This window comes from Paenibacillus luteus, assembly GCF_006542765.1.
Classification (GTDB): Bacteria; Bacillota; Bacilli; order Paenibacillales; family Paenibacillaceae; genus Pristimantibacillus; species Pristimantibacillus luteus.
The window spans coordinates 113,453-171,123 of sequence record NZ_SKCD01000004.1 but is presented as its reverse complement, the minus strand read 5'-3'; the positions used below and the strand labels follow the sequence as shown (position 1 = coordinate 171,123).

Below are 57,671 nucleotides of genomic sequence, written 5' to 3'. Positions count from 1 at the left end.
ATTTGCGGGGCATTCAGGTCATGAACGGTAAGATTACGATCGGTTTGCACTCCGATGCGAATGCCGGAAACAGTGTGAAGCTAGATGTGGTCGAGCTAGTGAAGGACGACCAAGCCTACCGATTCCTCAAGGGCGGAGACGTATCGGAGCTGTCCTATGTGGAATCGCAGGGCGGCAAGTTTTTTGACGAGAACGGACAGGAAAAGGATTTATTTCAAATTCTAAAAGAAAATGGACATGACATTGTTCGGCTGCGTGTCTACAACGAACCCGGCAAAGGGCATGGCGACGGCAGTTATTATCGTCCGGCGGGTATTATGGATAAGGCCGATATCTTGAAGCTTGCAAAACGCGCGAAAGCGGCAGGCTTGCAGATTCAGTTGTCCTTCCACTACAGCGATTATTGGACGAACGGAGCCACACATAACATTCCGAACGCCTGGCAAACGGAAATTAGCGGCTTGGCAAATGATGCAGCGAAGGTCGATAAACTTGAGCAGCTCTTGCGCGCCTACACCGCTGAAGTGATGGAGGCAATGGTGGCGCAAGGAACAGCACCGGAATTTGTATCGTTAGGAAACGAAATGCAATCTGGCATTTTGTTCCCTTATGGCAGGGCGTCGAGTACAAGCTGGGGGAATCTGGCACGATTCCTTCAAGCAGGCGCGGAGGCGGTCAAGACAGCTTCTCCTCAGTCCAAGGTCATTCTGCATCTGGATGATGCGGGCAACTATAGCAAATATGAAAGCTTTTTTGATCAGATCGAAGCGAGAAACGTCGATTATGATATTATTGGCCCGTCTTATTATCCTTTCTGGACAGATTTGACGATTGAGCAAATCGTGGCGTTTTGTAATTATTTTAGCGAGAAATACGACAAGGATATTATGATTATGGAAACCGGCTATAACTGGAATCCGGCACTGCCTAACGGAACGATCGGCCAACTGAACGACAATGGCCCGTATCCAGCAGACACGAGCTCACCGCAAGGCCAAAAGGAATTTATGATCAACTTGTTCAACGGCTTAAAGAGCGTAAACAACGGCAGAGTGATTGGCGATCTGTACTGGGATCCGATTATGATTGCCGTGCCGGGCGTAGGCTGGGCGATTAAAGAGAGTGATGATCAACCGGATTTGAATGTGGTCTCGAACACGACCTTATTTGATTTTGGTGGCAAGGCACTTCCAGCACATGATGCTTATCGTCAAAATACAGAAGGTTCAACCTTGGGCCATCTATCAGGCGTCGTTCAAGGAACTTCGGGCAACCGAATCGCTAATGCAACGATTCAAACAACGGTAAATGGCAAGACGCATACAACGACGTCCGATGCTGCCGGCAATTATTTCATTCCTGATTTGCCTATAAGCACAGCCTATGAGTTAGAAGCGTCGAAAAACGGTTATCTAGCAGGCCAAACGACTGTTCATTTGGTGAATGCAGGAGAATTTACGGCCAATCAGACGATTACGTTGACTGGAGGTTCAGTTGCGGGCGTTGTGAAGGATCAGGAGCAGCATACGATTGCTGGAGTGAAGGTCAGCGCGATCATTAACGGTATAACCTATGCAGCGGTAACCGATCCATCCGGCCACTATACGCTGGCGGATTTGCCAGCATCAACGAGTGTAACGGTAATGGCTTCCAAGGAAGGATATGCCGAGGGGTACGCCTCTGGAATTGAGGTAGAGATAGGCGCAGCCAAATCTGGCGTCGAGCTGTTGATTACTCTGAATTCGGGCAGAATAACGGGTACGGTTATTGGAACGGATCAAGCTCCGATTGCCGCTGCGAAGGTTAGCGTAGCTGCAGGCGGGAAAGTTTATGAAGCGGTGTCCGGACAGGCTGGGAATTTTACAATTTCGAACGTGCCGGCAGGAGCAGGGTACATGGTAACGGCAGAAAAAATAGGCTATCTATCGGCGAAATCAGTCTCTTTTACGGTTGCAGTCGGACATACGACGAGTGAGATTCTTGTAGAGCTGGTTTCTAATTTTGGCACGATTGTCGGAATCGTAACAGACAGCTCCTATGCTCCTGTAGAAGGAGCAACAGTTGTTGCGGTCAAAGGCGAACAGACCTATACCGCTCAAACCGATGCCTCTGGAAAATATAGTCTCGTGAACGTGCTGGGCGGCAGCGGCTATGTGGTTACGGCAAGCAAAAACGGTTATTTGAATGGCTTAGCAACAGGAGTAACGGTAACGGCACTCACACCAAATGCCCCTGTTCATTTGAAATTGGCAACGGTTATTCCTTTAACCAATGCGGGTTTTGAGACGCAGGGAGCGAGTAAGTTCACGATTCCAGGTTGGACGATTACCGGCACCGAAAATGCGACCTTTGTTCAAACCCATACTAACGCCAAGGATGGTCGTTATGTGTTCTCCCATTGGCTGGCAGGCGCTTATACTTCTGATGCCTATCAGACCTTAAGCGGGCTGGCTAACGGTTATTATAAGGTGACTGCATGGTTTTATAACGGCGGAGACCAGAAGGAATATTACATGTACGCCAAGGATTCAAGCGGCGAGCTGGCGAGGTTTGATATTCCGAAGAGCAGCTCGATGACTGCTCAAAGCATGGATGTGTTAGTCAAAAACGGCGAGCTGACCATAGGTTTTTATACGGATGCGAACGCAGGAAACTGGGCGCTGATCGACGCAGTCTCCGTAGGTTATTTGGGAGCAGGAACAGGAAACATTTCCGGAGTGGTGCAAAATGAATCCGGAGCGAAGCTGGCAGATGCTGAGGTCAAGATAACGATAAATGGCATTGAATACATCACAGCTACGAATGTAGAAGGTGAGTTTATCTTGGCTAATCTTCCGGTGGGCGTTAATTATACCGTATTTGCAAGCAAAGCGGGTTTCCGAGTTAATAGCACATCTGATATAAGTGTTGCAGACCAACAAACGACAACAAGTATTAGACTTACCCTATCGGAGGAGAGGGTAGAAGCAACACCAACGCCTGAAGTGACGCCAACACCGGAGACAACACCGACGCCTGGTGTAACGCCAACACCAGAAGCGACTCCGAAGCCGGCGGCAACTCCGGTGTCAACACCGTCAACGACTGCTCCAGTCTTGCCGGTGGTCAAGGTTGATTTGAAACAGGCAGATAAAAATGAAACGGAGCATTCGGTATCGGTAAGCGTAGTTCCTGCCGCAGGAGCGACTGGTGTTATTGTAGAAATTCCTGCGCAGCAGATTGCGGAACTGGCTAGCAGCTCTATAAAAGAGATTATAGTTAAAACGGGCTTCGCCACCTTCTCATTTTCGATCGAGCTGTTTAAGAACATCATCAGCACATCGTCCAGCAGCGTTCAACTATCCGTGGAGAAATTGAGTGCCATAACATTATCATCCGAGCTCAGGCAGGCACTCAGCGGAAATACCGTTTATGACTTTACTTTATCGGTGGACGGCATGAAGCTAACCGATTTCGGAAACGGCATGATCAACGTCAAGCTGCCGTATGTGCGTGGGCAAGGGCAGAATGCCCACAGCGTGGTGGCTTATTACATCACGGATGACGCTAAGCTGGAAATTGTGAAAAACGCTCGTTACGATGCCGGGTCGGATACCGTATCCTTTAGTCCGAAGCACTTCAGCAAATATGCAGCAGCATATAAGGCAGTATCATTTACGGATCTGGCCAAGGCGGCTTGGGCACAGCAAAGTATTGAATTTTTGGCTGCTAGAGGCATCATTAGTGGATTTACAAATCAAACCTTTAAACCGGAGGCATCCGTAACTCGTGCGCAATTTTTGCAAATGCTGATGGGAATTTTGGATACGCCAGCAGCAGAGCAAAGCTCGTCCTTTAAGGATGTGAAGGAAGGCGCATGGTATGCAGCTGCTGTTGCAGCCGCAGAGAAGCTTGGTATCGTCAATGGAAATAGTGATGGAAGCTTTGGGGTAAATGACGTTATTACCCGGGAAGAGATGGCTGTTATCTTGCACCGTGCCATACAAGTGAGCAAGGTCACATTAGACAAAAATCGGAGTCCGGAAACTTTTGAAGATCAAGCAGACTTTGCAGCGTATGCTGCAGAAGCTATTCGCGACATGCAGCTTGCAGGCCTGATTAATGGTATCGGCCAGGCCAGATTTGCACCTAAAGCGAGTGCGACGAGGGCGCAAGCGGCCGTGATTTTAGAGCGGCTCTTCCATACGATTCATGAGATTGATTAATTAGGATTGGCAGGACGTCTTCCATTAGGAAGGCGTCCTTTTTTTGTTATTCATAGGCAAACAGCAAAAACATCGGGATATCGAGGGAAGGAAGGAGTGGGACGGAATGCTAAATTGCCCTTCCGCGAGTGGAATAGTGAAATTTCAAGTCAAGCAAGGATCATTGCAAGAACGAAATCAGGGAGAAAGCACTCGCGGATGCCCTTATATGAAAACTTGAATAAAATCAGAATATTGTCCATGATGACCAGCGGATAATCAATGGCTAGCGTAGCGCTTCTCCGGTAATGTATAGCTATAGGATCGTTAACTGATAAGAGGAGTGATTAGATTGAGCAATAAGAACGAGCGTTCACGCGTTTGGGAGGAAGTCGTTCAAATTCCAACCTATGGCGTCGGCAAACCAGATAAAAATCCAATGTTCCTGGAGAAGCGGGTCTATCAAGGCAGTTCAGGAAAAGTGTATCCGCATCCGGTCATTGACAAAATTGACGATGAGAAAGTGCCACAACCCTATAAGGTAATTATCCTTGAAAACGAATATTTGCGAATTGAGATCATGCCCGAAATTGGCGGACGGATCTACCGCGCTGTAGATAAAACCAATCAATATGATTTTGTTTATTATAATCAGGTCATCAAACCAGCGCTTGTTGGCCTAGCTGGCCCTTGGATCTCGGGAGGAATCGAGTTCAATTGGCCGCAGCATCACCGTCCGAATACCTTCGGACCCGTAGAATACCGCCTTGCGGAAAATGAGGACGGCAGTGCAACTGTGTGGGTAAGCGAAATTGATCGAATGTATGGAACGAAAGTAACTGCAGGCTTCACACTGCATCCGGGGAAAGCTTATTTGGAAATCCATGCCCAGCTGTACAATCGTACGCCTGAGCCGCAAACCTTCCTATGGTGGGCTAACCCGGCGGTTGCGGTCAATGACCATACCCAATCCGTATTTCCTCCGGATGTTCATGCGGTATTTGACCACGGTAAACGTGATGTATCGAAGTTCCCGATCGCCACAGGGACTTACTATAAGATGGATTATTCCGACGGTGTCGATATTTCACGTTATAAAAACATTCCGGTTCCAACCTCTTACATGGCTTACAAATCGGACTATAATTTTGTAGGCGGATATGATCATTCCGTCCAAGCCGGACTTCTACATGTAGCCAATCATCATATTTCGCCAGGCAAGAAGCAATGGACCTGGGGGAACGGAGAGTTTGGCCAAGCATGGGACCGCAGCTTAACGGATGAGGATGGTCCTTACATCGAGCTCATGACGGGCGTATATACCGATAATCAGCCAGATTTCACATGGCTGCAGCCCTATGAAGAAAAATCATTTAAGCAATATTTTATGCCTTACAAAAATATCGGCGTCGTCAAAAACGCAACCATTGAAGCGGCTGTCAATTTAGAGGTGGACCAAAAGGAATCGAAAGCGACGATTCAAGCCTATGCGACTTCATTAGTCGAAGGGGCGACGATCGAGCTGAAGAGCAATCGAAGAGTATACGTGGAGGAAACTACAAATTTGTCGCCAAGCATAACGTTCATCTTGCATGCGCCACTTCATGCAGACGATCAGGAATATGATTTGCGGCTGACAGTTAAGGATGCAGCTGGCCGCGTACTCGTAAGTTACCAGCCGAAGAAGCCGGGCATCGAAGAGCTGCCTGATGCAGCCAAGCCGCTACCGGAGCCGCGAGAGCTGAAAACAAACGAGCAGTTGTATCTGGCAGGACTCCATTTGGAGCAATACCGCCATGCAACCTTTGAGCCCGAAGCTTATTATTTGGAAGGACTAAAACGAGATGAAACGGATATCCGTATCAATGTTGCCTATGGAACGCTGCTGCTGCGTAGGGGACTATTCGTCGAAAGCGAGGCTCATTTCCGTACAGCCATTAGCTGCCTTACCTGGAGAAACCCCAATCCGTATGATAGCGAAGCTTACTATCAGCTTGGTGTATCCCTAAAGCATCAAGGAAAATTAGAAGAGGCGTTCGCTGCCTTTTACAAAGCCGTTTGGTCAGCAGAGTGGCAGGACAGCGGTTACTTCTCTTTGGCGCAAATTGCTTCTGAGAAAGGCGCATATGAAGAAGCGCTTGAGCTTGCAGAGCGCTCATTGATCCGTAATTCCCGCAACTACAAAGCGAGGGATCTGAAAACTGCCCTGCTTCGGCGCCTTGGAAGGTTAGCGGAAGCCGCGGCGTATGCAACCGAAACACTGAAGCTGGATATTGCTGATTTTGGGGCATATCACGAATTGTATTTGGCAAGCAAAGAAGCTGGTAATGAAGCCATTGCGACGAAAGCACTGCAGGACTTAATGGCAATTATGCGGGGAGACGCCCATAACCATCTGGCGCTTGCCTATGATTATGCAGGAGCGGGCTTGTATGAGGAAGCGAACCAAGTGCTGCATTTTCTAGCGGCGGATGAGCATGCGAACGTATATCCTATGATTCATTTCGCCCTTGCATACAGTTATGGAAAACGTGGACAAGGCGAGCTAGCGGCACGGTATTTAAAAGCTGGAAATGCAGCATCGCCAGATTATTGCTTCCCTAACAGCTTGTTTGATCTGCTGGTTCTGCAACATGCTGTCGAAGTGCGGCCGGAAGATGCCAAAGCGTATTATTTCCTGGGTAATTTTTACTACGACAAGAAGCGCCACCAAGATGCTGTTACTCACTGGGAGCAATCCATCGCCAAGGATGCTTCCTACTCTGTGGCTCACCGTAATCTAGCGCTAGCTTATTTCAATAAACTAAACGAAGCAGGCAAAGCCCGCAAATCGCTTGAAGCCGCTTTTGCCTGTGATCAGTCCGATGCACGTGTCTTCTACGAGCTGGATCAGCTCTATAAGAAAATAGACATCGAACCGGAGCAGCGTTTGGCTGCACTGGAACAGCATAGGGAGCTGGTTCATGCGAGAGATGACCTGTATTTGGAATATGTCACGCTGCACAATGCACTGGGACGCCATCAGGAAGCAGCCGCGCTGCTTGCATCACGCAGCTTCCATCCATGGGAGGGCGGAGAAGGAAAGACGCTTGGTCAATACGTGCTTGCTCATGTTGAACTGGCGAAAATTGCAATATCCAAGCAGCAGTATGTTGAAGCGGAGCAACTGCTTCAGAAAGCGCTAGCCAATCCTGAAAATCTGGGCGAAGCCAAACTGGCCGGCGCACAGGAAAACAATGTGTATTACTATCTGGGCTGTGCTCTCGAGGGACTTGGACAGTTAACGGAAGCAGAGGAAGCATTCAGAATAGCTTCCCAAGGATTAGAGGAGCCGGCAAGCGCGATGTATTATAATGACCAGCCGCCGGAAATGATTTTTTATCAGGGACTGGCTTGGCAAAAGCTTAACAACAGCAAGGAGGCGAAGCGTCGCTTTAACAAGCTGATTGATTTCGCAGAGAAGCATTTGTTCGATGATGTCAAAATCGATTATTTTGCTGTATCGCTGCCTGATTTCCTCGTCTTCGATGAAGATTTGAATAAACGGAACATCATTCATTGCCGCTTTATGATGGGGCTAGGCTTGCTTGGCCTAGAGCAGCAGCAGCAAGCTGGTGAGCAATTTGAGCTTGCGATTGCGATGGATCGCAGCCATCAAGGGGCAGCTATCCACAAACGACTGACTTTAAAATAATATAACAGCGGTGTTCATTGGTTACACGCCAATTGAGCGCCGCATGTTTGTTTGGCGATAGGCGGCATATGGAGAGGAAGGATTGAATGAATACAAGGCTCATCGTTGGATTGACAGAAGCTTGGCAGTTTCAAACGGATGTTGATCGCAGAGGCATAAGTCAGCAATGGTATAATGCCGGCTTGCCGGAAGCACGAAGCGTGCAAATCCCGCATACGTGGAATGTTGATCAAGGTTTTGAAGAATATCGAGGCCTGGCATGGTACTCCTATGAACTTGAAATATCGGAAGCTTGGCAAGGGAAGCTGCTTCGTTTGCAATTTGATGCTATTTATCGTGATGCAGACGTTTGGTTGAACGGACAAAAGGTGGGTGCCCATTATCACTCTGGCTACACGGCTTTTGTGCTGGATATAACTCCTTATGTGCGCTATGGACAGGCCAATCGATTGGTCGTGTCCGTAAATAACGAAAATAGCGAACTGGCGCTGCCGATTCGTAACAGCTTTGATTGGGCAGATGATGGCGGTATTATCCGCGACGTATCGTTAATTGTGACCGGAATGACAGCTATCGATTATTTGAAAATCGATGCGATTCCTTTTTTTACTGATCATAGTAAGGCTGTAGAATCAGGAACGATTCAAGGCGAAGCATGGTTATGGGGGAAAGGGAACGAAGACAACCTGCCAATCACCTTGAAAATGTTGATTTGGCGCGCGGACAAGCTCGTTGCGAGCGACGAGTACGATTTATTGGCGGATAAAGGCATGCTTCGATTGAAGCCGCTTGTCATTGCGCAGCCTGAGCTATGGCATTTTGACCACCCTCATTTGTATACGGTCCAAATCATACTTTTATCGGATGGAATTGCAACGGATCAGCTTAGTTTGAATGTGGGCTTTCGTGAACTTAAGACGGTTGGAAACGAGCTGCTGCTTAATCGTGAGCCTGTCCGCTTAATGGGCGTGGAATGGATGCCTGGTTCGCATCCAGACAAAGGCATGGCGGAGACGGAAGCTGATCTCATCGAGGTTCTGAAGCAAATCAAGCATGCTAACTGTGTCATAACAAGATTCCACTGGCAGCAAAGCAGTCATTTGCTCGACTGGTGCGACCGCAACGGGCTGCTAGTTCAAGAAGAAATCCCCCATTGGCAGCAGCCTAGCGAGCCCGATGACCATTTGCTTGTCATCGCTAAGCAGCATGCAGAAGAGATGATTACGAGGCATTACAATCATCCTTGCATTTATGCATGGGGAATGGGCAATGAAGTCAATGGGCAGGATGCGCAAACGATCAGGTATATGAAACAATTGAAGCAATATATTCTTACGCTCGACGGGAACAGACTCATCAATTATGTGAGCAACTCGGTCCATTTCAAGCCGGAAAGCGATGCGACTGGCGTCGGCGATTTGTTGATGTGGAATGATTACATCGGTACTTGGCATGGGGAACTGGATATGGAGGAGGTCATTCATAGCATCGACGAAGCCTATCCCAATAAACCTTTAGTCGTGGCCGAATATGGCCTGTGTGAGCCGGCGTACACAGGCGGGGACCCTAGACGCATTGAGATTTTGCAGGAGAAGACCAAAGAATACCGGAAGCATAAAGGGATAGCCGCGCTTATTTTTTTCAGTTTAAATGACTATCGCACGCAAATGGGGGAGGAAGGCTCTGGAAGGCTGCGTCAAAGAGTCCATGGCACAACCGATGTATACGGCAAGCCGAAGCCATCCTATCAAGCGCTTCGAGAAATCGGTGCCCCCCTCTCTTTGCAAGAAGTGTTTAGGGAAGATGATCAGACGTTAACAGTGGTACTCGGCAACCGAAATGATATTCCAAGCTATTCGATTAGCGGATATCAATTGGTTTTGGCTATGGAAGAGGGTACGGAAACGATTTTAGATATTCCACCATTGGCTCCAGGCGAAAGCTGCCAATTGTCACTGCCCATCCACAAGGCGTCGTTGCTAGACACTTGTTTCTATTCCATTAACAGGCCTACCGGATTTTCCGCTGCGAATGGTTTATTGCCGATTTCGGTACGCGAGCAGCTAGAAAGGGAAGTAAGGTTGGATTAGCAACCAATATGTTGTGAATGTACCCTATATGCAGCGTTAGGGGTTTGATACGATAGCAAGAGAGTACGACTATTAGCGATTTGGAGGTACTCTCTCGTGCAGCTAGCGTTTGAAGCAAGCCAGCGCTCGGAATGGAGAAGGCATTGCGCTGCCTGCGATGCTGGTTTGCAAATACAATAATTGATGACGATTGATCACATTAGGAGGCATTTCTCATATGACCACGTACTCGTTAAAGCTGGATGGTCCGAACAAAGAAATTAAGCCGGGCAAGCTGTCAGGCAGCAAAGGCACGAACCCGAAAGGGGAGAGCTTCGGATTTACGAATTTTTACATGCTGCGCAACGGGCTGCCGATTATTCCTGTTGTAGGTGAATTTCATTTCTCTCGTTTCTCCTATCTCCACTGGGAGGAAGAGCTGCTTAAGATGAAGGCAGGCGGCGTCAACGTCATCGCGACGTATATCTTCTGGAACTACCATGAGGAAGAAGAAGGAATCTTCGACTGGAGCGGCAATCGGAATCTGCGGCATTTTGTAGATCTGTGCGCAAAGCTGGAGCTGCCGCTTGTTCTGCGTATTGGACCATTCTGCCACGGCGAGGTCAGAAACGGAGGCATTCCGGATTGGGTGTTCGGCAAGCCGCTTGAAATACGCTCCAATGACGAGCTGTATTTATTTTATGCGAAGCGCCTGTATCGCCAAATCGCGAAGCAGGTCAAGGGGGCCATGTTCGAGGAGGGCGGACCCGTTATTGCAGTGCAGTTGGAAAACGAATATATGCACTGCGGCGCACCGCTCGATTCCTGGGGCTACAAAGCAGGCGTATTTATGTCTTCGGGCAAAGGCGGCAACGAGCATTTGGCTGAGCTTCGCCGCCTAGCGGAGGAAGCAGGCATGACGCCAATGTTCTTCACGGCAACCGCATGGGGCGGAGCAGCCGTGCCCGAGACGGATACGCTGCCGATGCTGGCAGGCTACGCCTATACGCCATGGATTCCGAATCAGCCGCCAAGCGGTGAATACATTTACCGTGATCTTCATGTCAAGCCGGCGGAAGGCGTCAATTACGATACGCTGGACTATCCCGTTGCCTATTGCGAGATGGCTGGCGGCATGCAGGTCAGCTATACAGCCCGTCCGAACGTCAGCCCGGAAAGCGTCGAGGCGATGACGCTCGTGAAGCTGGCAAGCGGCAGCAATCTGCTTGGCTATTATATGTATCATGGCGGCTCCAATCCACAGGGCAAGCATGGTTATCTCAATGAATATGGCCTTCCGAAAATCACCTACGATTATCAATCGCCGCTTGGCGAATTCGGACGCGTCGGCAAATCCTATGACCGGATTCGTTCGCTTTCCTTATTCATGGACGCATTTGGAGACATACTTGCACCGATGGGAACGGTATTGCCTGAAGGACAAGACAGCATCCATCCTGAGGATATGGAGTCGATGCGCTGGTGTGTGCGTCAGAAGGACGGATCAGGCTTTCTCTTCTTGAATAACTTTCAAGATCATTTGGAGCTCCCAGATCGGGAAAACGTTCGGATTGAACTGGATACAGCGAAGGGCAAGGTGGCCTTCCCTCATCATGGCACGCTTACGCTGAAGCGGGATGTCAGTGCGGTGCTTCCATTTAACCTAGAGCTTGCGGGCGCGCTGCTTGTAACGGCTACCGTTCAGCCTTTAACCAAGCTGAACGTGAATGGAATACCACTCCTTGTTTTTTATGCACAGCAAGGACTTGCGCCAGAGCTGGTGTTCAGCCGTTCCACCGTTGCTGCTGTCTCTATTGAATCAGCAACGGTTGAGCTTGAAGAAAGTTTTATTGTGGTTACTCCGCAAATCGGCAAGCAGCATACCATTACGCTAAACCTGATAAGCGGTGAGCAGGTGAAAGTGATTGTTCTATCCCGTGATGAGGCGCTCTCAACGTATAAGTTCCGCATTTGGGGTGAGGAAAGGCTTGTGCTCAGCGACAGTCGTCTTTATATCAAGGATGAGCGGTTAGTATCTACTTCCGAAGGCAGCGCAAGCTGGAGCGTTTCCATCTGCCCAGCATTGCCGGACGGCGCTTTGCTAGCAAGTCAGGGCACATCCACCGGCCAGCAGGATGGATTGTTCCATACTGTAAATATAGAAGTTCCAGTCTATTCGCCGTCTCTTACAGTGAACAAGCCGCTTGAGCGAAGCGCGCTCGTCCAAGTGGACACGAATTGGCCTAGCCAAGTATCGGATTTGTTCCTGCAGGTTGAATACGACGGAGATGTTGCCGGCGCTTATCTCGATAATCAGCTGCTGACCGATCATATCCATTATGGAGAAGCTTGGCCGATCGGACTGAAGCAGTTCAAGGATGATTTGGAGAACAAGCAGCTTCATTTGTCGATCACGCCGCTTCGTAAAGGAACGGTTCACACGTTCGTCAATCAGGCACTCGTGGAGCGGTTTGAGGGTGTGGAGATTGCGATCTTCCATCGCATCGATTCGATTCCTTATTACACATCCGCATTGTACAAAGCGTTTCATTAATTCATGACCTTATGCAAACCGAAATCTCGGCAATTATGCCGAAATTTCGGTTTTTTTGGTTTATCGATGTCAATAATGAGGTCAGGCCAAGCAAAATGGTTGCAAAAACAGCTTAAACATTTCAATTTTGCTGCTTGAATTGAATGATAGGTACACGTATGGTGAAGAGGGCGATAAGACGATGGAGCCACAGCCCTACGACTGACATGCAAAGGTGCGAAGCCATTATGCCGAAAATAAATCTTTTTACGAAAATCGTTGCGCTGATTATTATTATGCTCGTGCCGATTATGCTCTTTTATTTCTACTCTAATAAAACGAGTACGGATATATTGGGCGAGGAGCTGAACAAATCCAATACGAACCAGCTTGTTTTTTTTCAAAACCAGGTGGATACAAGCATTGATTCCATGGCGCTTTGGCCGGATTTGCTTATTCAGGACCCGGATATTGCCTCGCTTCGGGATATATTTGCCGAGACGGCCGTGCTGAATTTGGATCTGACAACCTTGATCAAGCGAATTCAGACCAAGCTTGCGATCCAGCAAAACTCATCCAAATGGCGGAGCAGCCTTCATATTTATTCGCCTATGCTGCACCGAGACATATCAGATAATGATGTCATTCGTTATGACGATGCAGATCTGAAGCAAAGATTAAAGCCCGGCTGGCAAGTGAAGCCGACGGAGGACAGCCAGACTGGGCCATTCGTGTTCTCTCGCTATGCGGTAACGCCTTATTCCAGCTACTTGGACCCGAGCGGCTCCAATCTGATTATCGAGGTGCAGTTTTACAGCTCGAGCATTAAAGACATGTTGGATAAGTTCAAGAGCGACGGCCGAAGGGACCCATTTTATTATATGGAGGATATAGGTGTCATTTACAACCGCTCGGCGGACAAGGAGCTGACGAACCATGTCATTGATCTGTTGAACAGCGGGCCTTTGCAGGATATGGAGAGCCGGAATTTGAAGGTAGGGAATGAGAAGTATTTGGTCAATATCGTGAAGTCGGAGACGATCGGCTGGTATTTAATCGATTACATTCCTATTTCTGAAATTATCCGTCCGATCCAAAAAACAAACCAGCTGTTTTACATATCGATGGCTGGACTGCTGCTGCTATGCTGTACGGCCGCCTACTTGCTTTACGCGCAGGTTCAAGTACCAATCAAACGGCTCATTATCGGTTTTCAGAAGCTGAAAAACGGTGATTATTCCATCCGCATGAAGCCGCGCGGCAAAAGTGAGTTCGGATTTTTGTATACGCGCTTCAATCTCATGGTGGAGCAAATTCAGGAGCTGTTCGAAACGGTCTATCTGGAGAAAATTCATGTGCGTGAAGCCAGGTTAAAGCAGCTGCAATCGCAAATTAATCCGCATTTTTTCTATAACTGCTTCTCTTTTATTTCGAGTATGGCCAAGCTGGAGCAAAATGAGGCCGTGGTTGCGATGTCGCATCATCTGTCTAATTACTACCGGTACACGACGCGTCAAGAGCGTGAGTTGGTCTCGTTGTCCGAGGAAATCAACTTCGTGAGCAGCTATCTAGAAATCCAGAGAATGCGTATGGCGAGATTAAATTACACGATTACTGTCCCTTCGGAAATGAGGCAGCTTGATATACCGCCGCTGATGCTGCAGCCGCTGGTCGAAAATGCTGTCATTCATGGCATAGAGGCATGGTCGGACGCATCGGTGATTCGGATTACAGGGGAATGGAATGAGGATGAGGCAAGGCTGATTGTTGAGGACGACGGCAGAGGGATGAGTACCGAGGATATTATGATTCTGGAGCGTAAAATGCAAAACCAGATGGATGAGCAAATGGGCTGTGGGCTCTGGAACGTGCATCAGCGTATGCACCTGCGCTTCCGCGGCACGGCGGGGGTGAGCTTTGCTTCCTCCGGGCTTGGTGGGCTCAAAGTCACCATTACTTGGTCAACAGCTTAGATAGAAAAGGGGAAATCAAATGATTGAAATCTTATTAATAGATGATGAGTCTTATGTGACGGGGAGCTTGGAGAAAACGATCCCCTGGTCCTCTTTTGGCGTGAAAAGCGTGTATCAGGCAGCATCTGCCTTCGAAGCTTTAGAACTGCTGGAGGAGAATGCGATTGATATCGTCGTGACCGATATTGCGATGCCAGAAATGAATGGGCTCGAGCTTATTCAGGAAATTGGCGAGCGGTGGCCGCATATTAAATGTATTTTGCTAACGGGGCATTCTGATTTTCAATATGCCAAAAAAGCGGTGCAGCTGCAGGCCTTTGATTATATATTAAAGCCGGTGAACGATGATGAATTTGTGAAAACTGTGTCAGGCGCTATTGAGGCGCTCAAGGATGAATGGGAGCAGTCGGAAAAGTATCAGCAGCTGATGTACGACCGAAAGTCCGATTTTAAAGTGCTGCGGGCGAATTTTATGGTGGACTTGGTGCTCGGCAGGCAGCTATCGCCGAAGACGATCAAGGAGAAGCTGTCGCAGTATGAGATTCCGCTTGTTATGGAACGGCCGACGGTGATGATGCTCGTACAGCTGGGCAAGCAGTTTTCACATTTGGATTACAGCTCTGTCTCGCTGATGGAGTTTGCGGTTGGCAATATTGCGGAGGAGTCGTTCGCGAACGACTTCCATGTGTGGCACTGCAAGGCGCCGCATGAATATTTGCTCATTATGGCCCAGCCCAAATCCGAGCCCGGCGAGAAGATTGTTTATAGCTTGGAGAGCAGGCAATTGCGGAAAGCTAAGCTGGCTGAAGCAGCGAAGAAGCTCCGTACGAACGTCAGCAGCTACCTCAAAGGGGATATATCCATCGTCGTGACCGATTGGTTTGAGTTCCCGGAGGCGATTACGACGTCATATCGTTCGGGGCTTGGCGCGATGTTCCTGATTGCCAATGAAGAGCAGCATGCGATTCATTATTTGGAGGACCGGGCAGGCAAAGACAATACCTTCGTCAAATCGATGGAGAGCTTATATAAGCCGCCAACCCTGATCACCTTGCTGGAATCGAAACGATGGGATGCGGTTGAGCAGAAAATCAAGGATGTATTTGCCGATTTGAAGCAAACGCGTTATTCCAGAGAGCATCTGTATGAGGTCTATTTGGCGCTAACGAATGCCTTTATGTATATCGCTCATCGACAAGGACAATATGTATCTCAAATCAACGAGCTGGGGATCGATTTTATTTTGGACCAGATGGTGGTGCTGTCACCAGAGCGGCTAGAGGATTGGGCGATCGGCGTGCTTAGAAAGCTGGAGAGCGAGCTGTCCGTGAATGAGGAGAGCGCAAAGAGCTTCATCGTCAAGCAAGTGCAGGAAATTGTTGCGAACAATTTAAGTCAGGATACGACCGTAAAGACGATTGCAGACCGCGTGTTTTTGCATCCGGTATATCTCTCGAAAGTATTTAAAGCTGAAACGGGAGAAAGTCTAAGCGAGTGGATTATCGGGATGAAGATGGAGCGGGCGCTCTATTTGCTCAAGAACACGAACAAGAAGATCTATGAGATTACGAGCGAGCTCGGATATCAGAATCCGCAATATTTTAGCAAAACGTTCAAAAAGTATTATGGGATGACACCTCAGGAGTTCCGTGAGCAGTAAAGTAGTTGCAAAAGGTGCTGATATGTTCGCTTTGTGTCATAGGCTGGAGCTGCGGCTCCCCCTATAATTGAACATGTAGAACATAATCATGAGGGGGATTACAATGAATACGAAATCCAAAAAACGGTTCACGTTTACGCTATGTATGCTTCTTATCGTATCAGCCATTGTCGGCTGTTCCAATAGCGGCAACAAGGCTGAGCCGTCGAATACGGCGAATGGCAATGCTGCTGTGGGCAATGAGGAAAACCCTTACAAAGAGAAATATGATCCTCCGGTAACAATTTCCACCGCTTGGGGCGTAGACCCGGCGCTTACGTTCCGCGAAGGCGAAACGATTGAAAATAACGTGGCGACGAAATGGGCGCTTGATACGCTTGGCATTAAAGTAGATTCCTTATGGTCCGTAACGGATACCAATGGAGCTTTCGCTACAAAAATGCGCCTGGCGATGTCCTCTGGCCAAAAAATGCCGGACATTGCCGTTGTCAATGACAAGCTGCTTGCGCAGGATTTAATTGATTCGGGCATGTTCCAGGATGCTGGAGCGCTATTCGATAAATATGCTGGCGAGAAATGGAAAGCTGCGATGAACCTTGATCCGGGCGTATGGAACGCTTATGTCAATGACGGCAAACGTATGGGTATTCCATTGCTTGATTACGCATACAACTCGGATTACCTGCTTTGGATTCGTCAAGACTGGCTGGATAAGCTGAATCTGCAAGCTCCGAAAACGATCGCTGAGCTTGAAGCCGTGATGGAAGCGTTCAAGAACAACAACCCGCAAGGCTTGGCACCGGACAAAGTCGTGCCGCTAAGCGTGGGCTTTAAAACATCGATGAACACTTGGATGGGCGACCCTTCTTGGGTATTTGGCGCTTACGGAACACTGCCATCACAGTGGAACCTAGCAGCAGACGGAACGCTTGAATACGGCTCCACGAACGCGGGCATCAAGCAAGGCCTGATCAAACTGAAAGAATGGCGCGACAAAGGGTATATCCCGCAAGAAGCAGCGCTTTGGGATGAGAACAAAACGTCCGAGCCGGCTGTAGCCGGAACGGCTGGGATTATTCCTGGGCCATATTGGATGAGCGGCTGGCCTTTGCTGGACACAGCCAAAAACGTAGAGGGCGCGGTATGGAAACCATACGCGATTCCTACAGGAGAAGACGGCACGGCGATGCGTCATGGCACTCATTTTGTAAATGGCGTTATTCTGATCAACAAAGATATGAAAAATCCGGAAGCGTTCTTTACTTACGAGAACTACTTGTTCGAGAACCTTGCCGATCCGCAAGAAGGCAGCCCGTTTGAGCTAGGCGCATTCGAGGGTTATGATTATGCGCTTGATGCGAGCGGCAACCCGCTGTACTTGGATGATGTGCCAGGCGGCGCAATTACGGCACCGCTTCGTTACTTCATCGTTCGTGACGGCGCACGTATTCCTGACGCGCAGTTCAAAGCATTGCTTAACTTAGCTGAAGGCAAGGAAGCAACCACGTACCGCGAGAAAGAGGTTATTGCGCAATATGGTCCAGAAACGGCGCTTGCCGCAACGGTTGTCATGCAGCAAGAGGACATTTCGAAGAAGGATATGTTTGTAGGTCCTTCCACCAAAACGATGAAATCACGCATGGACTACTTGAAAAAAATTGAAGCCCAAACCTTCAATGAAATCATCTATGGCGCGAAGCCTGCGGAAGCGTTCGATGAGTTCGTGAAAAGCTGGAAATCCTCCGGCGGCGACGATATTACGAAGGAAGTTAATGAGTGGTATTCAAACGTAGCGAAATAAGCGAAATGCTTGAAATACGGCCCTTGCGGGGCCGTATTTTTTTTGCGTTTTTCGAAAAAGTGGTTGCATTTGTGCCATGAATGTTGGGTTTGTTAGCTACTTCGATTTTTGCCGCGCTGATATAATTTTTATAGAAGGAACGCCGTGCATACGCGCTTCGAGAGAGGCTGATTGCGTTCTACATTTCATCCAGCGGGAGGAACAAACATGCCACAGCAGCAAACGCTTCAACCGGACGACACCTCAGGAACTGTTGTCAAATTAAAAGGAAAACCGCTGTTTTATTACCTCATAAAACAATGGCCATTTCATCTCATGGTGCTTCCATCCCTCGTCTTTCTAATCATCTTCGCCTACTTGCCCATGGGCGGGCTCGTCATGGCCTTTCAGGACTATAAACCTTGGCTCGGCCTGACAGGCTCCGAGTGGGTGGGCTTCGATCAGTTCCGTTATTTGTTCGAGAGGGAAGACAGCTTGCAGGTCATTTGGAACACGTTAATTATAGCTATTTTCAAAATGGTGCTGAATTTATTTGCGCCTTTCGTATTCGCAATATTATTGAATGAAATCCGCAAGCAGCTTGTAAAACGATTTGTTCAGACGCTAGTCTATTTGCCCCACTTCTTGTCATGGGTGATCTTGGGCGGCATCCTTACGGATTTGCTGTCCACGGAAGGCGGGCTCGTAAACCGGCTGCTCACGGGCGTGTTCGGCATCCAGCCGATCTTCTTCCTTGGCAATGGAGACTGGTTCCGGTTTACCGTTATCCTCTCGGATGTATGGAAGGAGTTCGGCTTTGGCACGGTCGTTTTCTTAGCTGCACTCGCCAACGTTAATCCGTCGCTTTACGAAGCCGCCGAGGTCGACGGCGCTAGCCGCTGGAAGCAGACGCTCCATATTACGGTTCCGTCCATGATCCCGATCGCGATTGTAGTAGGTACGCTTGCGCTAGGCAATGTACTGAACGCGGGCTTCGACCAAATTTTCAACCTGTACAACTCGTTGGTCTACGCAAAGGGCGACATCATCGACACCTTCGTCTACCGCACCGCGATACTCAATGGCGAAATGGGCTTCGGTACCGCAATCGGGCTGTTCAAGTCCGTGATCAGCTTCATTCTGGTCGTCATCTCTTATCGCTTGGCTTACAAATTAGCGAATTATAGAATTTTTTAACATAGCGAGGTTCATGTCTTATCGCGAAACGAGCTACTGCAGCCTAAGGCTCGCAATAGCCGTTTACGCTTGAAAACGGAGGTTATGCTGAATGTATCATAAATCATCATCCTATCGGATATTTAATACGTTTAATACGATTCTATTGATCGGTTTGGCGCTCCTATGTGTTATTCCATTGCTGCATGTATTCGCGGTATCGCTTAGTGCCAAAGCGGCGGCTGACGCCAATATCGTTGGATTGTGGCCGGTTGATTTTACGCTTGAAGCGTACAAAAAAACAACAAGCAATCCAATCTTCCTAAACTCGATGTGGATCGCGGTAAAGAGAACCGTCATCGGCACACTACTAACGCTGCTGTTATCCTTCCTGGCTGCATATCCGCTGTCTAAGGAAAACTCGGCTTTCCGTGGTCGTAATGTATACGCGTGGCTGTTCGTGTTCACAATGCTTTTCAATGGGGGACTTGTCCCATTCTATATGGTCATTCAAAAGATCGGGCTCATGGACAACTTTTGGGTCCTTGTGCTTCCAGGAGCAGTTAACGTATTTTTGACCATCCTGATGCTTAACTTTTTCCGCGGCGTACCAAAAGAACTGGAGGAAGCAGCACTAATCGACGGAGCGGGCCATTTCCGTACATTGTTCAGTATCTACTTGCCTGTATCTCTTCCAGCAATTGCAACGCTCGCTTTGTTCAGCATGGTGTTTCATTGGAACTCGTGGTTTGACGGCTTGCTGTATATTGGCGATCCGAAGCGTTATCCGCTGGCGACCTTCCTTCAAACCGTTATTATTCAGCGCGACATGAGCTCGATGAGCATCAATCCGGCAGATCTTGCACTCATCTCGCAAAAAACAGTAAAGTCAGCCCAAATCTTCATCGGCGCTCTCCCGATCCTAATCGTCTATCCATTCTTGCAAAAGTTTTTCGTCAAAGGCTTGGTCATGGGCTCGGTTAAGGAGTAATGTAGCCTAGACAGGGTAAAACAAACAGGCATCCCATTATAAGGGGTGCCTTTTGTTTTGTTATTCAACTTTTGCAGATGGCTTAGGTAGGACAACGCCACTAGAAGCTGACTTTCTTTCGAAATTAGCGAGCTTGCCGCCGCAACAATGCACCAACTTAACGGGAATTTCTCCCGCTAAAGGTCTCCCGAAAAATGGAAAGAGGGCATAAGACCTTAATTAACGGTAGGAAATCCTGTTTATTGAAAATGCTTCAAAGAAACTTGACAGCTCGAAGAAAGAACCTAGCACTTTCAGCCAAAACTTGCTCAAATGGAAACAAATATAGACCTATAAAGTAACTAATCTTGGACTTCTTCTCTTCTCCCTCAACGTGGTAGGATATCGCTCTACTATTTCAAGCTGATACGTTTCAATCCAAGTCACTCTTTCAAAGTAACGAATCAATTGTTCTCCACCATTTAAGTATAGCGTGTCCCGTAGGGACGAAAAGCGCTCCACCGCAAACATTGCGATGGAGCGCCAGAGTGAATCTAACGTTACTTCAGGTGTAGGAGTCCAGAGGGCGCAGCGCCTCGGGGCCCTCCCTTGGAAGGGAGGGTTTGGGTGGGTTCGAAACGCCTTTGAAGGTTTGGTAGTGGTTTGGTTGCGCACAATAAGTTTGGCCCACCTTTACAAAGGTGTCCCCATCTTTTCAGCCCGTGCTGCCAAGCGCATCTCCCTCCAAGTAATCAACATCCTATCAGCGAAGAAGGCCCCTGCCAGGAAGAGAATAAACAAATTCGGATAGCCATACCGTGAGAAGGCCACGAACGGTATGTAGATTACGGTGAAATAGGTCAGCGTGAGAAGCAGAAGCAGATAAGGGATATTGCGTTTGCGAATGGTCTTTACAAGCAGGTAAATAAGGCCTGAAGTGCCGATCAGCGTCGCGATGACATGGATGGTATAGACAAACGCGAGCGGGATATCAAATACCGTTCTCCAATAGTAAGGTCCGAGATAAAGCCCTTTTACTTTTTCGATGGTGTACCATTTCAAATAATCCATCGGCTGGTTGGCAAAGCCATAGCGCATAATTTTTTGCGCGGTTTCGGCCATGGCGTCGTCCGATCCGACGAACAAGCTGGCGCGATCGCCCGCGTATTCCGGGTGGGCATCAAAGAAAGGCTGGGCTGGCGCTGCATTATTGATCAAGGCGCCAAGCAGCATTGGGTTGCCCGCTGATTTGGTGAACGGGATAAACTCATCAAAGGTGACGTAGTTGCGAATCCACCAGGGGCAGAGCAGCAGCACCATCGTAATGGAAATGACAACGGTATGCTTGACGATCGTTTGCCACGAAACTTTATTGAACAGCCATAAAATAAACAACACGACCGGAAAGAGTCCCGTATGCGGTTTAAAGTAGCAGCCCATGATAACAAGGATAGCGACGATGATGTAATGTTTGGTTTGATTGCTCTTCAAGGCGATCAGGCTGAAGCAGATCAACAAGATAAAGATGGTCGTGAATAAGGTCTCTGACAAGATAACGCCGGAAGAGAAATAATTAGGCAGGTAGAGCGCGGTCGCGATACTCGCGATCAAAGCGGCTCTGCTGTTAAACATATAATTGGCGATCACAAAAATCAGATAAACAGAAAAGGCCTGCAGCAGCACTTGTAAAAGGCGGAACGCAATGACGGCGGCTTCACCTTGTCCGAAAATTAGCATCAAGCCTGCGAGCACAAAGGGCATGCCGGGCATAATGAAGGTGGACGGCGATTCGCCGCTGTTGTAAGCAAGCGTGTGCTGGTTCAATAAAATTTTCGCGCTGTTCACGTATTTTACATCATCATTATTCAGCTTCTCATAAGAGCCCAGCAAAAAATGATCTCCATAAATTAGTACGGATGCTGAGCTGACGGCTATCACGAAAGCAATGATCACCCAAAGGGCAGTTTTAACAGGCTTGGATACTTGGCTTAGATTAAACAAAAAAGACACACCTCTCAAATTGTATTTCACTGTAACAGGGCCTATTCATCCCTACGGATAAGTATAACGTATAAATTGCCAAAAATGTTCCAAATCACCACAGGAATGATTTGATTATTTTAGCCTCCTGTACACTCCCGTACAATTGCTAGAATACCTCTTTACATACAGTAAGATGAGGTGAGCGCAACGTGTATAAGAAAAAATACGCAAGCCGGAATATAAGAGGAAAGCTGCGTGTATGCAAATACTTAGCCGTCTCTCGCACGCTCAGTAAGAAGCGCTCGGGCATGCATGAAATGGGTATCGATTTCGCCTATGATAAAAAACAACAGTTGTGGGTGCTCGAAGTGAATTCGAATCATCCGCAATTCCATGCTCTTAAGAAGCTTGACCTCATAGCCTACTAAAAAATGAAGCATTTCGCAGCCAGCTACGGCAGGCGGGACGCCAAATAGCTGCCCCCAAGCAGCAGATCAGGGATAAGAGCCCCGATCTGCTGCTTTTTGCATAAATAAATGATTGCGCTTACCTCGATGATTGAAAAGTATCATTTTTAGTTGTTCAGTTAGCTATTAGTCGAATTGGTATAACGATAAAATACAAGAAGAACAACAAGAGCAAGGGGGATTGAAGAGTGGCACAGCTTTCCATTGAAAAAGAACTAATACGGAAACCCAAAACTAAAAATGCGTTTGTGCGATTTGTGAAACAGTTGGACATTCAAATGATGGTGTTGCCTGCATTGCTGCTTATCATTGTGTTTAGCTATATTCCTATGTATGGTGTATTGATGGCTTTTCAAGATTACAGCATCTTTAAAGGTTTTATGGCCAGTGAATGGGTCGGGTTAAAGCATTTCGACATGTTCTTCAACTCGCCGGAGTTTTTCAAGGTCATGCGCAATACGGTGATCATTAGCTTACTGAAATTCTGCATCGGATTTCCGGCGCCTATCGTGCTGGCGCTTATGCTGAACGAAGTGAAAAACATGATGTTCAAGCGACTTGTGCAAACGGTCAGCTATCTGCCGCACTTTATGTCCTGGGTTATCGTCGCAGGACTGATCATGTCGATGCTCTCGACGGATAATGGCAGCGTTAATATTTTGCTTGAGAAAATGAATTTTATTGAGGAGCCTATCAACTTCCTGTCGCTTCCGGAAATGTTCTGGTCGATCCTCGTATCGACAGGCGTATGGAAGGAAATCGGCTTTGGCTCCATCGTATATCTGGCTGCTATCGCTAGCATTGATCCAAGCATGTACGAAGCGGCGTCGATGGATGGCGCGAGCAAGTTTAAGCAAATTTTCCTGATTACGCTGCCTTCGATTATGCCAGTTGTGCTGATTTTCATGATTTTGGCCATTGGCAATCTATTGAACGCAGGCTTCGAGGACATTCTCCTGCTAGCTGTAAATCCCGTACTGAGGGATGTCTCGGATGTTATCGACACTTATGTTTATCGAGTCGGTATACAAAGCTCAAGATATTCATACGCCACTGCGGTTGGCCTCTTCAAAGCAGTAATCAGCGTCGGACTACTGACGATGGCAAACTATCTGGCACGCAGGGCCGGCAGCAGCTTATGGTAAACAAAAGAATTAGCCCGGAAAGGCGGAGGATGCAGTGATCAGGCTCAGCTTTGGAGACCGCGTGATGACGGTCACGATCTACATCATACTTACATTATTAGCTTTTATGACCTTCTATCCTTTCTGGAACGCATTGGTCATTTCCTTTAATGCGGGCATCGATACGGCGATGGGCGGCGTCACCTTTTGGCCGCGGGCCTGGACGCTGGAGAACTACGGGATTGTTTTCAAGGATGAGCGGCTTGTTGGCGCCTTCTTTGTCTCCATCGCCCGGACGATCGTCGGTACGGTTGCCTCTATTCTTTTTACAGCCATACTTGCTTACGGCATCTCGAAAAAAGAGCTGATGGGACGCAAATTTTACATGATTTTGTGTATTATTACGATGTATTTCAGCGGCGGATTAATTCCATCTTTCCTCTTGATCCGTGAGCTTCACCTGATGAATACATTCTGGGTATTCATTATCCCGTCGTTGATTAGCGTATGGAATATGATCATTTTCCGCACCTTTTTCCAAGGCTTGCCTGCAGGGTTGGAAGAATCGGCTAAAATTGACGGCAGCGGCAACTGGGGCATCTTTTTCCGGATCGTCGTTCCGCTCTCAGGGCCTGTTATCGCAACGCTTTCGTTATTTACCGCGGTTTTTCATTGGAATGATTGGTTTGGACCAAGTATCTACATTACCAATGAGAAGCTGCTCCCTATACAAACGATGCTGAAGCAAATTCTGAATTCCAACATCGTCTCGGATCAGATGTCTCAGCTGGATTCAGCGGCTCAGGGTCAAATGGCCAAGATGAGAACCGTAACCAGCAAGTCACTGTCGATGGCGACGATGATGGTCGCTACCATTCCAATCATTATGGTATACCCGTTCGTTCAGAAATATTTCGTTAAGGGTGTACTCGTCGGTTCGTTAAAGGAATAGTCGGCAAAGTATGAAAAGTCGTTTAGAGCGAAAGCTTTGAGCATATAAAAAAGAGCTTGAAAGGGGATTTAAAACAGATGAAAGCAAAAAGTAAACTGCTAGTCCCACTCGTTTCTGCTTTTATGGCCGTATCTTTATTGGCAGGTTGCAGCGGTAACAGCGGCAAATCCGGAAGCGGAGAAACGCCAAGCAACAAAGCGGATGAAAATAACAGCATTACCCCCGCATCAGTCTATGAGCTAGGCAAGGAGCAACTTGATTTTACCCTTTATGGCCACTACGACTGGTACACGATGCCGGCTTGGGGCGGCGATATTACAAGTACTTGGATCAGAGATACGAAGAAAGTAAACGTGAAGCCGATCCACTCTGGCGGCGCGGCACCGCAGAAGCTGAACACGATGATTGCAACTGGGGACTTGCCTGATGCAATCTGGCTGGAGCGTGTAGATGTAGAGAAGCTCCGCAGCGCGGACATGCTAGTTCCGTTCGACGATTATTTGGATAAATATCCGAACCTCAAGAAATGGCTGGGCGAAGAAGGCATTAATATGCTTCGTTCCGAGGATGGCAAGCTTTATCAGTTCCCTAACTGGTATACGAAGCAGCCAAACGGCAACTCTGGTTACGTTGTAAACAAAAAGATATATGCGGAGCTAGGTTCTCCGAAGCTTGAAACGACGGATGATCTTTACAGCTACCTGAAGCTTGTGAAAGAGAAATATCCGAACGTAGTTCCTTACGAGCCGCATTTGGCGAAGGATGGCCAAGGCCTTGACGTCCTGTACTCCGCGTTCAAAGAGAACGATCAGAAGTATCCGGGCATGCGTGCCGTGCCAAACGGCGACAAGCTGACTTCAATCTTCCTTGACCCGCAATACCGCGAGTCCCTGCAATATACGGCGAAGCTCTTCCGCGAGAAGCTGATCACGCAGGATGCAATGACGCAAACAATCGATCAAATTACGGAAAAAGTAATGACAGGTCGCGTAGCGGTATTCGCTGCGGCAAGCCCGACGGAAATCGCGATGCAAGCCCATGCGGAACTCGTGAAAAACGATCCGGAAGCTGGTTATTTCATGATCTGGCCGATTCATAAAGAAGGTTTGGACAAAGATAAAATTTTCCCTGGTACTTATGGTATGCTAGGTTGGAACGTTACCGTTATTACGAAAAAAGCGAAAAACCCAGAAGCCATCTTCGCATTCTACGATTGGCTGACTGGTGCTGAAGGACAAAGCGCATTGATGTGGGGCCCTCCAGGCATCTACTGGGATGGCGTGGAAGCTGACGGCGAGACACCGATCTTTACGGACAAATACACGTCCGAGGCAGGCGAGCTTGGCAAGCTGCAAGCGATTACGACTAACCTGAACTGGGTAGGCAACACGGTATTTCTGGATACAACGAAAGCGAAGTTTGAAGAATCGCTGCCGGTTGAGCAGCAAAACTGGTCGACGCGCTACCAACGCGAAGTCACTTGGAAAACGCAATCGAACGCAACGGAATTCATTAACATTGATCCGCAGTCGGATACAGAGGAAGGCATCATCCGCCAGCGTATCGAGGATCTATACCTTGAAGTGAGAGCGAAGGCATTGTTCGCGAAGAACGATGAAGAAGTCATCTCCATTCTTGATAAAGCGGAAAAGGATGCTCAGGCTGCTGGCTATGACAAGCTGCTTGCATTCAAAACCGAGAAATGGCAAGCTAACCTTGCAAAAATGAAAGCGCAATAAGCGATAGCTATATATAAAACGACGGGTATACTAAGATTTTTTAGTGTACCCGAGTTTTCGTTTTCCCACCGTCATTTTAAAGAGTATAAAGGCCATTACTGCGTTTTTCTAATTGGAGCTGATAACATCATGTACAAAGTATTACTTGCAGACGACGAAAGGCTTGATTTGGATGGGATGCGCACCTTTATTCCATGGCAAGAGCTGGGTATGGAGGTTGTAGCCGGCGTTATGAATGGATTTGATGCATGCAAAGTGCTGGACGCTGAGAAAGTGGATATCCTTGTCACTGACGTCCGCATGCCGAATATGACGGGCTTGGAGCTTGCCAGAAGGGCGCTTGAGTTATCTAAAGATATAAAAATTATTTTTGTGAGCGGTTACCAAGACTTTAGCTATGTGAAGCAGGCGTTATCTCTGAATGCCGTTAATTATGTGCTGAAGCCGATGGATGACCAGGAGCTGATCGATTCCTTGCTTAAGGTTCGCGAGGATTTGGATAAGGAACAGGTACGGCAGGATACCTACGGGCAAATGGTGCCGATCGTCAAAAATGAATACTTACTGCAACTGCTGGAAGGCCCTGGTACCGAAAGTACGATTGAAGTGCTTAATCAGGAATATGAATTAAACCGATTTAAATGGCCGGGATTTGCCGCTGTTATCGAAATTGATGACCTGTCATGGAAGCTTGCAGACGAGGAACGCTCCGAGCAGGACGAGATGCAGCAGTTGGTGGCGATCGGCAACGAGCTTGGCGTTCGGCATATTTGCAAAATAAGCAAAGCACGCGTCACGTTCCTCATCGAAGGCTCGGATCACAGCAAGCTGCCTGAAATCATCGTACGGCGAATCAAGGACTTGCAGTCGTTCTCGATTACTGTGGGCGTTGGCGAACCGTGCGCGTCGTTAAAGGAACTGCAGTGCTCATACAGGCAAGCCATTGAAGCGCTGGATTTGAAAATGTTCTACGGCAAAGGAAGGGTGATCGGCCACGGCGAGCTCCGGCAATCGGAGAAGGAGGATGTCAAGAATCTGGATGCCAAGCTTGAAGCTTTGTTCGATGCGATGTCAGGCTACGAGCTAGTTCGCATTCATGACGAGCTGGATGATTTATTTCAAGTGGCAAAAAACCTGAAATCCAAATTCACGCTGCGCAATTACGCGCTTTATATCGTGATGAAGCTCGATAATTATTTGCAGCGAACGAATGAAAACGTTTTTCAACTGCTGGGCATGGAGCTGGACCATTACGAAATTATCATGCATTTGGAGACGATCAATGATATCCATTTATGGCTTAGACGCAGAGTCTACGAAATATCTGAGACGCTTCAAGCGAACAAGCACAAGAAAAATTGGAAAATCATTAAGCAAATGATCGATTATATGAAAGAGCGTACGCATGATAATATAACGCTGCGCGATTTGGCCGAGCAATTCTCGCTGTCGCCGAATTATCTCGGGCTGATTTTCAAAGAGGAAACCGGTAAAAACTTCAGCGAATACTTTATCCAGCTCCGCATGGAGAAATCATGCGAGCTGCTCAAGACGACTCATTTGAAAATATATGAAATCGCGGACCGCGTTGGCTACCGCCACCTGCCTTATTTCAGCAGGCAATTCAAAGAAACGTACGGTATGACGCCATTGGAGTATAGACGAAAATGACTACACACAAGAAGGAGCATCGCTACATTCCGTTTGGCATTAAGCTGATGCTCACCTACAGCTTGTTTATTATTATACCGGTGCTGCTGGTTGGCTACGCTGCGAATATTATTTTTACAAGCTCCATCCAAGAGCGAACGCGCGAGATCAACCACGGCACACTGGAGCAGATGAAGGATAATATTTCGTATAAAATGAACGATATGTCGCGGCTCTCAGGCATGCTTTATTTTGACAGCAACCTGGCTTCCTACCTTCGCCATTATGAGGAGGGCTGGGTGAGCTATGAGGCAACGACAAAGCAACTGCTGCCAAAAATTCTTACGACCATCGAGGCCGCGAATAATAAGATGCGGCTGGCGGTTTATTTGCACAATGATACGCTGCCCGAAATCTATCATGACTATAAAAATGCCGATCCACTCAATAATGAGGGGCCGTTGTTCGATTTGTATCATATTTCAAGGATTAAGGATAATCCCTGGTATGTGAATTATCCGAAGGAGCGTTACGGCGAGACGATGCAATGGAAGCAGATTGAGGGGGATACGAAATTTGGCCATATCTCCTTGCTTCGGCGGCTTGTCAATATGAATGATCCGATTACGCTTGAGGAAATCGGTTTCGTTCGCATCAGCCTAAGGCTGACAGATCTGTTGGAGAGTGTGGATTCCGAGAAGATCGGCAAGGGAACCAAAATATTCGCTATTGATGAGAACCGCGACATCATGTTCTCCTCCGGAGATACGGATTACAAGCTCGGTGAAACGCTCAGCGAGGAGAAAATCGCGAATTATTGGGTCATTCAAGATGAGCCGATTCCGCAACTTAATTGGCGGCTTGTCGCTCTTGTACCGACCGATATAATGGAGAAGGCAACTGAAAAGGTGAGGTTATGGACAGTCCTGATCTGTCTGGCATGTTATATCGTATTCTCGTTTGCCGGCCTCTTTATCTCCCGGTTTTATTCCCGTAAGGTTTCCAAAATCGTCCGCGTGCTTGATGCCTTCCAAGAGGGGAACTTCCAGAAGAGTATTAACTTTAAGGGGAAAGATGAATTTACGCGCATCTCCGTGGCCTTGAATGAGATGGGGCAAAACATTGATGAACTGATTCAGGAAGTGTACATGACCAATATTCAGAAGAAGGAAGCGGAGCTGGAATCGCTGCAAGCGCAAATCAATCCTCATTTTCTTTATAACACGTTATCCTCGATCAGCCGGCTGGCCAAGTTCGGTGAGGTGGACAAGCTGCAGCGGATGGTGCTTGATTTGGCTAAATTTTACCGGCTGTCGCTTAATGAGGGCAGAACGGTCATTCCGATCAAAAACGAGCTGGAGCAGGTGAGCGCCTATATTAACATCCAGAAGACAAAATTCGGTGACGGCATGCAGGTGCTGTTTGATGTGGACCCTGATATTTTGCGCTTCACAACCGTAAAGCTTATTTTGCAGCCTTACATTGAGAATGCACTGGAGCATGCTTGGTACGGTGACCGCATTAATATCCGCATCGTCGGCAAATTGGAAGGGAAACTGATAACCTTCCAAATTATTGACGACGGAATTGGCATCCACCCGGAAATATTGCGTCAGCTTTCCGACCCTGTCGAGAGCGTAAACGTAGGTTATGGCATTCGCAATGTAGACGGGAGAATCAAGCTTCATTTCGGCGCGCAATACGGGGTAAGCATCTACAGTAAACGCGGCATTGGCACATCCGTATCGATCATCATTCCCGCACAAACCGATGCTCACACGTCTGACCGTCCTCTTTAACAGAGGGCGGTTTTTTTTCTTTATTTAAATTTATGTAATAAAACCTAACATAAATGTTGACATATCCGTACGATCCGAACTATAATTCGATTTAACGTAAGGTTTCATGACAATTGAATAAAGGTTCTCAAAGCAAAACGATGAGAACGACAAGCAGTCTAGGGTTCCGTTAGCAGCGGCTCAGCGTAAACGCAAGTAAACGCTCGGCATGCGGCTAAGCCTGGTCCAAGAGACGGCGTATAGATGGTTTCGGATTCATCCGCTCATCTATATAACACGGAAGGATAAAAGCCTGGGAGATTACTCTCCCGGGCTTTTGTTTTTTTATTGGGAATGTTGGGGCTGGCAACTAAAAAGATGACAGGAGTGGGGAGTAATGAAAGCAACAATGAAAGCAACAATGAAAACGGCGCTTGTACTTATCCTTATCGTTGCAATGTCGGTCATGGCTGCGTGTTCCGGAAATACAAAGGAAGCATCGGGAGGAGCGCCCGGCGATCCGATTACGATTGCGCTTAGTCCATGGCCGGGATGGTATATGTGGTATTTGGTGGAGGAGAAGGGGTTCTTCGAGAAGCATGGCGTAAATGTGAAGCTGGAATTTTTCCCGGTGTACAGCGATTCGCTGCAAGCGATCGCGGCGGGCAAGGTAGACGCGAACAGCCAGACGCTGAGCGATTCGCTGGCACCGTTATCGAAGGGCATTGGCCTCAAAGCCGTACTCGTCAATGATAACTCCTTCGGCGGCGATGCCATTGTCAGTAAGCCTGAGATTAACTCGATTAAAGATCTCAAGGGCAAGACGGTTGCTACGGAGCTTGGTACGGTAGACCATTTCCTGCTGCTTACCGCACTTGCGGAAAACGGGATGGATGAGAAGGATATTAAATTCGTTAATATGACGGTGAACGATGCTGGCCCTGCGTTTATTTCCGGCAATACCGATGCCTCGGTGCTGTGGGAGCCGTTCCAGACGACGGCCGTCAAAGAAGGCAAGGGCAAGGTGCTCTATTCATCGAAGGAAACGCCGGGACTGATTCCCGATCTGCTCGTATTCCGCGAATCCGTGGTGAAGAAAAGGCCGGAAGAGGTTCAGAAGATCGTCGACGCTTGGTTCGATACACTTGCATGGTACGAGGATAACCAGGAGGAAGCCATTAAGCTGCTTGCTGAGAAGGCAGAGACAACGCCGGAGGACTTTAAGCTTGGCCTCGATAGCATCAAGCTGTTTGGCGTAGAAGATAACATTGAAGCGTTTGAGAAGCGCGAGGATTATACGTCGCTTAGTTATACTGGCATGAAAACAGCTGAATTCCTCCATAACCTGGACATGGTCGATAAGTTGGACAGCGTGGATGCGTTGTTTGACCCGCAGTTCGTAAAAAACAAAGCAGGGAAGTGATCAACGATGGGGAAGCCGATTAGACGCAAACCGCATACCTTTCAAATTTTTAAAGACATCGGTCCGAGACCGTTTGCCGCCGTGGCAGGTTTCTCCTTCGTCTTGCTGCTCGGCATCTGGTCGCTGCTCAGCTATACGGAAATGGTTAATCCGCTTTTTCTGCCGAAGCCGCATGCCGTGCTCGTTCAGCTCATTCTGAATCTCGGCAGCCCAGAATACTGGGGGCATATCGGAATCAGCGTATTCCGGGTATCCGCCGGATTTCTGCTGGCCTGTGTGGTTGGTATTCCGATCGGGGTATTTGCGGGCACCTTCAAATTCGGTGAAGCCTTTGTGGAGCCGCCGATGGAGTTTATCCGCTATATGCCGGCAGTCGCTTTTATACCGCTCATCATGGTATGGGCGGGCATTGGCGAATGGGCGAAGGTGCTGCTCATTTTTATCGGCTGCTTCTTCCAGCTCGTACTTATGGTATCGGATATTACGCGGCGGGTATCGCATGACCTTCTGCACGCCTCCTTCACGCTTGGGGCGACCAGATGGAAAGCAATCGAAACGGTCATTATACCGGCGATTCAGCCGCAACTGATGAATACGCTCCGCCTAATATTAGGCTGGGCATGGACATATCTTGTTGTAGCGGAGCTTGTTGCTGTAAGCAGCGGGCTGGGCTATCAAATTATGAAGGCGCAGCGTTTTCTGAATACGGATGAAATTTTTGTGGGGATCATCGTCATCGGTTTATTGGGTCTTGTCAGTGATCGGGTGTTTGCTTTCTTGAACCGCCGCTTGTTTCCTTGGGCATAAACAATTAGGTAAGTTGAAAATTAAATATAGGTTCTCATGATTGCCATTGAGAACGAAATAGCTGTCTAGGGTTCCGCTGAAGACGGCTGACGGGTCAAGTTCTACTTTACGCTCGTCAGCCGCAGGCAGGTCTGGTCCGAGAGACGGCATATCGCGGGGCGGTTCGTCATTCGTTCATCGACTCGAGATAGCACACGGAAGGATAAAAGCCTGGGAGATCACACTCCCGGGCTATCTTTATTTTCAAGAGGAGGAAACACAATGAACGCGATTTGGAATACAAGCATTCGTCCGGGCGGCAAATGGTCAGGCATGATAAGCAGGGGGAGATTGCTGCGGTTTACCGCATTGGAAGCGGGAGCGAACGTGTCCTTGCTTCTCTATCAAGCGAGGGATCTGACGGAGCGCTACAATATGCCGGATACGCTAAAGGCTCAGTATACGGCCCACCTCACGAAGGGCAACGTCCTTATGAGTGATAACGGACGGTCGCTCGCCAGTTTTGTAGAGGACCAGCTTGGCTGGCATGATGCGATAAGCGGTTATACGAGCCGCGCGGTCACGGACCGGAAATACGGCAGGACCGCGTATCAGGAGCAGCGGAATGAATGGTTTCGCAGCGGGGAAGAAAATTTCGCCGTTGAGCTCATTCGAAATGGACTCGGCGTGCGGGATCTTGTGCCACCGGTAAATCTGTTCTCCAAAGTGTCCTGCGATGAGCAGGGACGGATGCATTTCAGCTTGGCGCATTGCGCGGCCGGAGCACAGGTGACGCTGCGGACGGATATGGATATGCTGCTGGTGCTGTCGAATACGCCGAATCCGCTAGACCCTAGCAGCGAATATCCATCCGTGCCTGTCCAGCTTGAGGTGCTTATGGCAGATGCGGTCATGGAGGATGACTATTGCTTTAACTTTCGGCCTGAGAATCGCCGGGCCTGTGAGAATACGCAGCAATATTACCTGCTGCAAGGGTTGTAAGGGACAAACATGGTGGATGAGGAGGAATGGATGATGACTGTATTCAATCGGGTAGAAAGCTCCCGCAAGGAAGAAGATGCCATCTACGATGAGGTGGTTGGAGCGGGTGACGGATGGATGTATGACCTGCAGCCGGGACAGGTGCTGCGCATCGTTGATTTAGCGGGCAACCAGGCGGCGGACACGTTGTTCTACGACGCCGATCATCCGGAGGATCATTACAGTGCGGTTGCGACCATCGCGGGGCAAGGCAACCTTTATTTGACGGCAGGCTCAGTGCTGCTCTCGGAATCCGGCAAGGAGCTGCTGCGCATCGTCGCGGACACCTGCGGTCGGCACGATACGGTTGGCGGCTCGTGCTCGGCGCAAAGCAATACGGTGCGATATTCCCATGACAAGCTTCATATGCACAACTGCCGCGACACGTTTATGCTGCAGCTGGCGAAACGAAACGAAGGCTACACGAAACGTGACTTGGCTCCGAATATTAACTTCTTCATGAACGTGCCGGTAACGGCAGACGGAGGGCTGCAATTTGCGGACGGCGTATCCTCACCGGGCGCTTATGTAGAGCTTCAGTCGCTTTGCCGCACTACGGCTCTGCTCAGCAACTGCCCGCAGCTCAACAATCCGTGCAACGCGTATAATCCAACGCCGGTACGGGTGCTTATCTGGCATGCGTGACATGACCGATGCTTTCTTACTAATGAATTAATATAACGATAGGGCGAGGAGAGGGTACGATGTTCACTAAAATATTAATCGCAAACCGCGGCGCAATCGCCGTTCGAATCGAGCGAACCCTGCGCAAGCTAGGCATCGCCTCAGTTGCAGTTTATACGGAAGCGGATCAAGACAGCCTGCATGTCGATCAGGCGGACGAAGCTGTGCTGATCGGCGATGGCCCAGCCAAAGAAAGCTATTTGAATGCGGACTTGATTTTGAGAACTGCTTTGGAAACAGGCGCACAGGCCATTCATCCCGGTTATGGCTTCCTTAGCGAAAATGCGGACTTTGCCCGCGCTTGCCGCGAGCAAGGCATTGTGTTCATCGGGCCGACGCCCGAGCAGATGGAGATGTTCGGACTGAAGCATTCGGCAAGGGAGATGGCGAAGCGAGCAGGCGTACCGCTTTTGCCGGGAACGGCGCTGATTACGGAGCTTGAAGAAGCGTTGGAGGAAGCTGGAAATATCGGCTATCCGGTTATTTTGAAAAGCACGGCAGGCGGGGGCGGCATTGGCATGCGCGTGTGCGCAGACGGTGAGGCGCTTCGCTCTGCCTATGACGGCGTGAAGCATCTGGCGGAAACTAATTTTAAAAACGGCGGTTTGTTTTTGGAGAAATACATTTCGAGGGCACGCCACGTAGAGGTGCAAATATTCGGCAACGGCTTTGGCGAGGTGGTTACGCTTGGTGAGCGCGATTGCTCGATCCAGCGCCGCAACCAGAAGGTTATCGAAGAAAGCCCGGCACCAAATCTAACCGATGAGGTCCGGGAGGCGATGTTCGAATGCTCGAAGCGCCTTGCAGCCGAAGCGGGCTATCGAAGCGCGGGTACCATTGAATATTTGTACGATCCGGAGACTGGCGATTTTTATTTCCTGGAAGTCAACACGCGGCTGCAGGTGGAGCATGGGGTAACCGAGGAGGTGCTCGGCGTTGATTTGGTTGAATGGATGGTTCGGGAAGCCGCGGATGAATTGACGAATTTGCAATCGCTTGTGAAAGTGCCAGTAGGCCACAGCATCCAAGCCCGCATTTATGCGGAGGATTGTTTGCAGGGCTTCCGTCCCAGCGCGGGGCAGCTGGATCAAGCTTTATTTTCGGCCCATGCCCGCAATGAGTCTTGGGTGAGGGACGGATTGACGGTTACCACGCTTTATGATCCGATGCTGGCCAAAATTATTGTGCATGGCGCCAGCCGGGAAGAAGCAATCGAGAAGCTGATTCAGGCGCTTGGCGAGACAAGAATGTACGGCCTTACGACGAATCTGCAATATTTGCAGGCACTCCTGAAAGATGTGGAGGTTGCTGGCGGGCAGGTGTATACGCAGCTGTTAAACGGCTTCGAGCCTGCCGAGCTTGCGCTTGAAGTGCTGGACGGCGGCGTGCAAACCACGGTGCAGGATTGGCCGGGCCGGGTCGGACACTGGGATGTTGGCGTCCCGCCATGCGGACCGATGGACCCTTACTCCTTCCGCATCGGCAATACGCTGCTTGGCAATGAGGACACAGCCGCTGGCTTGGAGCTTACCCTGCGTGGAGGCTCTTATAAATTCCGCAGCGGGACTTGGTTCTGCTTGACTGGAGCGGATATGGAGGCGAAGCTTGGCAGCGAGAAGGTGGAGCTATATAAGCCGGCGTACGCGGATCGCGGTCAAGTACTCAGCTTCGGTGAGGCGCAAATGGGCTTGCGAACGTATTTGCTTGTTGCGGGAGGGTTCGATATGCCGCGTATTCTAGGCAGCTCGGCGACCTTTACGCTGGGCGGCTTCGGTGGTCACGGCGGCCGCGCTTTGCGAGCGGGCGATGTGCTTGGCTTAAACGCTGGAGCAGAGCCTGCGGTGCTGCAGGAGCTAGCATTGTCTGAACGTCCGCAAATGGGGAGGGAATGGACGATCGGTGTTATTCCCGGACCGCATTGTACGGGAGAATTTTTGAAGCCGGCGTATTTGAAGGAGCTGTCCGAGACGGCTTATGAGGTGCATTTTAACAGCTCGCGTACGGGGGTTCGCTTGATTGGGCCTCCCCCGCTTTGGACGCGCGAGGATGGCGGGGAAGCCGGGCTTCATCCGTCCAACATCCACGATAATGCGTATGCGATCGGAACACTTGATTTAACCGGGGATATGCCGATTTTGCTCGGACCGGATGGCCCTAGCCTAGGCGGCTTCGTCTGCCCGGTGACGACAGCATCGGCGCAGTTTTGGAAGCTTGGGCAGCTGCATGCGGGAGACAAGGTGCGTTTTCATCTGCTGTCCTTGGAGGAAGCCGATGAACTTCGTGACGTGCAAGAGCGAAGCCTACAGGCATTAGGTTTGGGGCTTCGCCAGGGCTTGCCTACCGCAGAGCTCCCTGTGGCAGGCGAAGCGATGAGCCCGGATTATCCGCTTCTCGTCCATGAGTCAGAGGGCCGACGCTTTCCGATCCAAATTCGCTGCAGTGGCGATGAGAATCTGTTAGTGGAATACGGCGAGCTTGAGCTGGACCTGCTGCTGCGCTTTCAAGCCCATGCGCTGATGCAGGCAATCGAATCATCGGGAGAAATTCCCGTACTGGATTTGACGCCGGGCATCCGCTCCTTGCAGGTGCATATTGATCGTTCCAAAATCACCGTTAGCCAAGCCTGCGGCATTATTTTGAAGCTGGATAGTGAGCTTCCTCCGCTGGAGACGATTCAGGTGCCGTCGCGAATCGTGCGTCTGCCGCTTTCCTGGGATGATCCGGCAACGCAGCTCGCCATCGAACGTTATCAGCAAACGGTAAGGCCGGATGCACCTTGGTGCCCAAGCAATATTGAATTCATCAGACGAGTGAATGGCCTGGAGCATATGGAGGAAGTGCAGCGAATTGTATATGAAGCGAACTATTTGGTGCTTGGGCTAGGCGATGTTTATCTGGGAGCGCCGGTAGCCACGCCGATTGATCCGCGGCACCGGCTGGTGACTACGAAATATAATCCCGCGCGTACATGGACGCCGGAGAATGCGGTTGGAATTGGCGGCGCTTATATGTGCGTGTACGGGATGGAAGGCCCTGGCGGCTATCAATTTGTCGGACGCACGATCCAAATGTGGAACCGGCTGCGGAGCACGGAGAGTTTTAAGCCGGGCAAGCCATGGCTGCTCAGATTTTTTGACCAGATTCAATTCTATCCAGTGGCCGCTGATGAGCTGCTGCGGCTGCGCGAGGATTTTCTGCGCGGCAGATATGAAGCGGATATTACGGAAACGACGTTTGATTTGGGGGAATATCTGGCGTTTCTGGAGGAGATTCAGGAAAGCGCCGCAGCTTTCAAGGAGAAGCAGCAAGCAGCCTTCCAAGCGGAGCGCGAGAGCTGGAAGGAGCTTGGGCTCGCCGAGTATGTCGCGGAAGCAGAGCCGATGCGGGCGGAACAGGAGGAGGCGCTGCAGGAAGGGGCAGCCGCTGTACGCTGTACGATGCCGGGCAGCGTATGGAAGGTGCTTGTGCGCCCGGGCGATTACGTCAAAAAGGGCGATACGCTGATTATTGTCGAGAGTATGAAAATGGAGTTTTCGCAGCAAGCGTCCGTAGATGGAGAAGTATGCTCCGTGTATGTGACGCCTGGTGATCAGGTGCATACCGGCCAGTTAATCGTTGGTATTCTGCAGCATAACGAAACGGAGGTGGCGGTATGACAACGATAGCTTTTCCGGATTACCTGACTTTAGAATGGCTGCAAGGCAGCTATGCAAGCGGCCGAGTGACTCCGGCGGTTGTTATGGAAGAAATTATTCGCAGGGCTGAAACGGATGCGGCGATGAACATTTGGATCACGCCGCCAACTTTGGAAGCTTTGGCGCCTTATCTGGAAGGGCTGGCTGCCCTTGATCCGGTGAGCGCTCCGCTTTGGGGCATTCCATTCGCTGTCAAAGATAATATCGACGTAGTCGGATTGCCAACTACGGCAGGCTGCGCAGAGTTCAGCTATAGTCCGGAGGAGCATGCGGCGGTTGTGGAACGCCTCGTAAATGCAGGCGCTATTCCGCTCGGCAAGACCAATCTGGATCAATTCGCAACGGGGCTCGTTGGCACCCGCAGTCCATATGGCGAGACGCAAAATGCACTCCGTCCGGAGCTGATTAGCGGCGGCTCGAGCTCCGGCTCGGCAGTCGCTGTCGCGCGCGGTCAAGCCGTATTCTCGCTGGGGACCGATACGGCGGGATCAGGCCGTGTGCCGGCTGCGCTTAATGGGCTTGTGGGCTATAAGCCAAGCATAGGCTCTTGGCCGCTCAAAGGGGTCGTTCCTGCCTGTGCAAGCTTGGACTGCGTTACGGTGTTTGCCCACAGCTTGGAAGAAGCGCTCCTTGTGGATCATGTTGTTAGAGGGGCTCATGAAGGAGATCCGTGGTCCCGAGAGGTTGCCAAAGCAGAAGCTAAGCGGCCTGCCAAGCTTTGCCTGCCGAAGGAAAGTGTCGCTTTTTATGGGCCGTTTGCAGCGGAATATGAGGCAGCTTGGCTTGTGGCCCTCGAACGTGTGAAGCTATTGAATATTCCAATTGAATACGTGGATTACGAGCTGTTTGCGGATGCAGCCGAACTGTTGTACGGGGGGCCTTTGGTTGCGGAACGTTGGGCGGATTTAGGCGAATTTATTGAGGCTCATCCTGGCGCTGCTACAGCGGTTTCGGAGCAGGTGCTGCGTACAGGGGCATTGCCGGAATACGATGCGGCTTCCTTGTTCCGGGCGATGCATAAGCTGCAGGAATATAAGCAGAAAGCCAAACAGCTGCTGCGCGATGCGGTGCTGATCATGCCTACCTGCGGGGGGACATGGACGCGCGCGCAGGTGAGCGAGGACCCATACCGGACAAACAGCGATATGGGGCGCTACACCAACCATTGCAACCTTCTGGATTTGTGCGCAGTGGCCGTTCCCTCCGATGCGGCTGGGGCACATCTGCCGTTTGGCATCACGCTGTTCGCACTTGCGGAGAATGAGCATCTAATCGAGGCTGGGGCCCGAGCTTTTCTTCAGGAGCCTGCTCGAAATGGAGCGGATAGTAAAGCTGATGACAAAATAACTGTGGCTGTCTGCGGCTTGCATATGCGTGGATATCCGCTGGAGAAGCAGATGCTTGCGCTGCGGGCTCGCTTTGTACGGGAGGCAAGTTCTGCTCCGCGCTACCGGCTGGTTAAGCTGCCAACGTCGCCAGCGAAGCCGGGCATGATTAAGCAGGCGCAGGGCGGGGCAACCGTTGCGCTTGAATTGTGGGAAATGCCTTTGGCTGCTTTCGGTGCATTGATCTCATCCATTCCAGCTCCGCTGGGCATTGGCAAAGTAGAGCTGATGGACGGGTCGGAGGTGTCCGGCTTTGTATGCGAAGCCTATGCAGCAGAGGATGCGGAGGATATTACCGCATACGGCGGCTGGCGCAATCTACCGCAATCGTAAATCATAAATCATAAGAGAGTATTTTATCCGAAGTGCTCATCCGGCCGTGCTATACCCGCTTAGGGGAGCAGCTCCAAGAAGCGTTTTGCAGCTGCTGACAGCGGTACTCCGCGCAGCGTGGCAATGCCAATGCTGCGTGCAGGTAAAGGCGGCTGCAGCGGGATTTCAATTAGCTCTCCTGAGCGGAGTTCATCCCTCACATACTCCCGAATAAGAAACGCAAGGCCGAAGCCGCTTCTGGCGAACTGGGCAAGCAGCTCAAAGCTGCCAAGTTCAAGCTCAGGCGTCAACTGGACGCCTGCGGCTTTGGCGCATTCATCCAGAAATCTGCGCGTGCTGCCCCCCTGCTCCAGCAGCAGGAGCGGGTGTTCGCTTACTCTCGCAAGCTCGAGTCCGCTGCTGCCGAGCCCGGAGCAAACTTTGCCTCCAACGAGTATATCCTGCAGCGGCATGCTGATGCGGAAGTCCAGCAGTGGATCAGAGACGGGCATGTGCACGATTCCGAAATCAATTTTCCCTTCCTTAAGCAGCGCTACCGTCTCGGGTGTGGTACGATTGGTCACGCGAATCCGGATATCCGGATATTGGCCGTGGAATTGCTCCAGGTAAGGCATGAGATAATGCTTGCACAGCGTATCGCTGGCTCCAATGCTGATTTCCCCGCTTTGCAGGCTGTGCATTTCGGCCAGCATCCGCTCTCCGGTTTCCATGAACGTATAAGCCTGCTCGATGTAGCGAAATAGAACCTCTCCCTCCGTTGTCAGCTTTACCCCTTTAGCCATCCGAAAAAAAAGCTGCCCGCCGAGCTTCGCTTCCAATTGCTTAATCGTATGGGACACGGCAGGCTGCGTAATATAAAGCTGCTCTGCAGCGCGCGACAGGCTCCCTATCTTAGCTGTCCAATAAAAGACACGGTACCACTCCATATTCACAATCACAGCCATAACCTCACCTAATATCAGATATTAGAAATATCAATTATTTTTATGTTAATGCTTCTATTATAATGAACCAGGTAAAGGAAAAACAAGTAGCGGAGGCGATTTGATTGACGGTAACAGCGATTGTGGGAGCGAATTGGGGAGACGAAGGCAAGGGGAAGCTGACGGATGCTTTGGCCGCTAAATCAGCGTATGTCGTACGTTATCAGGGCGGCAGCAATGCGGGGCACACCATTATTAACAGCTATGGGAAGTTTGCGCTTCATATGCTGCCATCCGGCGTATTTCACCCGGAGATTACGAATGTGATCGGCCCAGGCGCTGCGCTCGACATCGACATGATGCTGAGGGAGCGGGATGAGCTTCTCGCAAGAGGCGTGCCTGAGCCGCGAATTCGCGTCTCGGAGAGAGCGCAGGTCGTGCTGCCTATCCACCGGCTGCTTGATGAGCTGGAGGAAGAGCGGCTCGGGGCAAAGGGATTTGGTTCCACAAAGCGGGGAATCGCTCCTTTCTATGCGGATAAATATGCAAAGTTAGGCGTTCAGGTGGCTGATTTGTATGACGAGGAGCAGCTATTGCAGCGGCTTGAGCAATCCTTGGCAGCCAAAAATGTGCTGCTGGAACAGCTGTACAGTCGGCCGCTTATCCAAGCAGAGGAGCTGCTGCCAGAGCTGCTTGTGCAGGCCGAGAAGCTGCGTCCGTATGTTTGCGACACGAGCAGGCTGCTCCATGACGCTTATGGGAACGGGGAGGATATCCTGCTGGAGGGTCAGCTTGGCGCGCTGCGTGACCCAGATCACGGCATCTATCCGTATTCGACCTCATCGTCCACGCTTGCGGGTTTTGCTCCAGTCGGCGCGGGGCTGCCGCCGTATGCTATTACGCGTATTATTGCGGTAGTAAAAGCGTACTCGAGCTGCGTGGGGGCAGGCCCCTTCGTAAGCGAGCTGTTTGGCGAGGAAGCGGAGCAGCTTCGCCGTTTGGGCGGAGATGCGGGGGAATTCGGCGCTCTCACGGGACGGCCGCGGCGGATGGGCTGGTTTGATGCAGTGGCTTCCCGTTATGGCTGCATGCTGCAGGGAGCGACAGAAATTGCGCTGACCAATTTGGACGTACTCGGATATTTGGACGAAATTCCGGTCTGCGTCGCCTATGAGCTGGATGGACAAATCATTAAGGACTCCTTCCCCGTTACAGCGAAGCTTGGCTCGGCGAAGCCTGTATTGAAGCGGCTTCCGGGCTGGCGCTGCGATATTTCGGGCGTGCGCAGCTTTGACCAGCTGCCGGAGGCGGCTCAGCGTTATGTCAGCTTCGTGGAGGAAGCTACCTCGGTCAGGGTCGGAAGCGTCTCAGTAGGGCCGAAACGCGAGCAGCTTATCATGCTGTAAACGTTAAAAAAAACAGTATCCTGGTCGTCAGGATACTGCTTTTTCTTTGCGGGGCCATAGCGTGTAGCTGAAGCTGATCAGAAAATCGATGCCGAGGATGAGCGACCAAAGCCGCAAGGCGTTAAACAAAGCTTCGGTCCGCGTTTCATCGCCGACCATCAGAATCATGCTGTACAAGATGGCGGCACCTATGACCCAGGCAAGGAGATGATGGAGCCAGCCGCTGCGTTCATACCGTGCATGCGCTGTGCCGTACTTTGGCTTGCCTGTAGGCGCAGGACCGCCGGCAAAGCGGTGGGCAAACCGCTCGTCCGCCCACTTGATCATCTTGTGCCCGTAGGCAATGGATACACCGATATAGACGGCTGCCAAACTGTGTGCAAAAGTGGCCTCGGAACCGCCGCGCAGATCATAGACGGTGGCGATGACGAGAGCCAGATCGATAAGCGGCGTGCTGTAAAGCAGCAGAGTGCCTGCCTTTTTGAAGCGGAATACATAACGAAACACTAAACCGGCAAGCACGAACACCCAAAAACCGATTTCACAGGCAATAATAAAGGCGGTAATCATGTGAAGTTCTACTCCTTCTGATAAAATGGGGACATACCCGGAAAAACATAAATTTGTGTTTCAAATCAAAAGGGAGGCACGATCGATGAAGAAAATTCTCGTTGTCGGAAGTATTAATATGGATATTGTTAGTAATGTAAAAGAGTTTCCGCTGCCTGGCGAAACGATACCGAGCAAGGAGACGTCTTTTTTTCCTGGCGGCAAGGGTGCTAACCAAGCCGTTGCGGCAGCAAGAGCGGGCGCAAGCTGCTCAATGATCGGCGCGGTAGGGGAGGACCCCTTCGCAGAAACGCTGGTTGCTGCCCTACATAATGATGGAATTGCTACAGACCAAGTATTACGCAAGAGCGGCTCCTCGGGTTTCGCAATCATAACGGTAAATGAAGCAGGCGAAAATCATATCGTATTATCCGAAGGGGCAAACGGCAAGCTTACGGCAGAGGATGCGGCTGCAAGCGCAGGCGATTGGGCCAATGTATATGCGGTACTGCTTCAAAATGAAATTGCATGGGAAACGACCGAGGCGGTCATTGCTGGAGCAAAGGCAGGCGGGACACGCGTTTTGTACAATCCAGCCCCTGCGAGAGCTATTCCAGACGCGGTGTTTCCGCTTATTGATACGCTAATTCTGAACGAGACAGAGGCAGCTGTCATAACCGGCTTGGCGGTTAAAGACACAGAGTCGGCGCAAGCGGCAGCAGAATGGGCATTGGCCAAGGGAACCGATAGCGTGATCATAACGCTAGGGGAGAAAGGCTGCTTTTATAAAAATGCTCAGGGGGATACAGCAGCCGTGCCTGCTTATAAGGTGAAGCCGGTCGACACCACGGCAGCAGGCGATACTTTCCTTGGGGCTTACGCGGCAGCTAGCGCAGAGGGATTGCCGATTGAGCAGGCGCTCTCATTTGCCTCTGCCGCAGCGGCGCTTGCCGTAACGAAAGCCGGAGCGCAGTCATCGATTCCGAATAAAGCGGAAATTGAGGAGTTTCTTCAAAACGAATCGGCTAAATAAAATCGGGCTTGCCAAAACTAACACCATTAGTTTATTATGAAACTAATGGTGTTAGTTTTTATTTGAGGAGGCCGATTTTTATGCGAATGACACGTGAAAAGACCGTTGCTCAGCTCACTTACCTGCCGAACCTGTTTCCGGTTAATTGCTATCTGGTGGAGGAGGAGGACAGCTTGACGCTGGTCGATGCGGCGCTTCCAAGCAACGCCAAAGCGATTCTGCAAGCGGCGGAGCAACTGGGCAAACCGATCACTCGAATCGTTTTGACCCATGCCCATGATGACCATATCGGTGCGCTCGACGGACTTAAGGAGCAATTGCCGAAGGCGCAGGTCTATATCTCCAAACGGGATGCGAAGCTGCTTCGAGGGGACCGTTCGTTGGAGCCGGGAGAGCCAAATACGCCGATTCGCGGTGGCGTTCCCAAGCAGATTCGGACGATTCCGGATATCTTGCTGCAAGACGGAGACCGCGTCGGTTCTTTGCTCACTGTAGCTGCGCCAGGTCATACACCAGGCTCTATGGCCTTTCTGGATACAAGAAATCATATTTTAATCGTTGGGGATGCCTTCCAAACCAGAGCAGGCGTAGCGGTCGCGGGACAGATGAAGCTGCTTTTCCCATTTCCGGCGCTTGCTACCTGGGACAAACGGACAAGTCTGGCGTCGGCTCGCCGGTTGGGCGAATTGAAGCCGTCGGTGCTTGCCGCTGGGCATGGCAATATGGTGATTCAGCCAAAGCTGCTCATGGATAAGGCGATTGCCGAGGCAGAGCGGGCTTTGTCAAAATAAAGAAGGGAGCTGTAAGCATGTCGCCTAGAAAAGGGCTGGATTTAACGACGATTGTTGAGGCCGCGGCCGCGATTGCGGATGAGCAGGGTATACAGGAAGTCACGCTGGCCTCGCTTGCACAGAAGCTTGGCGTTCGTTCTCCTTCGCTATATAACCATGTGAATGGATTAAAGGGACTGCGGAACCAGCTTGCAATCTATGGTCTAGGTAAACTGACGGATGTTATTAATGGCGCTCTAGAGGGCAAAAAGGGCGATGAGGCTATTCATGCGATTGCTGCCGCCTATATCGCTTTCGCTAGGAAGCATCCAGGCTTATATGAGCTTACTTTACGCTCGCCGGATGCGGATGATGCCGTCTATGCGGCTAGCGCGCAGGTGCTGGTCGAGCTGCTCGTGGATAGGCTGAGCTTCTACAAGTTGGACCGCGACACGTCCATTCATATCGTAAGAGGATTTCGCAGCATTTTGCACGGATTTGCAGCGATCGAGCAAAAAGGCGGCTTCGGAATGCCGCAAGCGGTTGATGAAAGCTTGAAAATGATCATTCAAACCTATATTCATGGATTACGTATGCATGAGCAATGAACGAAAGTGATTAGAGTGTGTGGAGACGCTTTGGATGCGCATGGATGAAAAAAATAAGCTGTCCTTGACGCCTATCGACGTCAAAAACAGCTTATTTAAGTTTTATGTTAGTAGGCTTGCTGAATCAATGCAGCTGCGCCAATGAGCCCGGCATCCTGCTGCAGCAGTGCCGGCACGATGGCGGTTTCTCTGCCCGAAGGGTTGAGTGCATGCTTGGATACATACGCTTTAACGGCTGAGAAAAGTGGGTCGCCCACTTGTGATACGCCGCCGCCGATTACGATTTTGCTTGGGTCCAAAATATTGATAAGGGAGACGCAGCCCATGCCGATTGATTTGAATACGCGGTTCACCAGCTCGGACATTTGTACGTCGCCCTGTGCCGCCAGCTCGAAAGCTTCCTTGGAAGTGACTTCCCGGCCCAGCAGCTCCGTCGCTTGACGCGCTACAGCGGTACCGGAGGCAACAACCTCCCAAGGCGTGCCAGCTTCATCCATAATCATAAAGCCTGCGTCGCCCGCATTGCCTGTCGACCCGGTCAGCAGCTTGCCATGCATAAAGATGCCTGCGCCAATGCCGGTGCTGATGGTAATAAAGATGAAATGCTCCGAATCCTGTGCCGCACCGATCCATTTCTCGGCCAGCGCAGCCGCGGTAGCGTCATTCTCCATTTTAATAGGAAGAGGAAGATGTTTTTTGAGCTCTGCTACCACGGGGAAGCCCCACCAGCTCTTTAGGTTGGGCGGGCAGGTTAGCTCGCCTTTCAGTGTATTGAGCGGCCCAGGAGCGCCAACGCCTACGCCCTTTAAGGTTTCTATCGCCAGTCCGTTTTGTTCAGCCAGTTCTTTGACCGCGTCCGCGACGCGCGTAAGCATAACGGCAGGCTCTACCGTCAGATCGGTTTTTAATGAGCCCTTGGCTATAACGGCTCCTTGCTCGTCTACGAATCCAAATGCTATTTTTGTGCCGCCAATGTCAATTCCTACTGCTATACTCACAAAATACCCTCCAATAATATCAAAAGTTGCTGTAACGCTTTGAGAAAAAGTCTATCATACTCATGGAATATTAGGAAGTTTAACGCGCAATTAAACCAGCGGGAGAACAAAAGAATACCCTTTCAATTTATGCTGTACAAAAAGGCGGGAGTGTAGTAATATCCAATCGAATGAAGTGCTAGAGAGAGGATCCTTTGCGGCGCAAGGGGTCCTCTGGCCGTTTACAACCAACATAGAGAAGAAGGTAGCTATCCAAATGGAATCCGAAGCCAAACCAAGCTCGCGACTATTGAAATTCGGCATGCCGATGACTGCAAATGTATGGAAAAATGCCCGTATCGATCTGGGAGCCTCCTGTCTGTTCAGCTTATTTAATGTGGTTTTGAATCAGTTTTACGTCGCGTTTGCCATTCAACAGGGGGCCAGCAATTTACAGGTAGGCTTGCTGTCGGCAGCGCCTGCGGTAGGGCTGTTGTTCTCGCCTTTCTGGGCAAGCTGGATCGAGAAGGCCAATAACCCGAAACCGTTCGTCATGCTGCCGAATGCGGTCGGAAGATTGCTGCTTCTGCTGCCGGCATTTTTTGCTTATCCATCCGTTTATGTAGCTACCGCTCTTCTCTTTCAATTATTAATGGGGATACAGGCGCCTGCCTATGCGGCACTGGTATCGCGGATGTACCCTTCTGATTTGCGCGGCCGCCTCATGGGCTACGTTCGGGTAGCGATGGGCATTATTATGATCCCGCTTGCGTATTTTGTAGGAAGCTGGTCGGATGCATTCGATCCATCGGGGCCGCTTATCGCAGCTTCCATAGCGGGCTTTCTCTCCATTGGCTTATTTAGCACGGTAAAGCTGCCTGCGGGGAAAGCTCCTGCAAAGCCCTCGATGCTCAAAAAAACGAGCCGCTTTCCGCTGCAAGAGCAGTGGAAGCTGGTGAAGGAAAATAAGACGCTTGCCGTCTTCCTGGCGGCCACTACCTTTTCGGGCTTCGGCAATATGCTGGCGAATCCGCTTTATCAAATTATTCAAGTCGATGTGCTTGAACTGTCCAATGTTCAAATCGGCTTTGCCCGCGTAGCTTATTTCTCAGCGCTGCTGCTAACATTCTTGATAGCCGGCTGGATGATTGACCGGATTGACATCAAATATACACTGCTCTGCGGAATAGCCGCTTATGCGATCGTGCCAATGATTTATGGTCTTTGGGGCAGCTACGCGGCGGTGATTACCGGGAATGCCATTCAAGGCATCGGGGAAGCGATCTGGGATATCGGCATCCTTGCCTTTGTATTCCGGCTTGCGCCAGGACGAGAAGCAATGGTATTCGGCTTGCATTTAATGCTGTTCGGCTTTCGAGGAACCGTAGGCCCAATTCTAAGCTCTTCGCTGTCGAGCAGTGTGTCTTTGACCATCTTATTAATTATTGCCTCCATTTGCGGCTGGATCGGAACGCTGCTATTTCTGTCAGGGAATTGGAAGCGAAGGCAGCTAAGACCATAAGTTAAGCTCTCCTTCAGTTGTCGTTCATCTCTCGTTCATATTCGAATGCTAGAATTCGTTATGGACATAAGAAATCAGCGAACAGACATAGGAGATGAACGATATGAACAAATGGAAAGTGATGCTTAGCGCGGTAGTTATCGCGGCTGCTCTGGCAGGCTGCGGGGTGCAGGAGGAGCAGGCTGGCTCGGAATCGCAAACGGAATCGCAGGGCGAGGTTCAGCCAAACACAGGGACGGGCGGGAGCCAGACGAGCGATGCAGGCCGGGGCCAGATGGGAATGGGCATGCAGGCGGATCTAATGGGCAAAATTAAATCGATTGACGGACAAACCATCACGCTTTACAAATCGGCTATGGGACAAGGAGGTCCCCCTCAAGGAGACGGCACAGGCGGTATGCCTGCTGGCGGCGACGGACAACAGCCGCCTGAAGGTGGACAAGCTCCGGCAGATGGCCAGCAGCCCCAGCCTCCAGCGGGAGACGGATCCGCACCGTCAGGCGATGGAACCGCGCCGCAGGGCGGCGGAAGAATGAACATGGGCGCGATGTTTACCGATGAGACCGTAGACATTCAAGTCACCGATGCAACCAAAATCGTAACCGTAACATTTGAGAACGAGCAAATGGTAGAAACCGAGGTTGCGCTTGCGGATCTGAAGGCTGACGATATTTTGTCTGTGATGCTCAAAGACGATACTCAAGAGGCAGAGTCCATTACGATTCGAACGGGCGGCTTCGGCGGTGGAGGCGGTGGCGGAAGACAGCCGCAGCAGCAACAGGATCAGGCAGCGACTACAACGACAGCAAGCTAAAGTCGCGTGATTCGTTTTGACAGATTCAAGCGAATGGAATGAAAGGAGCTATATCTGGTGCAGCAAAGCTGCTTACTGGGATAGCTCCTTTTTGTTTTAAGACTTGTATTGGAATTTTTAGCTATACTCGTTTTCTACCAGAGAAGCTATGTTACAATTTTGAAAAATAGCTAAAGGGGAGATAAACATGAATTCGCGTATTCATATTAGGCCTATGATAAATACGGATGTGAGCTTGGTCTTTCATGCGCTAAACCATCACAATATCAGTAAACCGTTAGACTACATCAATCGATGCTGGGAACAAAACAAGACAGGAGAGAGGACTTCGCTGATTGCGCTTCATGAAGGCCAGTTTGCTGGATGGTTGCATCTATTAAAGACATCCTATTATCCCCATTTTGTTGAGAACGGCATTCCTGAAATTAATAATTTTGATGTCGTGCCCACGCTGCGCCAGCTTGGCATTGGATCGGCATTAATGGATGCGGTAGAAAAATTCGCATTCGAGGAGCACCGGATTGTTGGCATCGGCGTAGGCTTGTACGAGAGCTACGGCAATGCTCAGAGATTATACATCAAACGAGGCTATATTCCCGATGGCAGAGGCGTGATGTACAAGGAGCAACCTGTCATACCGGGGACTGAAGTTTGCGTGGATGATGATCTGGTGTTGTATTTTACGAAGGAAAGACGGTAAGCGAGGCGAAGTATAGATGCCTGATACGAAGCCTGGCTGCTGGATTGGATATCCATGTATTTTTGAAGCACGGATTGTAGCCAATGCGAAAAAATTGACGGACAAGGTGAAAGCGCCTAAAAACGGCGACGTTCACTTTGTCCGTTTTTTCATGCCTATGGCATGGAATTTACTAAGCCAATACCTACTTAATATCTTATAAGAAATTCTTGAAATAACAGAAATTTATCCGATAGGGGGGTGCTATTATACAAATATAAATAAAGACGAGGTGATGACATGCAAACGAAATTGGCAGCGGAAGCCATTCCCATCTCTAAAAAGCGGAATTCGTGGATAAGAGCCATACAAAAGTATAAAGTGATGTACATTCTTTTATTTCCGGCATTAGTTTATTTTGCCGTATTCAAATACATTCCTTTAGCGGGAATCATTATTGCTTTTAAAAACTACAATCTGGCTTTGGGGTTATGGGATAGCCCGTGGGTAGGGTTGAAAAATTTCCAAGATTTTATTAACGGCGTTTATTTCTGGGACATCATGAGAAATACGATTGTCATATCGCTGTATAAGCTATTGTTCGGTTTCTCCGCTCCCATCGCACTTGCTTTGCTGCTTAATGAAGTTCATACCCAATGGTTTAAGAAAATCGTACAAACCATTACTTATTTGCCCCACTTTCTGTCTTGGGTCATTGTTTATGGATTGATGGTCGCATTATTAGCCCCGGGCGATGGACTTTTTAATATGATTTTGAAGGAAAACGGTTTTGAGCCCATCTCCTTCCTAACGGAGCCTGCTTGGGGGAGGCTGCTGGTCATCTCGTCTGAAATTTGGAAGGACATTGGCTGGGGAGCGATACTTTACCTTGCTGCATTAGCAGGGATCGACCCAAGCTTATATGAAGCGGCTCGAATGGATGGCGCTTCCAAATGGAGACAGCTCTGGCATGTAACCTTACCCGGCATTCGTGGCGTCATTATTTTGATGCTCATTCTGAAATTGAGCCATATCCTAGACGCTGGTTTTGACCAAATCTTCATGTTTGCCAACAGTTTTAACCAGGAGAAGATCGATATTATTGACACATGGGTATACCGCGAGGGGCTGGAGCGTCTTAAGATTGGCCTCGCTACTGCTGTGGGATTGTTTAAAGCTGTCATTGGATTTGTTTTGGTACTGGCTGCGAACAAGATCGCCAAAAAATTCGACGGGCAAATTTGGTGAGGTGGTATGAGATATGGTTAAGCTGACGATCGGGGAAAAAGCATGGCAATCAACCGTTTATTTTATTCTTATTGTGCTATCGCTGCTTTGCTTGCTTCCCTTTTTATATGTGGTCGCTGTTTCGTTAACACCGGAATCGGAAGTGTTAAGAAGAGGGATTGTGATTATACCAGAATCCTTTACCTTTGCAGCCTATAAAGAGGTATTCGTATCTAACGGCATTGGGCAGGCGTATAAAATAACGCTGTTCCGAACGATTGTAGGCACGGCGTTAAATGTGTTTTTCACGGTAATCGCAGCGTACCCGTTATCCAAAAAATATTTGCCGGGACGCAGCACGTTTTTATTATTCATTGTGTTTACGATGATGTTTAGCGGAGGACTAATTCCGACTTATTTGTTAATCCGCTCTTTGGGGATGTTAAATAGCCCATGGGTTTTGATTGTTCCACATCTCATTAGTGCATTTAATCTAGTGATTATTAAAGGATTTTTTGAGCAATTGCCTGCTGAAATCGAGGAGTCGGCGAGAGTAGACGGCGCAAGTGAACTTCAGTCGCTTTGGAAAATCATTTTACCGCTGTCCATGCCTGTCCTCGCTACGATTTCCCTATTTTACGCAGTGGGACATTGGAATAGTTATTTCGATGCAATTGTGTATATCAATGATGCGAACTTAATGCCGCTTCAAGTCGTCTTGCGCAACATTTTGCTTAACATCGCAAATCAAAGCGCGGAGTCGATGGCCAATACCGGAACGGTTAGCCAGTTTGCAGTTCAAATGGCTGCTGTTGTCGTAACTACGGTCCCGATTCTGATCGTGTATCCGTTTATGCAAAAGCATTTTACCAAGGGTATGCTCATGGGATCGATTAAAGGTTAAAAAGCAAATCTTATCTAGGTTGTTACGGGGAAACCGTGATAATATACAAGCAAAGGAGAGGTCAATATGCAAAGAACAAAGATTTCATTTGCTATTCTGGCTGCTGTTGTAGGGCTCGGAACGCTATTGTCGGGATGTGGGAAGCAAGAAGAGGTTAAGCCGGCAGCTTCGAACAGCTCACCGTCCACGGATAACGCGTTTGCGAAAAAAATGAAAATCACGATGTTTAACCAAGGCACGTTCAACGCTGCCGCTCCGATTCCTCCACGCGATGAAGACATTCAACGGCAAATGCTGGAGAAGGCAATGAACATCGACTTGGATATGATGATTCCTCAGGCTGGGCAATCAACAACCAAACTAAATACGCTTATTGCAGGCGGGGATATCCCAGATTTGCTTTTCTTGAAGAGTCGGTCCGATCTCGCGCAATATTATGATCAAGGCGTGCTGGCGGATTTGACGCCATATCTGGATCAGTTCCCTGAACTTAAGAAACGTTTTAGCAGCGACTCCTGGGAGGCGATGTCCTATCAAGGGAAAACCATTGGCGTTCCAGGTTATGATAATGTAAACGGTATCAGCCGAAGCTTCTTCATTCGCAACGATTGGTTGAAAAAGCTGAATATGGAAGTGCCAACGACACCTGACGAGCTGTTTGAAGTGATGAAAGCCTTTACAGAGAAAGATCCGGACGGAAACGGCAAAAAGGATACGTACGGCTTCATCGGCGGTATGAACAAAGAGGGCAGTCTGCAAACCTACGGCTTCGATAGCCTGATGTGGATGTTTGGCGTCAATCCTCCATCGGCCATCGAAGTGAAAGACAATGAACCGGTATTCCTATTTATTGATCCTAAAATGAAAGAAGCGCTTGCTTACATTAATAAAATGATGGCAGCCAATGTGGTAGACCCGGATTGGGTGACGATGACCTCGCCTGACTTGTTGGACCAAAAGCTATTTAAGGGCAAAGTCGGCTTCATGATCAGGGATGCGCGTAGGCTGGAGCCGGATTATCAGCAGAAAATGAAAGAAATCAGCGGAGAGGTGCCGGAATGGATCGTGATTCCTCCAATGGTAGGTCCTTACGGCGATCAAATCGTAGAGAGAAAATCGTTCCAAGGCAATTCATGGGCGATCTCCAAGAAAGCGGATAAAGACAAAATCATTCGCATCTTGTCCATGCTGAATTACCTCTTTACGGACGAAGAAGCCTATCCGAATTTTGCATACGGAATCAAAGGGATTCATTGGGACGTAGTGGATGGCAAGATCAAAAATAAAACGTCCGAATTATCGAAGGAAATGAAAGAAAAGTACCTATGGGTCGATCATTACAGAATGCCGCGCCGTGGTGACGATGCCGAGTACTTCAGCTTCCAGAATCCTAAGACGGCAGAAGCTTTCGTGAACAATCAGCAATATGTAGGGCCAACGCTGCCTGGAAACTTATTGACCGCTGACCCTAGCGATACCTTGGCAACTGACCGTTCACGTTTCATTAATGAAAGCTTAGTCAAATTTATGACGGGCAAAGACCCACTATCCAATTGGGACAATTTTCTCCAAACGTTGGATACCAAGTTTGACATGCAGAAATATAAGGAAACAGCAATCAAGCAATTTAAAGAAGCAGGCTTAATCAAGTAAATGAACGAAGAGAGTGGCTATTCTTAGCCCCTCTCTTTATTGTCATTTTAATACGAACTCCAAAGGAAGATGAGCAATGCGAAGAAGAATCAGCTTGCCTTTAAAATTATTTTTTATCGTGTTTGCGTTTGTATTAGGCTGCATAATCTTGATAAGCCAATTGTCCTATCGCTATGTCCAAAAGGAAATAAGAACCAATGACATCTACTACACCAACCAAATACTCGATAAGGTCGATCAGTATTTCACCGTTAATTTTTCCTCCTTCCAGACGATCCTGTTCTCGGTCGAAACATCGGTGAAAGCCAACATTGACAATACGGAAGTCATCAAAAAGCAATTAAGAGAGCTATATGAACTCAACAGCAATTACGTCAGTAATATTTATTTGATCAAAAGCGATTTATCCATTGTAGGCGGAAGCACGCCTACCCGCATATTCGATGAAGCTTTACCAGAAAGAGAGCCGTTATTTGATGCGGCCGACAAGAACAGAAGGACGACCTTCGTCAGCGATCCTTATAAATCCAAGTATTCCGGCTGGACAGTTACGATGGTTCGATATTTGAACGGCGCTCCGTTTCCGATGGCCATTGCGGTAGATCTGGATCTAAATGCCATTGAAGAAACCCTGTTCAAGATTAATAAACAAGAACAAATGAATTTGGCTCTGATCACCGCATCGGGTAAGATCATTGCCGGATTTTCGGAAAATAGAGGACCGCTGAATATTCAAGATCATACGTTTTCAATCGGGGAAACGTCAGCAGAACAAATTCTGGATACGGCAGAAACAAGCCTTCAACTGCATACCAAGGATGGTTTGCTGGTCTCCCTTCTGAAAAAACCGACGGAGAAATTCAATTGGACCATCATCTCCATTAACGATGAATCACGCTTGAAAGCGGCTCTGTCCAGGCTGGAAACCTATTATATCGAGATTCTAGCTGCAGGCCTTCTCTTAAGCTTGTTCATTTCCTTTTTAATTGCCAAGTATATAAGAAATCCGCTCTATTTGCTCAAAACTAAAATGAAACGAGTGGAGCAAGGCATCCTCACAACGACAATAACCATTAACCGAAATGATGAGTTCGGAGATCTCTCCCGGGCTTTCGACCGTATGCTGCAGCAAATTGTGGAATTGATTCGGCGAGCGGAGCTTCATAATGAGCTTGAGCGAAAGCTGGAGATTCAAGTGCTGCAGTCTCAAATCAACCCTCATTTTTTGTATAACACGCTTGGTTCAATCAGCAATGTTATACGTCTGGGACAAATAGAGAAAGTAGATGTGGTGATCGGGTCGCTCATTTCATTATTGGAATATGGGATAGATGACGCTTCAGAGAAAGTTTCCTTGCGTCAGGAATTACGAAACGTAGCGGACTATATCGAGATCCAGAACATCCGGTACAACAGAAACTTCCAATTGATTGAAAATATCGAAGCAGGGTTAATGGATTTTCCTGTTTTTCGAATGCTGCTGCAGCCCCTTGTGGAGAATAGCATCTTCCATGGCTATAACGGAGGCGGGATCGAAGGCCCGATCACGATTCATGCTTACTCGGAGGGCGGAATCGTCATCATAGAAGTCATTGATCTAGGCGAGGGAATCCCGGCCGATAAAATAAAGCATATTTTAATTTCTGCACCGAGTGACGTGGAAGTAAAGAGAAAAAGAATCGGCTTAAATAACATTCATGGCCGAATAAGGCTTCACTACGGAGAACAATTCGGGCTTCAAATTATTAGCATACCTAAGGAAATAACTCGTGTACGCGCTATATTCCCGACAGATTTGCTTAAAGGAGATGCATAATGGTGAGAGACTTTACCTGCTTCATTGTTGACGATGAAGACCTAATCATTCAAAGATTGGAATTGTTTTTTAACGAGCTCTCCCATAGGGATAAACGATTTGTTTTAGTGGGAAAAGCGAATAACGGGCTGGATGGGATCGAGGAAATTTTAAAGCTTAAACCGGATATCATTATATCGGATATCGTAATGCCTCGAATGGATGGAATCTCGATGATTGAGCAGCTAAAGCCGGAGCTCCCCCATACCCAATACATTCTTTTGACCGCTTATTCATCCTTTGAATACGCCCAGCGAGCTATTCATGCCAACATATTGGAGTACATTGTTAAGGTTCCGCTGAGGGAAGCGGATTTAGATCGTGCCTTAGCGAAGGCGGCTGGGATTCTCAATGAGGTTAAGAAAAAAGAAGCGGAATTCCAATCGTTAAACGTGTCCGTGCTAGAAAATAAATATAGAGTCCGCAAGCAATTTTTTAACGAGCTTATCCGAGGGGAAATCCCTTCCCACCGGGCATCGGATTTTGCCAATCGCATGCAGTTCCATTTCTTTCAAGCCAACTATTGCTGCTTTATTGTTGAAATGAATACGTATGAAAGTTTCCGGAACGAGTACTCAGCCGCTGATCAAAGCATCTTGAAATATGCGATAACGAATGTAATCGAAGAAACGGTGATGAATGGCGGAAGCGGCGTAGCTGCGGATTTGTCCGATAATCGGTTTATTGGCTTTCTTTCCTGGGAAAATAGCCGCAGCGATATGGAAGCGGAATACGCTTGCCAATCATTAGGAGGGCAGATCGTCTCTCATTTGCAGCAATATTTGAATCAAAGGGTATCCGTTGCTTTCGGAGGTCCGCACCGAGGCTGGGAATCGATCAAACAAGCGTACACGGAAGCTAAAAATGTGAGCGAGGATTTTTATTATCATACAGACAAAGTAGTAAAAACACCCATGCATCGGTTCCACTACCATAATGACAAAAAAGCAGACTTTCAGCAGAAACTGGCTGATTTTCTTCTATGGGTGAAACGGAAGGTTTCCAAGGAAGAGCTGGAGAATGCATTCGCCGATCTGAACCAATTTGTTACGGACCATAAAATCCATAAGTCGATCATGGCGCCGATGCTTAGAGACTTGTACAGAGACATTACCGTAAAGTTTAAATCGGGGAACAAGCTGGCCGCGGAAGCAGCAGAATTCCCCATGGACTTTATGGCATTTCAAGAACAACTTGCCTATATTTGCGACTTCACCTTCGAATATGTACACGCGGGGCAAATCTTGCATCGCGCAGAAATTATGAGTGCCATGCAGTTTATAGAGAAGAATCTGAAACAACGATTGACGCTGGAGGCCATTGCCGAGGATGTGAATTTGGCACCGTCGTATTTTAGCAGCTTATTCAAAAAAACAATGAACGAAGGCGTGATCAGCTATATCAACCGTAAAAAAATCCAATTGGCTCTCGAGCTGTTAAATGTGCAGGATTATTCTTTGTTGGAATTGTGCGAGGAAGTAGGCATCGTCAATGAAGGGTACTTTTGCAAACTATTTAAAGAATATACGGGTGATACTCCCAAGCAATACCGGATAAAAATGACGCGGTACGAATCCAAATAAGGATGCGAAAAATGTATGATTTTTTCGCGAAATCCTGTAAAAAAAAGAGGGCCAAAACAATTACCATGATAGAAGCATCTAATCATGGAGGTTATCAAAATGGAGCTTATAAAAGCAGATGTAACCGTCGTAGGCGGAGGTATTGCTGGGATATGCGCTGCCATTGCTGCCGCACGCCAAGGGCTGCAGGTTTCTCTTATTAATGATCGGCCGGTGCTTGGGGGCAATGCGAGCAGCGAGGTCAGGGTTCATATCAACGGGTCGGCATATCTCGGAAACAGCCCATCCTATTATGCGCGCGAGGGAGGTTTGGTGGAAGAACTCAAGCTGAAAATCTTTCACTATAATCCGTTATACAACAAGAAGCTTATGCTTTCGCTTTCGGATACGGTCTTATTGGACATGGTTTATGCTGAGCCTAACATTTCCCTATTCCTGAATACATGCGTGCATGAAACGGGCATGGAGAACGGCAGAATTCAATGGGTGGACGGCATTCAACTCGCTTCCGAAAGAAAATTTCGTTTTGCAAGCCGAACCTTCATCGATTGCTCAGGCGATGGCATTGTCGGATATCAAGCAGGCGCTCACTTCCGATGGGGAAGAGAGGCGAAGCATGAATACAACGAGGAGCTGGCTCCTGAGGTAGCGGACCATTACACCATGGGAGATACGATTTTGTTTCAAGCCCGTGACGTAGACTATTCCGTTCCTTACAAAAGGCCTGGCTTTGCGTATGATATTACGAAGCTGCCTTTTTTCGATAGTATCCGAAAAGGCTTAAACCATCGGTCTTTTCCGAGGAAGATTAACGGGCTTGGCGGATTGTGGTGGCTGGAATACGGCGGACATATGGATATTATCCAAAATAATGAAGACATCGCCTTGGAACTGCGGAAATTGGTGTACGGGATTTGGGATTATATCAAAAATAGCGGCGAGTTTGATGATGTGGACAATCTTATCTTGGATTATGTATGCCCGATACCGGGGAAGCGGGAGTCAAGGCGGTTTATAGGGGAGCACATGCTGTCGCAGAACGATCTTACAGCAAAGCCTCATTTCGAGGATGCAGTATCCGTCGGAGGATGGTATATGGATCTGCATGCGAATAAAGGCATCTACGATGAGGGGCCGGCTACAGCATGGAATTTCGTGCCGGGATTGTACAATCTCCCTTTCCGCAGCTTGTATTCACGCAATATTCCTAATCTCATGTTTGCTGGCCGCAATATAAGCGCTACCCATGTGGCTTTCGGATCTACAAGGGTCATGGCAACCTGCGGTTGTATGGGGCAGGCGGTAGGAACGGCGGCTGCGTTATGCTTGAAATACGACGCAGACCCCGCAGACATAGTCAAAGCCCATATGGGTGAGCTTCAGGCGCAGCTGCTTCGGGACGGGCAAACGATTGTGGGGCTTCAAGAGGAGTTGGATCCTTATTTCGCCGACGGATTAACGATTCGTGCCTCGTCTCAGCGCAGCTATGATAATCTTCATCCAACCGAAGAGATTTCCTTGGAGAAAACGTTATGTTTGGTTTTGCCGATTCAGACATCCATGGCTGAAAGCGTGCGGATCAAAATTAAAAATAAATCCGAGCAAGCGGAAACTTTGCAGGTGAAGCTGTTTGGCGGGGAGCGGAAGGAAAACTATATTCCCGCCAGCGAGCTGAAAGATTACTGCTTAGTTATAGCAGCAGGTCACGATGACTGGATTACGCTGGACCTCGGCTGCAAGAAGCCGGCTGACGACAAAATCTACATCGTACTGGAAGGTGCGGCGAGCCTTGCCGTATACGGCAATGAAGAAAGGTTGACAGGAGCGGTCAGCTTTCATTATAGGCCTGAAGTGCCGTCTAAGCTGAAGAAGCTGAATAAGAGCATTTGCTTCAAAGACCTATTGCCAGCCCAAAATATGTATAGCCCCGAGAATGTCGTCAACGGCTTCTCCAGGCCTTATGGTCTGCCGAACGGTTGGATATCTGAACGTACGGAAGGACAGGAATGGTTGGAATTGTGTTTTGCAAGCCCCAAACATGTGGAGGAAATCCATCTTGTGTTCAATTCACGGCTGGATTTGGAGCATT

Annotated in this window: 39 protein-coding genes and 2 riboswitches (2 of these 41 running past the window's edge); of the genes, 35 read left to right on the top strand and 4 right to left on the bottom strand. The window is 49.1% G+C overall.

The features are described 5' to 3' along the window. The 9 genes from E0496_RS03375 to E0496_RS03335 form a co-directional block, all read left to right on the top strand. Positions 1-4,205: the 3' portion of a glycosyl hydrolase 53 family protein gene (locus tag E0496_RS03375; protein WP_141500261.1), read on the top strand. It extends 1,342 nt beyond the left edge of the window; only the last 4,205 of its 5,547 coding nucleotides appear in the window; its start codon lies beyond the left edge, outside the window; the stop codon is at positions 4,203-4,205. A 331-nt stretch (positions 4,206-4,536) separates the two neighbouring features. After that, the gene (locus E0496_RS03370; RefSeq protein WP_241674544.1) at positions 4,537-7,878 is read left to right on the top strand and encodes a DUF5107 domain-containing protein; all 3,342 of its coding nucleotides are present in this window, start codon (positions 4,537-4,539) and stop codon (positions 7,876-7,878) included. 86 nt (positions 7,879-7,964) lie between these two features. Further along, a complete protein-coding gene (locus tag E0496_RS03365) occupies positions 7,965-9,968 on the top strand; it encodes a glycoside hydrolase family 2 protein (protein WP_141500259.1) in 2,004 nt (667 codons plus the stop codon). Between the two features lie 217 nt (positions 9,969-10,185). Beyond that, positions 10,186-12,501 carry a beta-galactosidase gene (locus E0496_RS03360; protein ID WP_141500257.1) on the top strand — a complete coding sequence of 772 codons (2,316 nt, stop codon included), beginning with the start codon at positions 10,186-10,188 and terminating at the stop codon, positions 12,499-12,501. A 227-nt stretch (positions 12,502-12,728) separates the two neighbouring features. After that, positions 12,729-14,453 (top strand): sensor histidine kinase, encoded by a 1,725-nt coding sequence (locus E0496_RS03355; RefSeq protein WP_141500255.1) that lies wholly within the window; start codon positions 12,729-12,731, stop codon positions 14,451-14,453. A gap of 19 nt (positions 14,454-14,472) precedes the next feature. Beyond that, positions 14,473-16,113, top strand: coding sequence for a response regulator (locus E0496_RS03350; RefSeq protein WP_141500253.1), 1,641 nt, complete (start codon positions 14,473-14,475; stop codon positions 16,111-16,113). A gap of 103 nt (positions 16,114-16,216) precedes the next feature. Then, the gene (locus E0496_RS03345; RefSeq protein ID WP_175598000.1) at positions 16,217-17,914 is read left to right on the top strand and encodes a type 2 periplasmic-binding domain-containing protein; all 1,698 of its coding nucleotides are present in this window, start codon (positions 16,217-16,219) and stop codon (positions 17,912-17,914) included. Between the two features lie 315 nt (positions 17,915-18,229). After that, the gene (locus tag E0496_RS03340; RefSeq protein ID WP_139992159.1) at positions 18,230-19,090 is read left to right on the top strand and encodes an ABC transporter permease; all 861 of its coding nucleotides are present in this window, start codon (positions 18,230-18,232) and stop codon (positions 19,088-19,090) included. Positions 19,091-19,181: 91 nt separating this feature from the next. Then, on the top strand, positions 19,182-20,060 hold the full coding sequence (locus E0496_RS03335) for a carbohydrate ABC transporter permease (protein WP_139992086.1): 879 nt from the start codon (positions 19,182-19,184) through the stop codon (positions 20,058-20,060). A gap of 672 nt (positions 20,061-20,732) precedes the next feature. Here the strand turns inward: E0496_RS03335 and E0496_RS03330 are convergent. Further along, the gene (locus E0496_RS03330; RefSeq protein ID WP_141500251.1) at positions 20,733-22,040 is read right to left on the bottom strand and encodes an ArnT family glycosyltransferase; all 1,308 of its coding nucleotides are present in this window, start codon (positions 22,038-22,040) and stop codon (positions 20,733-20,735) included. Between the two features lie 191 nt (positions 22,041-22,231). On the opposite strand from E0496_RS03330, the gene E0496_RS03325 reads away from it, so the two are divergent. From E0496_RS03325 to atzF, 12 genes are all read left to right on the top strand, one after another. Next, the gene (locus E0496_RS03325) at positions 22,232-22,450 is read left to right on the top strand and encodes a YheC/YheD family protein (RefSeq protein WP_141500250.1); all 219 of its coding nucleotides are present in this window, start codon (positions 22,232-22,234) and stop codon (positions 22,448-22,450) included. A gap of 227 nt (positions 22,451-22,677) precedes the next feature. Next, positions 22,678-23,634 carry an ABC transporter permease gene (locus tag E0496_RS03320; RefSeq protein WP_141500248.1) on the top strand — a complete coding sequence of 319 codons (957 nt, stop codon included), beginning with the start codon at positions 22,678-22,680 and terminating at the stop codon, positions 23,632-23,634. A 34-nt stretch (positions 23,635-23,668) separates the two neighbouring features. Then, on the top strand, positions 23,669-24,565 hold the full coding sequence (locus E0496_RS03315; RefSeq protein ID WP_141500246.1) for a carbohydrate ABC transporter permease: 897 nt from the start codon (positions 23,669-23,671) through the stop codon (positions 24,563-24,565). A 77-nt stretch (positions 24,566-24,642) separates the two neighbouring features. Continuing rightward, positions 24,643-26,304: an extracellular solute-binding protein gene (locus E0496_RS03310; RefSeq protein WP_141500244.1), complete on the top strand. Its 1,662-nt coding sequence runs from the start codon at positions 24,643-24,645 to the stop codon at positions 26,302-26,304. A 129-nt stretch (positions 26,305-26,433) separates the two neighbouring features. Next, positions 26,434-27,975, top strand: a complete 1,542-nt coding sequence (locus tag E0496_RS03305; protein ID WP_141500243.1) for a response regulator — start codon at positions 26,434-26,436, stop codon at positions 27,973-27,975. Continuing rightward, positions 27,972-29,753 carry a cache domain-containing sensor histidine kinase gene (locus tag E0496_RS03300; RefSeq protein ID WP_141500242.1) on the top strand — a complete coding sequence of 594 codons (1,782 nt, stop codon included), beginning with the start codon at positions 27,972-27,974 and terminating at the stop codon, positions 29,751-29,753. Before E0496_RS03305 ends, E0496_RS03300 begins: the two co-directional genes overlap by 4 nt. Positions 29,754-29,900: 147 nt before the next feature. Next, a riboswitch (guanidine-I (ykkC/yxkD leader) is annotated at positions 29,901-30,054 on the top strand. Between the two features lie 75 nt (positions 30,055-30,129). Beyond that, a complete protein-coding gene (locus E0496_RS03295; RefSeq protein WP_241674543.1) occupies positions 30,130-31,155 on the top strand; it encodes an ABC transporter substrate-binding protein in 1,026 nt (341 codons plus the stop codon). Between the two features lie 6 nt (positions 31,156-31,161). Then, complete coding sequence (locus tag E0496_RS03290; protein ID WP_141500240.1) at positions 31,162-31,962, top strand: ABC transporter permease; 801 nt, start codon at positions 31,162-31,164, stop codon at positions 31,960-31,962. Between the two features lie 54 nt (positions 31,963-32,016). Continuing rightward, positions 32,017-32,181: riboswitch (guanidine-I (ykkC/yxkD leader) on the top strand. Between the two features lie 42 nt (positions 32,182-32,223). After that, entirely contained in the window at positions 32,224-32,943 is a 720-nt protein-coding gene (locus E0496_RS03285; RefSeq protein ID WP_141500239.1) for an urea amidolyase associated protein UAAP1, read from the top strand. 33 nt (positions 32,944-32,976) lie between these two features. Further along, the gene (locus E0496_RS03280) at positions 32,977-33,627 is read left to right on the top strand and encodes an urea amidolyase associated protein UAAP2 (RefSeq protein WP_141500283.1); all 651 of its coding nucleotides are present in this window, start codon (positions 32,977-32,979) and stop codon (positions 33,625-33,627) included. A 59-nt stretch (positions 33,628-33,686) separates the two neighbouring features. Next, positions 33,687-37,322, top strand: coding sequence for an urea carboxylase (gene uca, locus E0496_RS03275; protein ID WP_141500238.1), 3,636 nt, complete (start codon positions 33,687-33,689; stop codon positions 37,320-37,322). Continuing rightward, entirely contained in the window at positions 37,319-39,079 is a 1,761-nt protein-coding gene (gene atzF / locus E0496_RS03270; RefSeq protein WP_141500236.1) for an allophanate hydrolase, read from the top strand. Before uca ends, atzF begins: the two co-directional genes overlap by 4 nt. A 59-nt stretch (positions 39,080-39,138) precedes the next feature. Here the strand turns inward: atzF and E0496_RS03265 are convergent, their stop codons facing one another. After that, positions 39,139-40,017, bottom strand: coding sequence for a LysR family transcriptional regulator (locus E0496_RS03265; RefSeq protein ID WP_141500282.1), 879 nt, complete (start codon positions 40,015-40,017; stop codon positions 39,139-39,141). Between the two features lie 110 nt (positions 40,018-40,127). Between E0496_RS03265 and E0496_RS03260 the strand changes: the two genes are divergently transcribed. Beyond that, positions 40,128-41,408 carry an adenylosuccinate synthase gene (locus E0496_RS03260; RefSeq protein ID WP_141500235.1) on the top strand — a complete coding sequence of 427 codons (1,281 nt, stop codon included), beginning with the start codon at positions 40,128-40,130 and terminating at the stop codon, positions 41,406-41,408. Positions 41,409-41,435: 27 nt separating this feature from the next. On the opposite strand, the gene E0496_RS03255 is transcribed toward E0496_RS03260, so the two are convergent. Beyond that, positions 41,436-41,978, bottom strand: coding sequence for a hypothetical protein (locus E0496_RS03255; RefSeq protein ID WP_141500234.1), 543 nt, complete (start codon positions 41,976-41,978; stop codon positions 41,436-41,438). A gap of 85 nt (positions 41,979-42,063) precedes the next feature. On the opposite strand from E0496_RS03255, the gene rbsK reads away from it, so the two are divergent. From rbsK to E0496_RS03240, 3 genes are all read left to right on the top strand, one after another. Beyond that, positions 42,064-42,990 (top strand): ribokinase, encoded by a 927-nt coding sequence (gene rbsK / locus E0496_RS03250; RefSeq protein ID WP_141500233.1) that lies wholly within the window; start codon positions 42,064-42,066, stop codon positions 42,988-42,990. 80 nt (positions 42,991-43,070) lie between these two features. After that, positions 43,071-43,781, top strand: coding sequence for an MBL fold metallo-hydrolase (locus E0496_RS03245; protein WP_141500231.1), 711 nt, complete (start codon positions 43,071-43,073; stop codon positions 43,779-43,781). Between the two features lie 17 nt (positions 43,782-43,798). Beyond that, positions 43,799-44,368 carry a TetR/AcrR family transcriptional regulator gene (locus tag E0496_RS03240; RefSeq protein WP_141500229.1) on the top strand — a complete coding sequence of 190 codons (570 nt, stop codon included), beginning with the start codon at positions 43,799-43,801 and terminating at the stop codon, positions 44,366-44,368. A 107-nt stretch (positions 44,369-44,475) separates the two neighbouring features. Here the strand turns inward: E0496_RS03240 and E0496_RS03235 are convergent, their stop codons facing one another. Next, a complete protein-coding gene (locus E0496_RS03235; protein ID WP_141500227.1) occupies positions 44,476-45,366 on the bottom strand; it encodes an ROK family protein in 891 nt (296 codons plus the stop codon). 175 nt (positions 45,367-45,541) lie between these two features. Here E0496_RS03235 and E0496_RS03230 point away from each other — a divergent pair, with 175 nt between their 5' ends. The 10 genes from E0496_RS03230 to E0496_RS03185 all read left to right on the top strand — a co-directional run. Then, a complete protein-coding gene (locus tag E0496_RS03230; protein ID WP_241674542.1) occupies positions 45,542-46,867 on the top strand; it encodes an MFS transporter in 1,326 nt (441 codons plus the stop codon). A 103-nt stretch (positions 46,868-46,970) separates the two neighbouring features. Beyond that, the gene (locus tag E0496_RS03225; RefSeq protein WP_141500223.1) at positions 46,971-47,681 is read left to right on the top strand and encodes a hypothetical protein; all 711 of its coding nucleotides are present in this window, start codon (positions 46,971-46,973) and stop codon (positions 47,679-47,681) included. 187 nt (positions 47,682-47,868) lie between these two features. Beyond that, entirely contained in the window at positions 47,869-48,381 is a 513-nt protein-coding gene (locus tag E0496_RS03220; RefSeq protein ID WP_241674541.1) for a GNAT family N-acetyltransferase, read from the top strand. Between the two features lie 16 nt (positions 48,382-48,397). Continuing rightward, positions 48,398-48,583, top strand: coding sequence for a hypothetical protein (locus E0496_RS03215; RefSeq protein ID WP_141500222.1), 186 nt, complete (start codon positions 48,398-48,400; stop codon positions 48,581-48,583). A gap of 77 nt (positions 48,584-48,660) precedes the next feature. Then, positions 48,661-49,608, top strand: a complete 948-nt coding sequence (locus E0496_RS03210) for an ABC transporter permease (protein ID WP_141500220.1) — start codon at positions 48,661-48,663, stop codon at positions 49,606-49,608. 13 nt (positions 49,609-49,621) lie between these two features. Next, on the top strand, positions 49,622-50,491 hold the full coding sequence (locus E0496_RS03205) for a carbohydrate ABC transporter permease (RefSeq protein ID WP_141500219.1): 870 nt from the start codon (positions 49,622-49,624) through the stop codon (positions 50,489-50,491). A 66-nt stretch (positions 50,492-50,557) separates the two neighbouring features. Continuing rightward, entirely contained in the window at positions 50,558-52,144 is a 1,587-nt protein-coding gene (locus tag E0496_RS03200; RefSeq protein ID WP_139992037.1) for an extracellular solute-binding protein, read from the top strand. A gap of 76 nt (positions 52,145-52,220) precedes the next feature. Continuing rightward, entirely contained in the window at positions 52,221-53,960 is a 1,740-nt protein-coding gene (locus tag E0496_RS03195) for a sensor histidine kinase (RefSeq protein ID WP_141500217.1), read from the top strand. Continuing rightward, positions 53,960-55,582, top strand: coding sequence for a response regulator (locus E0496_RS03190; protein WP_141500215.1), 1,623 nt, complete (start codon positions 53,960-53,962; stop codon positions 55,580-55,582). The genes E0496_RS03195 and E0496_RS03190 overlap by 1 nt, the downstream gene beginning before the upstream one ends. Positions 55,583-55,681: 99 nt before the next feature. After that, on the top strand, positions 55,682-57,671 hold the 5' portion of the coding sequence (locus E0496_RS03185; protein WP_141500213.1) for an FAD-dependent oxidoreductase. It continues 236 nt past the right edge of the window; 1,990 of the gene's 2,226 nt are visible here — the first part of the coding sequence; the start codon lies at positions 55,682-55,684; its stop codon lies off the right edge, out of view.

Excerpts from the sequence above, each read along its gene's own strand:
- E0496_RS03300 (WP_141500242.1), top strand. The coding sequence starts at position 27,972 with ATGACTACACACAAGAAGGAGCATCGCTACATTCCGTTTGGCATTAAG.
- E0496_RS03305 (WP_141500243.1), top strand. The coding sequence starts at position 26,434 with ATGTACAAAGTATTACTTGCAGACGACGAAAGGCTTGATTTGGATGGG.
- E0496_RS03290 (WP_141500240.1), top strand. The coding sequence starts at position 31,162 with ATGGGGAAGCCGATTAGACGCAAACCGCATACCTTTCAAATTTTTAAA.
- E0496_RS03355 (WP_141500255.1), top strand. The coding sequence starts at position 12,729 with ATGCCGAAAATAAATCTTTTTACGAAAATCGTTGCGCTGATTATTATT.
- E0496_RS03220 (WP_241674541.1), top strand. The coding sequence starts at position 47,869 with ATGAATTCGCGTATTCATATTAGGCCTATGATAAATACGGATGTGAGC.
- rbsK (WP_141500233.1), top strand. The coding sequence starts at position 42,064 with ATGAAGAAAATTCTCGTTGTCGGAAGTATTAATATGGATATTGTTAGT.
- uca (WP_141500238.1), top strand. The coding sequence starts at position 33,687 with ATGTTCACTAAAATATTAATCGCAAACCGCGGCGCAATCGCCGTTCGA.
- E0496_RS03365 (WP_141500259.1), top strand. The coding sequence starts at position 7,965 with ATGAATACAAGGCTCATCGTTGGATTGACAGAAGCTTGGCAGTTTCAA.
- E0496_RS03255 (WP_141500234.1), bottom strand. The coding sequence starts at position 41,978 with ATGATTACCGCCTTTATTATTGCCTGTGAAATCGGTTTTTGGGTGTTC.
- E0496_RS03310 (WP_141500244.1), top strand. The coding sequence starts at position 24,643 with ATGAAAGCAAAAAGTAAACTGCTAGTCCCACTCGTTTCTGCTTTTATG.
- E0496_RS03205 (WP_141500219.1), top strand. The coding sequence starts at position 49,622 with ATGGTTAAGCTGACGATCGGGGAAAAAGCATGGCAATCAACCGTTTAT.
- E0496_RS03350 (WP_141500253.1), top strand. The coding sequence starts at position 14,473 with ATGATTGAAATCTTATTAATAGATGATGAGTCTTATGTGACGGGGAGC.
- E0496_RS03285 (WP_141500239.1), top strand. The coding sequence starts at position 32,224 with ATGAACGCGATTTGGAATACAAGCATTCGTCCGGGCGGCAAATGGTCA.
- E0496_RS03335 (WP_139992086.1), top strand. The coding sequence starts at position 19,182 with ATGTATCATAAATCATCATCCTATCGGATATTTAATACGTTTAATACG.
- E0496_RS03190 (WP_141500215.1), top strand. The coding sequence starts at position 53,960 with ATGGTGAGAGACTTTACCTGCTTCATTGTTGACGATGAAGACCTAATC.
- E0496_RS03360 (WP_141500257.1), top strand. The coding sequence starts at position 10,186 with ATGACCACGTACTCGTTAAAGCTGGATGGTCCGAACAAAGAAATTAAG.
- E0496_RS03340 (WP_139992159.1), top strand. The coding sequence starts at position 18,230 with ATGGTGCTTCCATCCCTCGTCTTTCTAATCATCTTCGCCTACTTGCCC.
- atzF (WP_141500236.1), top strand. The coding sequence starts at position 37,319 with ATGACAACGATAGCTTTTCCGGATTACCTGACTTTAGAATGGCTGCAA.
- E0496_RS03295 (WP_241674543.1), top strand. The coding sequence starts at position 30,130 with ATGAAAGCAACAATGAAAGCAACAATGAAAACGGCGCTTGTACTTATC.
- E0496_RS03215 (WP_141500222.1), top strand. The coding sequence starts at position 48,398 with ATGCCTGATACGAAGCCTGGCTGCTGGATTGGATATCCATGTATTTTT.
- E0496_RS03345 (WP_175598000.1), top strand. The coding sequence starts at position 16,217 with ATGAATACGAAATCCAAAAAACGGTTCACGTTTACGCTATGTATGCTT.
- E0496_RS03245 (WP_141500231.1), top strand. The coding sequence starts at position 43,071 with ATGCGAATGACACGTGAAAAGACCGTTGCTCAGCTCACTTACCTGCCG.
- E0496_RS03240 (WP_141500229.1), top strand. The coding sequence starts at position 43,799 with ATGTCGCCTAGAAAAGGGCTGGATTTAACGACGATTGTTGAGGCCGCG.
- E0496_RS03195 (WP_141500217.1), top strand. The coding sequence starts at position 52,221 with ATGCGAAGAAGAATCAGCTTGCCTTTAAAATTATTTTTTATCGTGTTT.
- E0496_RS03200 (WP_139992037.1), top strand. The coding sequence starts at position 50,558 with ATGCAAAGAACAAAGATTTCATTTGCTATTCTGGCTGCTGTTGTAGGG.
- E0496_RS03210 (WP_141500220.1), top strand. The coding sequence starts at position 48,661 with ATGCAAACGAAATTGGCAGCGGAAGCCATTCCCATCTCTAAAAAGCGG.
- E0496_RS03225 (WP_141500223.1), top strand. The coding sequence starts at position 46,971 with ATGAACAAATGGAAAGTGATGCTTAGCGCGGTAGTTATCGCGGCTGCT.
- E0496_RS03280 (WP_141500283.1), top strand. The coding sequence starts at position 32,977 with ATGACTGTATTCAATCGGGTAGAAAGCTCCCGCAAGGAAGAAGATGCC.